54 protein-coding genes and 1 pseudogene (1 of these 55 running past the window's edge) are annotated in these 57,671 nt (G+C 36.3%); 23 read left to right on the forward strand and 32 right to left on the reverse strand.

Features of this window, described 5'->3' with window-relative positions:
- From AB7942_RS14820 to AB7942_RS14835, 4 genes are all read left to right on the forward strand, one after another.
- On the forward strand, positions 1-216 hold a 216-nt coding region (locus AB7942_RS14820), incomplete at its 5' end, for a hypothetical protein (protein WP_369447444.1).
- A 165-nt stretch (positions 217-381) separates the two neighbouring features.
- A complete protein-coding gene (locus AB7942_RS14825) occupies positions 382-642 on the forward strand; it encodes a hypothetical protein (protein WP_369447445.1) in 261 nt (86 codons plus the stop codon).
- Positions 643-1,096: 454 nt separating this feature from the next.
- Complete coding sequence (locus AB7942_RS14830; protein ID WP_483310875.1) at positions 1,097-2,413, forward strand: alpha/beta hydrolase domain-containing protein; 1,317 nt, start codon at positions 1,097-1,099, stop codon at positions 2,411-2,413.
- A 974-nt stretch (positions 2,414-3,387) separates the two neighbouring features.
- On the forward strand, positions 3,388-4,014 hold the full coding sequence (locus AB7942_RS14835; protein ID WP_369447447.1) for a cysteine hydrolase family protein: 627 nt from the start codon (positions 3,388-3,390) through the stop codon (positions 4,012-4,014).
- 271 nt (positions 4,015-4,285) lie between these two features.
- Here the strand turns inward: AB7942_RS14835 and speB are convergent, their stop codons facing one another.
- The 4 genes from speB to AB7942_RS14855 all read right to left on the reverse strand — a co-directional run bounded on the left by speB (position 4,286) and on the right by AB7942_RS14855 (position 9,528).
- Complete coding sequence (gene speB / locus AB7942_RS14840) at positions 4,286-5,284, reverse strand: agmatinase (RefSeq protein WP_369447448.1); 999 nt, start codon at positions 5,282-5,284, stop codon at positions 4,286-4,288.
- 114 nt (positions 5,285-5,398) lie between these two features.
- A complete protein-coding gene (locus tag AB7942_RS14845; protein ID WP_369447449.1) occupies positions 5,399-6,583 on the reverse strand; it encodes an iron-containing alcohol dehydrogenase in 1,185 nt (394 codons plus the stop codon).
- A gap of 56 nt (positions 6,584-6,639) precedes the next feature.
- A complete protein-coding gene (locus AB7942_RS14850; RefSeq protein WP_369447450.1) occupies positions 6,640-8,112 on the reverse strand; it encodes an aldehyde dehydrogenase family protein in 1,473 nt (490 codons plus the stop codon).
- Between the two features lie 27 nt (positions 8,113-8,139).
- Positions 8,140-9,528: an APC family permease gene (locus AB7942_RS14855; protein WP_369447451.1), complete on the reverse strand. Its 1,389-nt coding sequence runs from the start codon at positions 9,526-9,528 to the stop codon at positions 8,140-8,142.
- Positions 9,529-9,647: 119 nt separating this feature from the next.
- Here AB7942_RS14855 and AB7942_RS14860 point away from each other — a divergent pair, with 119 nt between their 5' ends.
- Complete coding sequence (locus AB7942_RS14860; protein ID WP_369447452.1) at positions 9,648-10,490, forward strand: MerR family transcriptional regulator; 843 nt, start codon at positions 9,648-9,650, stop codon at positions 10,488-10,490.
- Positions 10,491-10,697: 207 nt separating this feature from the next.
- Here the strand turns inward: AB7942_RS14860 and AB7942_RS14865 are convergent, their stop codons facing one another.
- Positions 10,698-13,226, reverse strand: coding sequence for an Ig-like domain-containing protein (locus AB7942_RS14865; RefSeq protein WP_369447453.1), 2,529 nt, complete (start codon positions 13,224-13,226; stop codon positions 10,698-10,700).
- 333 nt (positions 13,227-13,559) lie between these two features.
- On the opposite strand from AB7942_RS14865, the gene AB7942_RS14870 reads away from it, so the two are divergent.
- Complete coding sequence (locus tag AB7942_RS14870) at positions 13,560-18,572, forward strand: S8 family serine peptidase (RefSeq protein ID WP_369447454.1); 5,013 nt, start codon at positions 13,560-13,562, stop codon at positions 18,570-18,572.
- 378 nt (positions 18,573-18,950) lie between these two features.
- On the opposite strand, the gene AB7942_RS14875 is transcribed toward AB7942_RS14870, so the two are convergent.
- Positions 18,951-19,220: a hypothetical protein gene (locus AB7942_RS14875; protein ID WP_369447455.1), complete on the reverse strand. Its 270-nt coding sequence runs from the start codon at positions 19,218-19,220 to the stop codon at positions 18,951-18,953.
- Between the two features lie 1,601 nt (positions 19,221-20,821).
- Between AB7942_RS14875 and tagU the strand changes: the two genes are divergently transcribed.
- Positions 20,822-21,745: a polyisoprenyl-teichoic acid--peptidoglycan teichoic acid transferase TagU gene (tagU, locus tag AB7942_RS14880; RefSeq protein WP_369447456.1), complete on the forward strand. Its 924-nt coding sequence runs from the start codon at positions 20,822-20,824 to the stop codon at positions 21,743-21,745.
- Between the two features lie 56 nt (positions 21,746-21,801).
- On the opposite strand, the gene AB7942_RS14885 is transcribed toward tagU, so the two are convergent.
- Positions 21,802-22,134 carry a restriction endonuclease gene (locus tag AB7942_RS14885; RefSeq protein ID WP_369447457.1) on the reverse strand — a complete coding sequence of 111 codons (333 nt, stop codon included), beginning with the start codon at positions 22,132-22,134 and terminating at the stop codon, positions 21,802-21,804.
- Positions 22,121-22,303 (reverse strand): hypothetical protein, encoded by a 183-nt coding sequence (locus AB7942_RS14890; protein WP_369447458.1) that lies wholly within the window; start codon positions 22,301-22,303, stop codon positions 22,121-22,123. The genes AB7942_RS14885 and AB7942_RS14890 overlap by 14 nt, the downstream gene beginning before the upstream one ends.
- Before the next feature lie 578 nt (positions 22,304-22,881).
- On the opposite strand from AB7942_RS14890, the gene AB7942_RS14895 reads away from it, so the two are divergent.
- The 6 genes from AB7942_RS14895 (at position 22,882) to AB7942_RS14920 (ending at position 26,628) form a co-directional block, all read left to right on the forward strand.
- On the forward strand, positions 22,882-23,709 hold the full coding sequence (locus AB7942_RS14895; protein ID WP_369447459.1) for a hypothetical protein: 828 nt from the start codon (positions 22,882-22,884) through the stop codon (positions 23,707-23,709).
- Between the two features lie 376 nt (positions 23,710-24,085).
- Positions 24,086-24,697 (forward strand): competence protein ComK, encoded by a 612-nt coding sequence (locus AB7942_RS14900; RefSeq protein WP_369447460.1) that lies wholly within the window; start codon positions 24,086-24,088, stop codon positions 24,695-24,697.
- Between the two features lie 42 nt (positions 24,698-24,739).
- Positions 24,740-25,003, forward strand: a complete 264-nt coding sequence (locus tag AB7942_RS14905) for a helix-turn-helix domain-containing protein (RefSeq protein WP_369447461.1) — start codon at positions 24,740-24,742, stop codon at positions 25,001-25,003.
- 226 nt (positions 25,004-25,229) lie between these two features.
- Entirely contained in the window at positions 25,230-25,469 is a 240-nt protein-coding gene (locus AB7942_RS14910; protein ID WP_369447607.1) for a helix-turn-helix domain-containing protein, read from the forward strand.
- Positions 25,470-25,626: 157 nt separating this feature from the next.
- Positions 25,627-25,866 (forward strand): hypothetical protein, encoded by a 240-nt coding sequence (locus AB7942_RS14915; protein WP_369447462.1) that lies wholly within the window; start codon positions 25,627-25,629, stop codon positions 25,864-25,866.
- A gap of 186 nt (positions 25,867-26,052) precedes the next feature.
- On the forward strand, positions 26,053-26,628 hold the full coding sequence (locus tag AB7942_RS14920; RefSeq protein ID WP_369447463.1) for a hypothetical protein: 576 nt from the start codon (positions 26,053-26,055) through the stop codon (positions 26,626-26,628).
- Between the two features lie 482 nt (positions 26,629-27,110).
- Here the strand turns inward: AB7942_RS14920 and AB7942_RS14925 are convergent, their stop codons facing one another.
- The 16 genes and pseudogenes from AB7942_RS14925 to AB7942_RS15000 form a co-directional block, all read right to left on the reverse strand.
- The gene (locus AB7942_RS14925) at positions 27,111-27,320 is read right to left on the reverse strand and encodes an ATP-binding protein (protein ID WP_369447464.1); all 210 of its coding nucleotides are present in this window, start codon (positions 27,318-27,320) and stop codon (positions 27,111-27,113) included.
- A gap of 402 nt (positions 27,321-27,722) precedes the next feature.
- Entirely contained in the window at positions 27,723-27,893 is a 171-nt protein-coding gene (locus AB7942_RS14930; protein WP_369447465.1) for a helix-turn-helix domain-containing protein, read from the reverse strand.
- Positions 27,894-28,066: 173 nt separating this feature from the next.
- A complete protein-coding gene (locus tag AB7942_RS14935) occupies positions 28,067-29,479 on the reverse strand; it encodes a hypothetical protein (protein WP_369447466.1) in 1,413 nt (470 codons plus the stop codon).
- 868 nt (positions 29,480-30,347) lie between these two features.
- Positions 30,348-31,373 carry a dTDP-glucose 4,6-dehydratase gene (gene rfbB, locus AB7942_RS14940; protein ID WP_369447467.1) on the reverse strand — a complete coding sequence of 342 codons (1,026 nt, stop codon included), beginning with the start codon at positions 31,371-31,373 and terminating at the stop codon, positions 30,348-30,350.
- On the reverse strand, positions 31,373-32,227 hold the full coding sequence (gene rfbD / locus AB7942_RS14945; protein WP_369447468.1) for a dTDP-4-dehydrorhamnose reductase: 855 nt from the start codon (positions 32,225-32,227) through the stop codon (positions 31,373-31,375). The genes rfbB and rfbD overlap by 1 nt, the downstream gene beginning before the upstream one ends.
- Before the next feature lie 3 nt (positions 32,228-32,230).
- On the reverse strand, positions 32,231-32,791 hold the full coding sequence (gene rfbC / locus AB7942_RS14950; protein WP_369447469.1) for a dTDP-4-dehydrorhamnose 3,5-epimerase: 561 nt from the start codon (positions 32,789-32,791) through the stop codon (positions 32,231-32,233).
- 16 nt (positions 32,792-32,807) lie between these two features.
- On the reverse strand, positions 32,808-33,686 hold the full coding sequence (gene rfbA / locus AB7942_RS14955) for a glucose-1-phosphate thymidylyltransferase RfbA (protein WP_369447470.1): 879 nt from the start codon (positions 33,684-33,686) through the stop codon (positions 32,808-32,810).
- A 48-nt stretch (positions 33,687-33,734) separates the two neighbouring features.
- Positions 33,735-34,688, reverse strand: a complete 954-nt coding sequence (locus tag AB7942_RS14960) for a glycosyltransferase family 2 protein (protein WP_369447471.1) — start codon at positions 34,686-34,688, stop codon at positions 33,735-33,737.
- A gap of 18 nt (positions 34,689-34,706) precedes the next feature.
- Positions 34,707-36,113, reverse strand: coding sequence for a lipopolysaccharide biosynthesis protein (locus AB7942_RS14965; RefSeq protein ID WP_369447472.1), 1,407 nt, complete (start codon positions 36,111-36,113; stop codon positions 34,707-34,709).
- A gap of 3 nt (positions 36,114-36,116) precedes the next feature.
- Entirely contained in the window at positions 36,117-37,319 is a 1,203-nt protein-coding gene (locus AB7942_RS14970; RefSeq protein ID WP_369447473.1) for a polysaccharide pyruvyl transferase family protein, read from the reverse strand.
- Positions 37,320-37,339: 20 nt separating this feature from the next.
- Positions 37,340-38,620, reverse strand: a complete 1,281-nt coding sequence (locus AB7942_RS14975; RefSeq protein WP_369447474.1) for an O-antigen polymerase — start codon at positions 38,618-38,620, stop codon at positions 37,340-37,342.
- A gap of 27 nt (positions 38,621-38,647) precedes the next feature.
- Positions 38,648-39,508 carry a glycosyltransferase family 2 protein gene (locus AB7942_RS14980; protein ID WP_369447475.1) on the reverse strand — a complete coding sequence of 287 codons (861 nt, stop codon included), beginning with the start codon at positions 39,506-39,508 and terminating at the stop codon, positions 38,648-38,650.
- 95 nt (positions 39,509-39,603) lie between these two features.
- Positions 39,604-40,244 (reverse strand): annotated as a pseudogene (locus AB7942_RS14985) (sugar transferase).
- Between the two features lie 76 nt (positions 40,245-40,320).
- On the reverse strand, positions 40,321-41,205 hold the full coding sequence (gene galU / locus AB7942_RS14990; protein WP_369447476.1) for a UTP--glucose-1-phosphate uridylyltransferase GalU: 885 nt from the start codon (positions 41,203-41,205) through the stop codon (positions 40,321-40,323).
- Positions 41,206-41,839: 634 nt separating this feature from the next.
- Complete coding sequence (locus AB7942_RS14995) at positions 41,840-42,544, reverse strand: CpsD/CapB family tyrosine-protein kinase (protein ID WP_369447477.1); 705 nt, start codon at positions 42,542-42,544, stop codon at positions 41,840-41,842.
- Positions 42,534-43,286 (reverse strand): YveK family protein, encoded by a 753-nt coding sequence (locus AB7942_RS15000; RefSeq protein WP_369447478.1) that lies wholly within the window; start codon positions 43,284-43,286, stop codon positions 42,534-42,536. The genes AB7942_RS14995 and AB7942_RS15000 overlap by 11 nt, the downstream gene beginning before the upstream one ends.
- Positions 43,287-43,643: 357 nt before the next feature.
- Here AB7942_RS15000 and AB7942_RS15005 point away from each other — a divergent pair, with 357 nt between their 5' ends.
- The gene (locus AB7942_RS15005) at positions 43,644-43,784 is read left to right on the forward strand and encodes a hypothetical protein (protein ID WP_369447479.1); all 141 of its coding nucleotides are present in this window, start codon (positions 43,644-43,646) and stop codon (positions 43,782-43,784) included.
- A 384-nt stretch (positions 43,785-44,168) separates the two neighbouring features.
- Here AB7942_RS15005 and AB7942_RS15010 read toward each other — a convergent pair whose 3' ends face one another.
- From AB7942_RS15010 to AB7942_RS15020, 3 genes are all read right to left on the reverse strand, one after another.
- The gene (locus AB7942_RS15010; RefSeq protein ID WP_369447480.1) at positions 44,169-44,930 is read right to left on the reverse strand and encodes a tyrosine-protein phosphatase; all 762 of its coding nucleotides are present in this window, start codon (positions 44,928-44,930) and stop codon (positions 44,169-44,171) included.
- A gap of 98 nt (positions 44,931-45,028) precedes the next feature.
- Positions 45,029-45,673, reverse strand: a complete 645-nt coding sequence (locus AB7942_RS15015; RefSeq protein WP_483310877.1) for a CpsD/CapB family tyrosine-protein kinase — start codon at positions 45,671-45,673, stop codon at positions 45,029-45,031.
- 46 nt (positions 45,674-45,719) lie between these two features.
- Positions 45,720-46,469 (reverse strand): YveK family protein, encoded by a 750-nt coding sequence (locus AB7942_RS15020; protein ID WP_369447482.1) that lies wholly within the window; start codon positions 46,467-46,469, stop codon positions 45,720-45,722.
- Positions 46,470-46,691: 222 nt separating this feature from the next.
- Between AB7942_RS15020 and AB7942_RS15025 the strand changes: the two genes are divergently transcribed.
- Positions 46,692-47,498 carry an SGNH/GDSL hydrolase family protein gene (locus AB7942_RS15025; RefSeq protein ID WP_369447483.1) on the forward strand — a complete coding sequence of 269 codons (807 nt, stop codon included), beginning with the start codon at positions 46,692-46,694 and terminating at the stop codon, positions 47,496-47,498.
- A 206-nt stretch (positions 47,499-47,704) separates the two neighbouring features.
- Here AB7942_RS15025 and AB7942_RS15030 read toward each other — a convergent pair whose 3' ends face one another.
- Complete coding sequence (locus tag AB7942_RS15030; protein ID WP_369447484.1) at positions 47,705-47,854, reverse strand: YwzD family small protein; 150 nt, start codon at positions 47,852-47,854, stop codon at positions 47,705-47,707.
- A 370-nt stretch (positions 47,855-48,224) separates the two neighbouring features.
- On the opposite strand from AB7942_RS15030, the gene AB7942_RS15035 reads away from it, so the two are divergent.
- The 3 genes from AB7942_RS15035 (at position 48,225) to AB7942_RS15045 (ending at position 51,165) form a co-directional block, all read left to right on the forward strand.
- Positions 48,225-49,526 carry a C40 family peptidase gene (locus tag AB7942_RS15035; RefSeq protein ID WP_369447485.1) on the forward strand — a complete coding sequence of 434 codons (1,302 nt, stop codon included), beginning with the start codon at positions 48,225-48,227 and terminating at the stop codon, positions 49,524-49,526.
- Positions 49,527-49,641: 115 nt separating this feature from the next.
- Positions 49,642-49,992, forward strand: coding sequence for a DUF805 domain-containing protein (locus AB7942_RS15040; RefSeq protein WP_369447486.1), 351 nt, complete (start codon positions 49,642-49,644; stop codon positions 49,990-49,992).
- Between the two features lie 168 nt (positions 49,993-50,160).
- On the forward strand, positions 50,161-51,165 hold the full coding sequence (locus AB7942_RS15045; protein WP_369447487.1) for a DUF3231 family protein: 1,005 nt from the start codon (positions 50,161-50,163) through the stop codon (positions 51,163-51,165).
- A 549-nt stretch (positions 51,166-51,714) separates the two neighbouring features.
- Here the strand turns inward: AB7942_RS15045 and AB7942_RS15050 are convergent.
- Both AB7942_RS15050 and AB7942_RS15055 read right to left on the reverse strand, forming a co-directional pair.
- Positions 51,715-51,843, reverse strand: coding sequence for a hypothetical protein (locus tag AB7942_RS15050; protein WP_369447488.1), 129 nt, complete (start codon positions 51,841-51,843; stop codon positions 51,715-51,717).
- Between the two features lie 305 nt (positions 51,844-52,148).
- On the reverse strand, positions 52,149-52,670 hold the full coding sequence (locus AB7942_RS15055) for a GNAT family N-acetyltransferase (protein ID WP_369447489.1): 522 nt from the start codon (positions 52,668-52,670) through the stop codon (positions 52,149-52,151).
- A gap of 157 nt (positions 52,671-52,827) precedes the next feature.
- Here AB7942_RS15055 and AB7942_RS15060 point away from each other — a divergent pair, with 157 nt between their 5' ends.
- From AB7942_RS15060 to AB7942_RS15070, 3 genes are all read left to right on the forward strand, one after another.
- Entirely contained in the window at positions 52,828-53,343 is a 516-nt protein-coding gene (locus tag AB7942_RS15060; RefSeq protein ID WP_369447490.1) for a GNAT family N-acetyltransferase, read from the forward strand.
- Between the two features lie 509 nt (positions 53,344-53,852).
- Entirely contained in the window at positions 53,853-54,299 is a 447-nt protein-coding gene (locus AB7942_RS15065; protein WP_369447491.1) for a carboxymuconolactone decarboxylase family protein, read from the forward strand.
- Positions 54,300-54,542: 243 nt separating this feature from the next.
- Positions 54,543-54,995, forward strand: coding sequence for a C40 family peptidase (locus AB7942_RS15070; RefSeq protein ID WP_369447492.1), 453 nt, complete (start codon positions 54,543-54,545; stop codon positions 54,993-54,995).
- Between the two features lie 79 nt (positions 54,996-55,074).
- Here the strand turns inward: AB7942_RS15070 and AB7942_RS15075 are convergent, their stop codons facing one another.
- Positions 55,075-55,593 carry a CDI toxin immunity protein gene (locus AB7942_RS15075; protein WP_369447493.1) on the reverse strand — a complete coding sequence of 173 codons (519 nt, stop codon included), beginning with the start codon at positions 55,591-55,593 and terminating at the stop codon, positions 55,075-55,077.
- A gap of 1,022 nt (positions 55,594-56,615) precedes the next feature.
- On the reverse strand, positions 56,616-57,023 hold the full coding sequence (locus AB7942_RS15080) for a hypothetical protein (RefSeq protein WP_369447495.1): 408 nt from the start codon (positions 57,021-57,023) through the stop codon (positions 56,616-56,618).
- A gap of 416 nt (positions 57,024-57,439) precedes the next feature.
- On the opposite strand from AB7942_RS15080, the gene AB7942_RS15085 reads away from it, so the two are divergent.
- Positions 57,440-57,559 (forward strand): YjcZ family sporulation protein, encoded by a 120-nt coding sequence (locus AB7942_RS15085; RefSeq protein ID WP_369447608.1) that lies wholly within the window; start codon positions 57,440-57,442, stop codon positions 57,557-57,559.
- 68 nt (positions 57,560-57,627) lie between these two features.
- A protein-coding gene (locus AB7942_RS15090; RefSeq protein WP_369447496.1) for a YjcZ family sporulation protein crosses the window boundary here: on the forward strand, positions 57,628-57,671 show its 5' end (the start). It continues 52 nt past the right edge of the window; 44 of the gene's 96 nt are visible here — the first part of the coding sequence; the start codon lies at positions 57,628-57,630; the stop codon falls past the right edge of the window.

Raw genomic sequence — 57,671 nt, forward strand, 5'->3', positions numbered from 1 at the left:
GGTTATGTAAAAGACAGTCAAAAACGATATATTTACGAATTTTATTTACGGTCTACTACAATGGATTATCTGATTTTTTCCGAGACTGATGTATCAGAACAATTAAGTAAATTAACCAAAAAGAATCTGGACATTTACAAAATGTTTCATTTAAATAAGGTTCCTCATATAACCATTGGTCCTGATGGTCAATGGCTAAATATAGTTGAGTATTGAGTAGTTTCTTCTTCAACTAATGGGTGCTTTAGTTGAAGATCATGAGTCATATTTATGACTCTTTTTTATTGAAGTAAATGGCAGATTTGTTAAATAAGGATAGGAGTTTATTACTATTTAATTGAATAATATAAATAAATATTTGTAAATTAAGGGAGAAAATATATGGGGTTATATAGCATACTGAATGTTGAGGGTACTTGTTATAATTGTAATAAAAATTCAGTCTTAAAAATTCAATTTAAATATGGAAAATTACGGAACTACGTGTATCAATTAAATGATGAAATTATTTGGGATAAAAAAAATAAAGAAATGAGAATGTTAGAATTAGTAGTTCTCGATGGAATCGCAGAAGCGTGTAAATATTGTAATGAGGATGGATTACCTTATTTTTGTAAAAAAAGGAGTAATAAAATCAATTAAGAAGAACGAAGGCGAGTATGATTTCTTTAATTCAAATGAATATTTTTTAATATTAAAATGATAGATACACTAAAAATAATTAAACTTATGATGGCTGATAAAAAATCGCAATTTTTAGCCATGTTCTTATGTAACTAACGGTAGCAATAGTTGAAGATTGAAGCTGTCATTTGGCAGCTTTTCTTGTTCCACTAACGGGGCAGAATAGTTGAAGAGGATTTAATATAAAAAAGAGGTTAGAAAAAGCCCATAAATGGAAATATGGTCGAGCACCGACATGACAATAGGTTACCATTGAAGCGGGTGATCTTGTTTGAAGTATCTTTGCAATCTATCAACTTATAAATGCTGAAAAATCCGCTAGCTTCTATCATTTAAAAGTCTATACAATTTTATTATGAAAGTAATATACTGTACTGTTAAACCATAATAGAAGAAAGGAAGAAAAAAAATATTGGAAATTAGACCTATTACAAGATTAGAGGAGCCGAGCACGAGACGGATTGGTACATTTGGAGGTATTGAATACGTGCAATATGATGGAATCTTTTCGGGAAGCACCCCTACTGATACTGATACTGATACTGATACTGATACTGATACTGATACTGATACCACATTTCGTGTGCCATATCGGATTGCTGCCCCTGTAAATCCCGAAAAAGGAAACCAGACTGTCATAGTAGAGCCTTCTCATTTCAGTACTCGACTTGGTGCACGGGTGTTCTATTTGGGGGAGGAGTTTTTATTCTCTCGTGGATTTTCGCATGCAGGTGTCGGCTGGAGCACAACGTCCGTAAACACTCTAAAGGGCAGAATCCTTGACCCTAATGTGCCCGGAGTGTTCATAAATGGTGGTCTCGATGAAGGAAATGGTCAAAAAACTGACGACAAGATCATTTCTGAATTTGCCAAGGCTCTAAAAACAGATCGAATTGCAAGACGAATTCTAGGAGACATTGAACGAAGGTATATTACTGGTTTCTCGGATGCCTCTGCCCCTGTTCTCCGCTTAATTACCGATGGGCATGCTAAAGGTGTTTTTGATTTTGCACTTCCATTCATTGTACTTCCATTCATTGCATCTGGACATGATCCACAAGCAACAATAGCGTCTGGAGACTTTAATGGTAAGATAATTGTTGTCAATTCTGAATTAGAGGGGGCATCTTCAGAATTCGTGGATCGCGGTATCGCCCTGAGTCAATATCGCTTCTATGCTGTTGCAGGTTCACCTCACATCCCAGATCATTTAGTATTTGCGTCACCACTTACAAATAGAACAACACCCGCTAGTTTTTCACCTGAGCTGCGCGCACACTTTCTGCAGGGGGACAAGTGGGTGCGTAAAGGCAAACAACCACCTTTGAGTCACCATTTATTAGCAGCCGTTGACGGCACCCTTGTTAAAGACGAGAATGGTAATGCCATTTCTGTAAATGCAAGCGGGCATCGGGTTCCGCGTTTGCCATTTGTCGAGCTCGGCGAGGCGCACTATATTGTTAATGTTGGTATTGTTACTGCTGGTATTTTTAAGCTATTAGGCACCTATGAAAATGTGAAAACCATTCAGAATTTGGGCTTCAATACCCACAATGAATATTTGAACGCGTTTCGTGAAACGCTTACGGATTATTTAGACGCAAGATATATTCTTAAAGAAGAAGCGGACGAGATGTTTCGTCGTGCCACGCTCTTCCCACCTTTAACGTACACCGAAACATACCGTGACCACTACGAAAACTTCGTAGACATTATTCCTAGATCCTAGCAAGTGTGCGTTCCTTAAAGATTCTACCGCCAAGCCAGGCGGTTTTTTTGTAATAAAGGAAGTATCTCTGGGATGAAAAAAATGATTATTTGGATCAACTTTAATACTAAAACGAATTAAGAAAGGTTGTGAATTAATACATTTAAACTCACAGGGCGATATTCTAAGATGAGGTCGTCTATTTTCTTAATCCACAAGAAAGATTGTGAAACAATGTACTTAAATTAACGGGTGCAAGAGTTAAAGAACGAGGATTGCTGCAGCGATCCTTTTTTGTTATTGAGCTAACGGGGCAGTATAGTTGAAGAAAAGTACAAAAAAACAAAATAAGAGAACCAATAGTGTTAAACAACACAATCATAAAGTGAAACAGCCTTTTTTATCAAGTTTAAATATGTAAAAATTTAATCGAATTTTCTGATTTAAAGAACGTAAAAGCAATCACTCAAGTCATTCGGTGTAAACAACGGCGCCAATTGTCCAAACCATGTAGTAATTTTTCAGGTGGCTTTTGCAGCCACTTCCTAGTATATCAGCAATGTAAGCGCAAACCAACTGGTTAATGTTGGACAATAAGAGTGTATGAAAAACTAAGAAAACAGGAGAAAAACAGAGTTTAACCAATTGGCTAAATTCGTTATTTCCCAACCTTCAGCGATTACCAAAATGGTCGAATTTGACCAAAAATGAGATTTGACCTATAAAGCCTAATAATGGCCCCCACATCGAATTTTAATGCCGCGCCCTATTTTTACCCCCTAGAACAAACAGAAAAAGCCCATACAAGCCAAATATGAAAGTCGATTTTAGGTCACACAGCGAAACCGAAAATAGATTGCTTGTTTTATTGAATTTGTTTATCCGTACTTTATTGTCACTCCTTAAATTCAATATTTCATTTTCCTAAGGAATTTTTAATCAATGTAGTTCATATAATCGATAAGTGAAAACATAAAAAAGGTGGGAACAATTCTATGTTTAAACCAAACCCAGCAAATACTGCAATAGTTATAACTGACCCTCAAAATGACTTTTTGTCTCCAGGCGGAAGAGGATATCATTTGACAAAGGCTAACATTAAACAGAACAATACTTTAGCCAACTTGGAACTACTATTAAGCACTGCCCGTAGTAAAGGTTATCAGCTCTTTGTTTCCCCGCACTTTTTATATCCACATGACTATGATTGGCAGTTTACAGGGAACGAACAAGAGATGTTGATTAGTTTGCGTGTTTATCAGAAATTAAATCAATATAGTCCTCCAACTCCGGAAGCCGATTATGTTCCAATTTTAGCTCCGTATATCTGGGACAAAACATCCGTCATTGCAACACCGCACAAGGTGGCCAGTCCTCAGACAAATGATCTGGTCTATCAACTAAGGCAACGCAGAAAAGAACAAGTAATTTTGGCTGGGGTATTATCAAACGTATGTGTTGAATCGCATATGAGAGATTTAATTGAAAATGGCTTTAAGACAGCTGTTGTTTACGATGCAACTGCCACGATTAGTGAAAACGATTTTCATGCTGCTGTTACGAACTACCGAGCTTTTAGTAGTGCTACATGGACAACACGTGAAGCCATTTCAAATATGTAATGATACTCTTAAAAAGGCATACTAAAGAAGAGATTATCCGATACTAGCCAGTATATACCTCCATTATGTCCACGACCTATGGTTTGAGAATAAGGTTAGGAAACAGTGCAAAGGACAAGCATACATAGTAAGATATGCAGATGATTTTGCGGAACTCCTTGCCCAATCTAACTCGGCGAATGCCTAGAGTCTATAAAAATAAGGAGAGGAACGCTTTTTGCGTACCTCTCTTTTTATTAACATTTATTCCTCCCGAAGGAACCAATCCCATTTAAGAAAGCATTTCTTCTTTTTCTTTTCTGTATTTATTATTCCCCTTTTTCTCCTTTTCCTTTAATACATAGCTGAGTAAGTCTAGTACAATACGGGCTGCTACTTGTCCGGTCATGCCCGTTGGATCATATGGCGGGGCAACTTCTACTAAATCAAAACCGATAACTTCTCCTCTTTTGGAAATTCCTTCAAGCAATTCATTAACCTCATCATAGAGGAGGCCGCCTGGAGAAGGTGTACCTGTTCCAGGCGCAATTGACGGATCGATTCCGTCAATATCAATCGTTACATAATATTTTTCTCCCGCAGGAATTAGCTCCAGCACTTCCTTAAGTCCCTTCTTTCTCATCTGACGAGGTGATAGGACCACGCTGCCATACGCTCTTGCTGCTTCGACGTCTTCTATTTTGCTGCTGCTAATCCCGCGAATGCCAAACTGAAATATCTTCTGAACGTAATCCAGCTCAGATAAGCGACGCATGCAATTTCCGTGACCATACCGCATTCCCGAGCGATGATCCGCCCAGTCTAAATGGGCATCAATTTGAATCACATGAAACGGACCTATGTCTTCTAGTCCTTTTCCGACTGCTGCTGTGATGGAATGATCGCCGCCTAATACAACCGGCATAGCACCTTTGGAAATAATTTTTCGGATTGCTTCTTCTGTATTCTCATGGCACTGCATAATATCTCCGTGTACCATGTCAACATCACCGCAGTCGACTACTTTCCATTCAGGCCCAAGGTACATAATATCGTTTTCAATATCATAAGCACCATCCAGACCGAAACTATATAATGTAGAGCCTTCGCGGATTCCTCTAGGGCCCATTCTTGCTCCTGATTTCCATTGTGTACCCATGTCATTAGGCACCCCAATGACCGCCACATCTGCCTCAAGCTGGTTCAGATTCGCACACATTGGGTATTTCCCAAAAGTACAAATTCCTGTAAATGGCAAATTTAAAAACTGCTTTTCATCACGATTAGACATTCATGCTGCCTCCTTCTAAATTTTCATCCACACTTTTCCATATGCAAGTTTTTTTGCTGGCAGGCCATTTCTTAACCGAAGATTTTAAATTCTACTTTTATATTTTTTACTCAATTAATTTTCAATTAAAGTTGTGGTTTTCACCTCATAAGTCTTTTGAAATAAGTTCAGATAGTCTTCTTTTGTCAAATCCCTTGAATTCGCCTGAGTACACAAATGTTTAAAGGCTCCTTCGGCTAGGAAAGGGAAGTCTTCGGTATTTACATTGCCTAAATCCCGGAAGCTAGGAATGCCGATTTTTTTTGCCAGCTCTTTTAACAGCACAACACCTTCGTACGCCGTTTCTTCAACTGTTTTTCCTTCAGGATTTGCCCCAAGCTTGATTGCTACCAAGGCGTGCTTTTCTGGATTTGAAGGAATATTAAATTCAAATACATGTGGAAGAAAAATAGAATTCGCCACTCCATGTGGAGTATCATAGAGTCCTCCAAGTGGTTCGGCCATCGCATGTACAGCCCCAAGATCCGTGTTATCAAAGGCGATACCTGCAACTAAACTGCCCAAAAGCATATTTTTCCTAGCCTCTAAATCATGCCCATTTTCTACTGCTAATGGAAGGTATTTGGCTATTAATTCAATGGCATATAATCCCAAAGCATCTGAAAGTGGTTGAGCAACTTTGCAGGTATAAGCTTCAATTGCATGTGTAAGTGCATCCATTCCTGTAGCAGCTGTAATCGATTTCGGCAATGTTAACGTCAATTCAGGATCGACAAGTGCCAGTTTAGGAGCGATTTTCAAATCTAGTATCGCCTCCTTCTGTTTCGTCACGGTATCGGTAATGACAGAACCTCTTGTCACTTCACTACCGGTACCTGAAGTTGTTGGAATACAAATTAGTGGAGGAATTTCTCGTTCTAGTAAATTTACGCCGTAACGTTCTCTTAGCTCTCCTCCATGTGTCAAAAGTGTCCCAATTGCTTTGGCTGTATCCATTGAACTTCCACCGCCAAGACCAATTAAGAGATCGATGTTCTCGTTTTTAAACTGTTGATAAGCACTCTCGCAATCTACATCTTTTGGATTAGGTGATATTTCATCATAAACAATATAATTGACACCTTCTTGATCTAAAGACTGTGTGATTTTTTCCAAAATTCCTGTTTGTGCAAGTCCTTTATCTGTAATAATGAGGGCTTTATTTCCACCTAATTCTTTAGCCCTTTTCCCAATATTCTTTACTTTCCCATTCCCAAACTCTATAGAAGTAGGCAGATTAAATTGAAAATCCCATAACATAATTAATTTCCTCCTTTATTTATCGAATATTTCGAATTTAAAATTTATATTGTTAATTAATTGCTAAACCATTCAGTTGGCTTAACATCTAAATTAATATTGATTTGTTTTACCTCAGTAAACGTATCCAAGCCAAAGGTTCCTAACCCGCGGCCAATCCCGCTCTGCTTGTAACCTCCCCACGGTGCTTCATTATAGGCGAGGTTATAAGCATTAACATAAGTAATTCCGGCTCTTACTTTTTTAATCACCCTCAAAGCTTTGGCGCCATCTTGTGAAAAAACACCTGCTGCAAGCCCGTATGAAGTATCATTTGCCAGCTGGATTGCTTCCGCCTCATCTTTAAACTTTTGAACGACAAGAACTGGTCCAAAAATCTCTTCCTGAACAATTCTCATGTCAGGTTTGGTGTCAATAAATATTGTTGGTTCAAAGAAATAACCATTTTCAAGCCCGTTGCTTGTGATACGGTTGCCACCGCAAGCTAATGTAGCCCCTTCGTCTAAGCCAATTTGAATATATTCAAGGATATTCTTCATGTGGTCTTCACTTACAAGCGGACCCATTTCTGTTGACGAATCATCCCCAGGGCCAACTTGAATCTTTTTCGCTCTTTCTACCAATCTAGCAATGAATTTATCATGAATGCTCTCTTCTAACAGTAAACGGGATCCCGCATTACATACTTGACCGGCATTGGTAAAAATTCCATTCAAAGCATAATCGATGGCTGTCTCAAAATCCGCGTCAGCGAAAACAATATTTGGCGACTTGCCGCCTAGTTCGAGTGAAAGGTTTTTAATATTTCCTGTTGCTGAATTCATGATGCTTCTACCCGTTGCTGTACTACCTGTAAAAGAAATCAAATCCACCTTTTGGCTTTCCGCTAATTCATTTCCTACTGTTGAACCACCTCCTAAAACTAGATTTACAACACCAGCTGGTATCCCCACTTCTTCCATGATCTCAAATAATTTGTAAGTGGTGACAGGAGTGATTTCAGCTGGTTTAAATATAAGCGTATTTCCCGCAGCAAGCGCAGGGGCTATTTTCCAAGCTCCCGTCAACAATGGAAAATTCCATGGAGCGATAAGTCCGCATACACCGACAGGTTCCCGAATAACCATGGCTTGTACAGGATCGGCAACAGAATACGTTTGACCATTTGGCTTTGTCACTAACCCAGCATAGTATCGGAAACAATTCACGGTATCAGCAATATCAAACTCTGATTCTTTAAGGGGTTTTCCCGTATTCTCAGTTTCAAGTTTGCTAAGCTCGTCTGCCTTTTCTTCAATCTTATCCGCTATTTTAAATAAGTAGGTTGCACGTTCAGATGCCGGTAAGTCTGACCAAATTCCGGAGTCAAAAGCTGTTCGTGCAGTATTAATCGCCATTTGGGCTTCTTCTCTACTTCCTTTCGGAGCTTCAGCCATATTTTTACCGTTTGCAGGATTCACAACATAACTCCTTTCTCCACTTAATGAATCCATCCATTCACCATTAATAAACATTTTCAACTTCAGCATAATTACAAACCTCCAATATATTATTTTTTACCTTACCTGTTGAGGGATAACCTCTCGATCAATGTCTTGGACATTTTGTGGAATCAATTCTTTATCAAAATGAAACTCAGGAAGTGGTTGGCGGAACCCTTTCGTCATATAGACAAGATAAATCAAGCCGCATGCCATCCAGATGCCCCCGAGAATCAACGCATCCCTTTCTAAATGCGACCATAACCATGTCGTAAACGCTGCCCCAATGAGTGGTAATAATAGGTACCGAATGCAATCCATAAAAGAACGCTTATGATTTTTGATAAAAAAATGGGCGATAACAGACAGATTTACAGATGTAAAGGCAATTAACGCTCCAAAATTGATAAACTTAATAACTTGTTCTAGGGTTAATGGAATTGCGAGTAAAGAAACTACGCCAATCACAATGATGCCAAGTGACGGTGTTTTAAATTTAGGATGAATGTATCCAAATATATTTTTGGGTAATACGGAATCTCGTCCCATCGCATATAACACTCGCGATGCGCTTGTGATTGAAGCGATTCCTGAAGAGAAATTACCAATAATCACTGCTGTAATAAAAATGGACTTAAATAAATTGCCTCCGACAAGCACTGCAATTTCAAGGGCTGCAGAATCAGCATGTTTGAATGAAATGCCCGGATGCACCAATTGTGCTAAGTAAGAAGAGCCAATATACAAAACTCCGATAAACAATAGCATGATAATAATGGCTCTTGGGATCGTTTTTTCGGGATTGATTGTTTCCTCTGATAAAGTGGTGAGTGAGTCAAAACCAAGAAAACTAAAGCAAAGAATGGTAGCACCTGCCAAGATAACGGACAAGGAAACATCTGCATCAAACAATGGCTTAATTGAGAAAAGACTACCCGTCCCTACTCCTTCCGATAAACTTTTGAATGTTAATATCCAGAAAAGGCAAACAAAAATGACTTGAGCAATAACAAAAATTTTACTCGTTATTGCTGAGATCTCCACACCTAGTATGCTCGGAGATACGATGCTTGCAGTCAACACAATTACCCACACATAATGCGGGATTCCAGGAAATACAGCACTTAAAAAGACAGTGGACATCAAGCAGGTAACCATAGGCGTTAACATATAATCAAGCATAATCGTCCAACCGACAATGAACCCAACCTCAGAATTAATAGATTTTTGCGTAAAGGAATAGGCTGAACCTGAGATCGGGTAGGCTTTCGCCATCTTGCCATAGCTGAGAGCTGTAAAAAGTATTGCTAGAAAAGCAATAATGTATGCAGCCGTAATAACACCCCTTGAGGTAACGGCAGCAATTCCATAGGTATTAAAAAACACCATGGGGTTATTCCATGCAATCCCTAAAAAAACAACCTGTGACAAAGTAAGTGTTCTTGCAAGCGCTTTCTGTTTCATAACTCAACTCCCTCCGTGTTAATAAATTTAATTCCTAGATTATTTTGAACATTTCGTATTTTTATTGTAAACCTTATTGTTACACAAAGGTCAATAGGTGTATTATATTTTTTAGGGGGGTGATTTCACTGAAAATAAAGGAAAAATTAACCATTGGTGAAATGGCTAGGTTAAGAGGGGTAACAACGGAGACTTTACGCCACTATGATCGGATTGACCTATTCAAACCTCAATATGTCGATCCCGATTCGGGGTATCGCTACTATTCTATTTTTCAATATGAAGTTTTAGGGACGATTAAAGAGTTGAGGCAACTCGGGATGAGTACGGACGAAATAAAGGATTATTTTAATGAACGTAATTTTAATAAGTCCTTGGATATTCTGAAAACCAAGCATACGGAACTTGTGGCAAAACTGAACGAGTTACATGACTTGGAGGAAAATATTCGGGGGAAAATTGGATACTTGGAGCATGTAGCGAAAGAAAAAGAACTTCAATCGGTGTTTTTCCGCGAAATAGGAAGAAGGAAGTTAATTACCTTAAATGAAAAAATAAATAATAATTTGGAACTCAGTTATGGTGTTATAAGGTTAGAGAATATGCTCACCGAAAAGACACCAATTCTGGCTAGTAATAGACTAGGCATTATCATCCAGGAAGCGGATCTTAGAGCGAAACGATTTGAAGAACCATCCATTATTTTTGTAGTGGCAAAAAATAAAGAAAAAATACCAAAACAGTGTCAAATGACGGTTCCTGCTGGGTTATTTGCGTGTATTCGTTATAACGGGGAATTATTATGGAATCGAAGCGAAAGTTTGAGTAAGATATTGGAATATCTTGATGAAACCGGATATCACATAACCGGCGATGCGCTGCAAATTATGCACGTCGATATTACAATCACAGATAAACCAAATGAGATTACATTCGAAATTCAAGTTCCAGTTCAAATTTAGGGACGGGGGGACATTTCCGAAACGGAAAGAAGCGCAACAACCAACCACCCCAACAATATTCAGCTGCAACTAAATTCTTTCACTTTCCACGACACTATCCTTGAACTCATCTGTTTTTTGATATTGAGATATTTTATGACATGCACTGCCAAGCCCACAAGAAATCCCCTCCACATTGCGTGTAGGGGATTAATATTTTTAAAAAAATTATTTAACTTTAACCGTGGTAGCCTTACTAATATTTCTTGCCTTGTCTGTCGCTGTCACACTAATAATTGCTTTCTTCTTTTGAGCTTTAATTTTCACTTTAAAATTCCCTTTGGAGTCTGCTTTGGCTGTGCCGATGACTTTACTTCCGACTTTGATCGTTATAGTAGAGTAGGCTTCGGCAGTTCCAGTAACTTCTTTTGTTGTACTTTTAACTGTAGTTTTAATTTTCGGTGCCAATGGAGCGGTTTTGTCAATCACAATTACACTCTTAGCAATACTGATATTTCCAGCTGCATCTTTCGCAGTCACAATTAATTTTGTTCCTGCTTTCTGAACCGGAATCGTTACCTTATAGTTACCTTTTGCATCTGCTTTAGCCGTGTACTTTTTCGTTCTGATTGTAACAGTGACAGTGGCTCCAATTTCTGCTTTACCAGTTACCACTTTCGTTAGGTCTGAAACAGTGGAAACAGTTGGAATAACTGGTGCTGTTTTATCAAGAACTTTGATACTTTTTGCGACACTCACATTACCCGCTGCATCCTTGGCAGTTATGATTAACTTTGTACCTGCTTTTTGCACTGGAATGATAACTTTGTAGTTCCCTTTGGAATCAGCTTTAGCTGTATAAATCTTTGTTCCGATAATCATTGTAACAGTTGCTCCAGCTTCAGTTGTTCCTGTTACTTCAGTTGATTTGTCTGAAACGGTATTAACAGTAAGAACTGCTGGAGCGGTTTTGTCTATGACCTTAATGGCGGCTGCATGACTTATATTTCCAGCAGTGTCTGTTGCAATAATAACTAATTCAGTACCTGCCTTTTGTGCTGGAATTGTCGCTTTATATTGACCATCTTCTCCAGCTCTGCCTGTACCGATTACTGAACCATTTACCTTCACTTCTACTTTGGTCCCAGCTTCTGCTAGACCTGTTACAGTTGTATCTTTATCACTTACTTGCTTTACTACTGGTTTCGTAGGAGCTATTGCATCTTTCACGACTACGACAGTCTTATCACTTACATTTCCTGCAATGTCAGTTGCTGTGATGACCAATTCCGTTCCTGCTACTTGAACCGGAATGACCACTGTAAATTTTCCATCTGTACCGGCTTTCGCTGATCCAATGGTGGATCCATTTACTTTTACTTCTACTGTTGATCCTGCTTCCGCTTCGCCTGTTACAGAAGTATCTTTATCTGTTACATCGTATACAATGGCACGTTCAGGTGCGGATTTGTATTGCTTAAATAAAACAGTCCCTGGATAGTAAAAGGATAGTATGTCCTTGTATAAAATTCCTGCTTTGGCCCGATAATACGCACCATATTGGCTTAAGCCAACGCCATGCCCATTCCCTAATCCTGAAAACAAATAAGCATCCGTGGTTTCGTTGAGAGTAAACAAATTACTTTTCAGGTCTTTTGAACTGATGACCGCACGAATATTGTCTGCAAGCATGATACCGGTACTAGTGGTTTGAAGTTCAATCTCCCCATTTGGATTGAATTCGTCCTTTACAAAAAATTCGACCGATAGTTCCCCTAATGAAAATCGACCACTTTCGGTAGGAGCAGAAAAAGTAACCTTAGGTATTGAAACAATTTTGATTTGTTTATTGCTGAATCCTGGGAGATGATTCAGCATCCATTTTTTTATATTGCTAGTGAAATCAGCATCTATTTCATTTGTTGAATTCCACCAGCTATCTGGATTCTTTAGGTCCAATGAAGTGTAATCGATTTGCTGTTTATGTAATGTAGCATTCCAGGTGATGGTCGTATCATACTCATCGGTTTGAACCTTAAAATACGGAAAGGTGCTGCTGGACCAGCTATTAAACTTGTTTGCCGTTTTTCCACCGTTTGATGCTGAGAAGACAGCATCAATGGCATTGCCATTGTAGGTTAATAGTTCACCAGCAGTCGCGTCAACGGCATCCGAGGATTTAGGATATTCGCTTGTAACACCTCCATATACCTGATAGGAGGTGGTATCATTGATTGTTTTATTCAAACGATAATAGGCATAGGTTCGTGCCGCAACAGCTTGAGCCTTCAGAGCTTCCATTGGCCCACTCCCAAACGATTCAGATGGAACCACACTTTTAACATAATTTTCGAGATTAATTGTGTTAATAGGTCTAACATATTGATTATTTTCTACAGTAAAACGAAAACTGCCTGCGTATTCACGGTCGTTAATGATCGCATGGTCAATGTGATCGACCGGCGTAATCGATATTTCCGCCTCGGAGGCTAATCTCGTATTTCCATCATATAAGCTAAGAGTGCCATTCTCTACCTTTACCGTATAGCTTTTATTAGGAATTAATGGATTTGAAGAATTTCCGTTTAAATAGTAGCTTCCCACTATTTTTAATGAAATACTTGACTGATTACCTAAATATTTGACTAACTTTACCTGAATCTGTGGCTCTGCAGCAATCGTTGCCGCCTCTTTATAACTAGGAACAATCCCAAGAAATACAATGGTTGTAATCAAAAGGATGAATAATTTTCTCATATAAAAACCCTTTCTAATAGTGTCTTAGATTAATAATATATCTTTTGCTAGAATATATCCTCTATTTTCCTAAAAAATTACTATTTAACACCCCTTTACATAACCGGCACTTATAGACACGGTTTTTTTGTAAGCCGAGCAACAATATTTCAATACTATGGAAAGGAATAATTAACTAATTTATGGTATTATAATATATTGAAACTAGGAAGATACTACTATGCCTAATAGATTAGTACAGGCTTAAAGTGAACAACTTTTTAAGACAATTGGGGGGTTGTCTGTTTATAACAATTTTTACTCTTCTAAAACACAAAATAAAGGAGCTTTCGCATGAAAAAAAAGAATATTAAAAACTTTTTTAATATTCTCCTTATACTATGTTTATTACTACCACAGATGCAAACGGTAGTACTTGCTAGTAATAATGAAAATATGAAAGAAGAAAACGAGAGTCATATTAGTTTAAGTCAATATAATGATTTAGAGAAAAAATCGGATAAAAATGGAAGTGTTAGAGTAATAGTTGAATTAGATGAGTCCTTTACACCCGAGGGCAAAATATCTAAAAATAAAATAGAAATTCAAAAGAAGAAAATAAAAGTTGCTCAAGAAGATGTAATAGCAAATTTACATAAAAAAGGTCAAAAAAATGCCAAAAATATTACATCGTTTAAAACCATCCCCTTTATGGCATTAGAGGTTGACTCTGAAGGGCTTAAGGCTTTATCTGAAAGCGAGAAAGTAAAAAATATTATCGAAGATATCAAAATAAGCAAAAGTATAATAGAGGAAAATGAAGAAGTAGATGTGATCCAACCACAACTTAATGTAACAAATAATCTGATGGATACAGAAAAAGCGTGGACAGCAGGGTATACAGGACAAGGAAAAACTGTTGCCATCCTTGATACGGGTGTCGATAAATACCATCCCTTCTTACGAAATAAAGTAGTGTCCGAGGCATGTTATAGTTCTACTGGCCATTGTTCAGGGAATGCGAGAGAGTTAACAGGACCAGATTCAGCAGTTGATACAGAAGGACACGGTACTCATGTGGCAGGTATAGCTACGGGCTACGGTACACAGTTTTCTGGAGTAGCGAAGAATGCAAATATTATTGCTATTAAAGTATTAGCCGATGATGGCAGTGGTAGTTTTTCAGATTTATTAAATGGATTAGAACGAGTTTATTTATTACGTAACCAATATGATATTACTGCAGTTAATTTAAGCTTGGGAGGAGGAAGGTTTTATTCCTCTTGTGATAGTACATATTCTAGTCTGAAAAGTATGGTTGATAATCTAAAAAGTGTAGGCATTGCGACGATTGCAGCTTCTGGAAATGAATACTATAAAAATTCAATAAGTGCACCTGCATGTATATCTTCTGTTATTAGTGTAGGAGCTACAAATAATAGTGATGCAGTAGCTAGCTTTTCAAATAGTTCAGCCTACTTAGATGTATTAGCACCAGGTAATCCCGTTTATTCGTCTATACCTGGAGGAGGTTATGCCTCATATTCTGGGACTTCCATGGCTACACCTCAGGTAGTAGGTGGTTTTACGCTTGTAAAACAAAAATACCCAAGCGCTACTGTTGATCAAATCGTTTCTTATATACGCCAAAATGGAGTGAATGTAAGAGATACGGCTAACAACATCATTACACCTCGATTAGATTTTTCTTGGATGGAGACTAGTTTACCTGCACTAGATCAAGTCCAAAAACCAACCTGGAACGGTGATGTAATCCAATGGGTTGGTGTCACCAATGCCAGCCAATATGAAGTCAAATTATACAGAGGAACGACATTAGTAACTACAGAGCGTGTGGCGTCTAGTGTTCGACAATTTAACTTTGCTTCCCAGATGACGACTCCGGGTGTATATAAGGGAACGGTTCAAGCAATCGGGAATCATACGAGTTACAATGATGGAGCAATCTCCATACTTTCTGATGGGAATAGTAAAGGTGTCGTTTACTTTGAAGACTTTGAAAGAAACAACGGGAATTTCACAGCTGCCGGTACCAACTCAACCTGGCAATGGGGAACACCCACTTCTGGCCCTAACTCCGCTTATTCAGGGACTAATGTCTGGGCTACTAGTTTAAGTGGGAACTACAACAATTATGAAAATAGTAATATCGTTTCCCCTAACATTAACTTAAGTAATCTAGGATCACCCATTACATTAAGTTGGATGCAATACGCAGTTACAGAGGCTGGTTATGATTATCTAAACGTTGAAATTACGAATGATGGTGGTCAGACCTGGGATAGTGTCTATAGAAATTCTGGGACCATCAATCCGAGTTGGGGTAAACACGAGGTAACTATCGACACATCCTATGCAGTCCCTGACTTTAAAGTGAGGTTTCGGATGGTAACAGATGGTTCCAGTACTTCATCAGGGATCTATATTGATGATGTCATGGTAACAGGATCGCGTTTACTTCCTTCCCTTACACAAGTCCAAAAACCAACCTGGAATGGTGATGTAATACAATGGGTTGGTGTAACCAATGCCAGCCAATACGAAGTTAAACTATACTGGGGTACTACCTTAGTAAGTACGCACCGTGTGGCCTCTAGTGATCGACAATTTAACTTTGCTTCCGCTATGACAAGTCCTGGGGGATACACAGCAACCGTACAGGCGATTGGTGATCCTACCAATTATCGAGATGGACTAATCTCGATACCATCCAATGAAAATCGGAAAACCTATGCCTTAAATCAAGTCCAAAAACCAACCTGGAACGGTGATGCAATACAATGGGTTGGTATAACAAATGCCACTCAATATGAAGTCAAATTATACAGGGGTACTACCTTAGTAAATACACAGCGCGTTGAGGATAGTGTTCGACAATATAACTTTGCTTCCGCTATGACGAGTTCTGGCGTATACACGGTAACAGTTCAAGCAATCGGAGATCATACCAATTATGGCGATGGACAAACATCCCTGCCATCTGATGGAGTGCGAAAAGAGATTCTTTACTTTGAAGACTTTGAAAGTAATAATGGGAATTTTACTGTCGATGGCAGCAATTCAACCTGGCAATGGGGAGCGCCCACTTCTGGCCCTAACTCCGCTTTTTCAGGAACCAATGTCTGGGCTACTAATTTAAGTGGGAATTACCACGATAATGAAAATAGTTATATCGTTTCCCCCAACCTTGACTTAAGTAATGTAGGTTCCCCGATTACATTAAGCTGGATGCAATATGCAGTGACGGAGAATGGCTTTGATTATCTAAACGTTGAAATTAGTAATGATAGTGGTCAAACCTGGGATTCTATCTATAGAAATACTGGGACAATCAATCAAAATTGGGGAAGTCACGAGGTTACTATCGACAACTCCTATGCTGTTCCTGACTTTAAAGTAAGATTTCGTTTAGCAACTGATAGTTCAGTTACTACTGCAGGGGTTTATATTGACGATGTCAAGATGACAGGGTCTCGTTTAGCCCCTACTCTAGATCAAGTCCAAAAACCAACTTGGAATGATGATGTCATAAATTGGAATGGAATTGCAAATGCCAACCAATACGATATCAAATTATACAGAGGAACAACCTTAATAAACACACAGCGCCTTGAGGCTAGTGTTCGACAATATAACTACGATGCCCTAATGACCACTCCTGGTGAATACACGGCAACGGTTCAAGCGATTGGTGATCAAACAAATTATCGTGATGGACTAATCTCATCACCATCCGATGTAAATCGAAAAACCATCGCCTTAGCTCAAGTCCAACAGCCAATCTGGAACAATGATGTCATCCAATGGAATGGGATTGCGAATGCCTACCAATATGAAGTTAAATTATACAGGGGTACTACCTTAATAAATACGGAGCGTGTCGGAGCTTATGTTCAACAGGTTGACTATGCTGCCCTAATGACGACTCCTGGTGGATATTCCGTAACTGTTCAAGCGATTGGTGATCAAACAAATTATCGAGACGGACTAATCTCAAACCCATCCAATGTAAATTCGAAATTTATGACCTTAGATCAAGTCCAAAAACCAACCTGGAACGGTGATGTTATTCAATGGCCTGGAGTTGCGAATGCCAACCAATATGAAATCAAATTATACAGGGGTACTACCTTAATAAATATACAGCGCGTTGCGGCTAGTGTTCAACAATATAACTACGATGCCCTAATGACGATTCCTAGTGATTACACGGTCACTGTTCAAGCAATTGGTGATGATACAAATTATCTAGATGGACCAATCTCAAGTCCATCTGATGTCAATCGAAAAATAATGACTTTAGCTCAAGTCCAAAAACCAACCTGGAACGGTGATGTTATTCAATGGTATGGAGTTTCCAATGCCTATCAATATGAAGTCAAATTATACAGGGGAACTAGCTTAATAAAAACACAACGCGTAGCGGCTAGCGTTCGGCAGGTTAACTACGCTTCCCTTTTGACGACTCCTGGTGGATATTCCGTAACCGTTCAAGCTGTCGGTGATAATTCTTACTATAGGAATGGACTCGTATCATTAAGTTCTAATCAAAAAATCACCTTATATCAAGTCCAGAAACCAACCTGGAATGGTGACGTAATCCAATGGTCTGGAACAGCCAATGCCTACCAATATGAAGTTAAATTATACAGAGGAACGACCTTAATAAAAACACAGCGCGTTTCGGCTAGTGTTCGACAGGTTAACTATGCTGCCCTAATGAGCATGTCTGGAAGTTATAAGGTAACCGTTCAAGCTATCGGTGATAATAGGTCCTATAGAAATGGACCAGTATCTGTAAGTTCTAATCTAAAAATCACCTTAAATCAAGTCCAAAAACCAATCTGGAAGACTGATGTAATTCAATGGGTTGGGGTAGCCCACACCTATCAATACGAAGTCAAATTATACAGGGGAACTACTTTAGTAAAAACACTGCGAGTTGGGGCTAGTGTTCGACAGGTTAACTATGCTGGCCTAATGAATAGGCCTGGAAGTTATACGGTATCCGTTCGAGCAATCGGCGATAATAGATCCTATAGGAATGGATCAGTATCAGCCCGGTCTAATCAAAAAATCACCTTAAATCAAGTCCAGAAACCAACCTGGAGCAGTAATACAATAAAATGGAATGGAGTATCCAAGGCCGCCCAATATGAAGTTAAATTATATAGGGGAAGTACGTTAGTAAATACGAAACGAGTTGCGGCTAATGTTAGACAGATTAACTATGCAACCCAAATGAAAAAGTCTGGCAAATATACTGTCACCGTTCAAGCAATTGGTGATAATAAGTCCTATAGGAATGGACCAATATCCGCACGGTCTAATCAAAAAAGTAAATAAAAACACCATTAACAAATAATGACGAAACCCCCACCTACTAGGTGGGGGTTTATGTTTAATTAGTCTACCAAAATAATATCTCACCCTTTTCCTCACTATTCGAACAAACCTGTGAAACAAGATCTTTCGGAATGTGCAGCTCCGTATTTATTTTTCCAGAAAAAAGCAGTTTCTCTCTCCAAGGACTGACGAATTATTCATCGGTCCAACATGCACATGCTGACTCTCATCTGAATGAATATTTTCTGATTTTTTTAACTATGGGTGGGTGAGTTTTACGCTCCAAATACAGACCTAATTACATCTGAAATCGGATTATACCGGGCAGAAATTAAGGGGAAATATGAAACTATTGAATGGAAGTATTAATCAATAACTTTAAAAGAGGTCAGTCCCTCTCTCTTTATTGAAGGCCGAGGTAAGGCCAAGGGGACACGATTTCGTTTTCTCATGATCGCTGACGTCAACCTTCTCGCGGTGACAACTACAAATTCCACTGGAATAGTTCTCTTGGTTTCTTAATGAAGTTTCTTCCGGCCACCAGAACCGACCCCATGGCCTTTCTGGAACAAGACCAACAGCAATCGCAATGGCCAAATCAAAAAGTTGGCCATTTTTCTTATGTTCAGATGGCGAGAGATGAACCAAATAAAATCCATACTATTTAACATAATAATACAATCCTCACCCATTTTTCATCATGTTTCCCTTTCAATCAAACGATTAATTAAAACAGCTTCACCCCTTGATACATATCCTTAGTCCCTCTCTATGAAAAAATAAATTGTTGAAAAATAATGAAAATAAAGTAGAAAAATATCGATTGAACCAAATATGTCACAAAGCGACACTCTTTCGACTAAATGCCGAATAGGCTATACTATTCAAACGTTTGGTTAAAATAGCTGCAAGTACTGATTTATATTAATTCCCCCTGCAAAATAAGCATGAAGAATGTCGAGAAGCTTTTATAAATTTCGCAGGAAATAACCCACCTTTCTACAAACTCAGATGGTTTTCTCTCGAACTTACATGGTTCTATTAATTCCCCACCATTTCGTCACTACACAATCGTTTGATTAAAACTGGCCTCAACCCGATCCATTCCTAGTTTTCTCCCTCTAAATACCTGAAAAAAATGTCGATAGCTGTCTCTCTAAGGACTCTTTTAAAAAGGAACTCATGGAGGTGACTGAACTGGGACTTGTGCCAGCCAGACCTTGATTGTTACGGTTTGCTAAGTTTCCCAATGCGAATGTAGTTTGTAGCTATCATTTAAAATGAAAGACCCTCGACAAGAGGGTTTTCTCTACAACTGGCCAAATTCCATAGGGACGGTTCTCTAAGGGGACAATCGGAAGTTTTGCGCGTGAAAAGGCCCGACTAGCGGATAGGAGCTAGTCGGGCCTTTAGGTTATTTTATGGGTAAGATCTTTTCGCAAAATTTTTGATTGCCCAAGAAGAATGAAGTCGCGGTCATGGCCTGTGGGATTTCAATCTTTGGGATCCGCTAATTTTTTGTATATGTTAACTTAAAAGTGAGCCATAATATTAATTGAAAACTGAGCCACTCTTAATAGAAAATATACCTAGCACTTATAAGGCTATGGGGAGATTAGGAAGTGATCACGTTGAACTTAAATTTCTGAATATAATCATTTTATTAATATATATAAGTTGGAAGATATCGAAGAAAAGTATCCTCTAAAAGCTAAGACTTCTACACTTTTTGCGAAACTTCGCTTTTCTTTCCACATCTAATGCACTCATCTGTATAATAACTGTATTTATGATACCTTAGTAAAAAACAAAGAAAAGCTTTTAATTTCATTTGGTTAAGACTCCTTAAGTTAGATTAATTAACCTATATCTAAATTACCAAATAATAATTAAAAGCCTATAACAAACAAATTAAGAATATGTTTTAAAACGATGAAAGTTTTATTACAGCTTATCAATCAGCATTTTTTAAGTCACTAGTTCGAATGGTCTGTCCGTTATAAGTGGCAGACAATTTTTATACTTGTGAAAGGTTTAGGTTATCGGTGACCCAATCGGAACATCCGATGCATTTTTAGCTGGATAATAATGAAATTACACTTCTTAATTTTATAGACTTAATTCCTTTTAGGGATTCGAATAACTATTATAATAAAATTCCACATTTTTTATCTATCTATTTTCCTATTTTTTTGCTAATCTATTGTTTAGATGTAAGAAATTTGCATATTATTTGGAGGATTTGTCGAATGAAATCAAATAAAAAGAAAAGAAAATGGCCAAAAATAGTTGGAATGATCCTTTTAATCCTACTGATTGCTGGTGGAGCATATGGCTTTACTGTCTATAAATCTTTCAAAGGTGCTGTTGAGACCATGCATCAACCCATCGAGCGACAACAATCTGAAAAACGCCAAGGCCCAGTAACATTTAACGAAAAAGATCCGTTTTCAGTACTACTGCTAGGAGTTGACAAGCGAAAAGGTGACAGTGGCCGCTCTGACTCATTAATTGTGTTGACTGTTAACCCTAATAATAATTCTGTAAAAATGCTCAGCATTCCACGTGATACCCGCACTGAAATAATCGGAAAAGGGAAAGAGGATAAAATTAACCATGCCTATGCTTTTGGCGGCGTTCCAATGGCTATGGATACTGTTGAAAACTTCCTTGATATTCCAATTGATTATTATATTCAGATTAATATGGAAGGGTTTAAGGACATTGTTGATGCAGTTGGTGGAATTTCGGTCAATAATGATCTCGACTTCACTTATGAAGGAGTTCATTTTACCACAGGTAATTTGAAGCTAAACGGAGAAAAGGCTCTAAGCTACTCTAGAATGAGATATGAGGATCCTAGAGGCGATTTTGGTCGTCAAACAAGACAACGACAAATAATCCAAGCTGTCATAAATGAAGGAGCAAGTGTTTCAACCTTAACCAACTTCTCTGATATCTTTACTGCATTAGGGAAAAATGTAAAAACCAATCTTACCTTTGACCAAATGGTAGATATTCAAAAGAATTATAAAGATGCTGGAAAAAGCATTCAGCAAATGGAAATAAAAGAACAAGGAACAAAAATCAATAAAATTTATTATGGATTAGTTTCACAAGCTGAAAAACAAAGGGTCCAAAACGAATTGAAGGAACAATTAGAATTAAATTAATCTATGAAAAAAGATGATTGGATTATCAACCCAATCATCTTTTTTTACATATTTCTTTATCCCATCATTATAAACAGCATACTCATATCGGGCATCTCCACAGGGATGGTTCGACGGTTCTCATGGTTTTTGATGTGGATTACCCCGACCACCTGAACCGTCCCTACGGTCTTTCTTCCTACATCCTTTACATAACGCTTGGCTTGAACAACAATCTTTTTCCCATCCTTCTTAAGCAATAGATCTGCACCATAATCACCACTGGCACTTGTTACCTCTGCAGCATATCCTCTGGATAAATAAAGTTCCTTTAGATAATGCTCGGACGCAAGTGCATCAATCATGATCATTTTCATTTCAGCTAACACTTCCATTCTACCATTTTCCACCAAACAGCACCCGCCATCTTCGACAAATGACGATTGAATTCTTCCTAATTAAACGTTTGATTGAAAGTGCCACAAACCCTTTTGAAAAACGAACTTTAGCCTCGATACACGAGAATTTCTTGTCGAGGAAAAGCTCTGCTTTCTTCTCAAATACTACAAAGTTAGCCATTAAAAATGGCTTTCTACAATCATCGACGGGTTCTTCCAATTCAGATTAGCAATAATGATCATTTTCGTCTAAATACTGCATTCTTTGGCAAATACCTTGTTTTTCTCCTTTTACACAAACGATTGGTTAAAACTCGCCTCAGTACCATCTATGACTGGATTTATCACTTAAAATACCTGAAAAGAATGTCGATAGCTGTCTCCAACCATGCCTTTTTGAAAAAGGAACCCAAGTGGGCAGCTGCATTAGGATTTCTCCCCATTCAATTATGTGGCCTTTTACTGAGTGTCCTCTAGTAAGTCTAGTTAACAGAATAAATATAGATGGTTATCAAAATCAGGTACTAACACCCCTTCCGGGGTTAAAGATGCAAAATGATATGAAAACTAGCTAAAAATGCAAAAAACGGCTTCAAAAATCACTTTTGACCCCCTTTTTGATGCGTTTCGATACAAAAACGGCTCCAAAAGTGATTTTTAGTCGTTCGATTTACGCAGCCAAACCCGATATCGTTGAGGTGCTAGAATCGTTAACTTGACGATTCCAGCACAACTCAATGCGGTGGAAGGGTGTATGAAATGGTAGGTTTAAAATCTGGTAATATCGAAGGATTCGAGCAGTTTTCACAATTTAGTTCGCTAAAGGAACTGAATACTCATGTTGAGATGTGGTTAGCGAAGCACAAAAATGATTTTTCAAAAGGTGCACTGGTTGGATTGAAGCGGCTGGTTCGTTTTTCTGCCAAAATACCTGGCGTTTGCAATGCGAAAATAGGGACCATTTTAAAAGCAATTCATCAAGAATACAGTGATCACGGAATCTCACGCTCTACTTTTAAACGAATGATTCAAAAAGCAAAGGACTTGGGAATCCTAACGGTTTATGAAACAGAAAGGAAAAATGGTTCGCAGTCTAGTAACTTGTATTCGTTTAATCGCTTTCCTTCAAATGAACTACCTAAAGAGGAAATCTTGAACCACCCTAAAGAAACTAATAATCTTTTAAAAACTGAAAAAGATCAAAAGAAAAAAGAACGTAAAGAAGAACCGTCTGAATTAGATCATACCTATGTGAGTGACCGAGTTCCACAGCCTTTTGTTCAGTTGGTAAAGTGCTTCTTTCCTGAGGCAAAGGCAATCGAAGAGCATTGGAAAATCGTGAAAATCACCGCCTATCAACACCATTGGGAAAATGATCCCGAACTAATCCTAGATGTCGCCATCCAATCCTTTAAGCAGCTAATCAGGAAGCTGAAGTTCAACAGCAACATCAAGAACCCATTCGGCTATTTTTATGGAATCTTAGACACTAAGTTTTTGATCCTTTATCATGAAGCACTCGAAGAGAAGTTTGATGTGAATGATGAGAAAATTGTATTTTGTCTGGGTTCCAATCAGAATCATTAACAGTTTAGTAACAACGGTTTTGGTGAAGAGATCATGTTTTGTGGTTCCACTATCCTACTTACACCCCTAAGACTAGACACATTACTGGCCGCGATAAGCACTTTAATTCTGTCACTAGATTGTCACGAAATCAGGCGAATCCACATACTTTAGTCCGTAGTAATATAGTCCTGATTATTATTTAATTAATATCGAGGGGCAATGATTAACATATTTTCAAAATAATCTCGACTAAGCAAATAGGTTAAACAATGATACCTGCTAAGTGAGAAATCTACCCGCAAGCTGCCAAAGTAGTCAGAGACGATCCATACAGATAAATGAACGCACAACCTTCCTTTCCAACGGGCAGTACATAACAGTTATAGTAGTAGGTATGCCTTTTTTCAAATCAAATGATTTAAAGGAGAGGAAGACCATTATTATTCAAAAAAGCTATTTTATTGAAAAGAAAATGATCTTACTGATGGGAGAATATGATTGTTATGGCAAGCTGTGTGCACGAGTCATGGCAGGAGGTTCGTCTTTTCTGGTTGATCGAACACCGCTACAACTATTAGACGATACATTAAATTACATAGGATACGATTTAAGAGGGGCGATGGCCAGCGCCAAACTCATCCTTGGTGAACGGACGAGGTGCCCAATCATCGTCAACCCTTACTTGGGTATTTGCCTGTTTCCGAACAAATCACCTCATAAAGGGGATTGTATTTGGTTCAGCCCAGAACATATTGTGAGAACAAAAGCGATGGGGTTAAAGACGGAAGTCGAATTAAGTAACGGTCATTCTATTATCGTTGATTCAAAATTAGCATTCTTTAATAATAGAATTCACAAAGCCAATCAATTAATGCAGATATCTATGAAAAGAGGAAACCATCCAGGTCCGCTCACTTTTTACCTCGAACCCCCAAAGGGACATCAGTTAACCAAGGAGAAAACAGGTAAATACAATTTTAGTAACCTAGAAGATGACCATAAATAATTGATCAGATCTGGACTATATCATTGAAAAAGGGGTAATTCTTTGGATAATTCAATTTCTCACTTCGGATCCGTATTAAAAAAATTAAGGAATGCACAGCAGCTTTCCCAAGAAGCGTTGGCCTACCGCTGCAGTCGACATCCATCCTATATCAGTTTAATGGAAAGAAATATTAAAAAACCCAGCCTGGACACAATCATAGCTCTTGCTATCGGTTTGGAAATGAAAGCTTCTGAAATGTTAATGGAAGTAGAACAACATACCGAGAACAAGTGGTCAAAGGATGATTCCGATAATCAAGATTAAGACTAATAAAAGCCAGGCATTTCAAATACCCGATTTAAAAATCAAGACATTTAGTACCATTGTATGTGTCTATTCTATTGAGATTATCTGTTAAACCCTACAAATTTAAATTATATTTCCCATTCGATGCGTTTTGTAGGCTACAGCCCGTGGAGCTATACTGTGCCAAGTTATGTAATGGTCTTAAAAAGGAGAATTTCCTTGAAAAAAAGAAAAGGCCATTTACATAGGTAAAACACTAAAACCGTTGCGGCTTGCTACGGGAATGTCTCAAGAAGAATTGGCTCATCGCAGCAAATTAGATCGCTCATATATCAGCGACCTAGAAACAAACAAAAAAAGTCCATCCTTTGCAACTATCATTATGCTCGCAAACGGATTGGATATGAAGACTGAAGAACTGGTTCATGAAATGGGTAAAACCATTGATTTTGTATGTTTCTTTGAAGAAGAGCCTGAAAAATAAGAAAGGCTATATCTAATATAGGTAATATCTTAGAAAAGTAAGAGTTATATCTTCTCTTACTTTTCCTATTTTTAGGCGTATACTATTATGTGAAAACATATTTTTCAAATATATGAAGCTATGAATCCCTTTACTTTCTAGACAGGAGGTTAATTATATGAGGATTGTATCAGAAATATACGGTGAAGAACTAGAGATTAGAAAAATGTACATAGACAATAGTTCCACGATTATTGTCGAGATATTTACGGTGCATGAAGGTTATAAAAGCTTCGCTAGAAATTCCTATCTTCACCACGGTGATTTATCAGGATCTGGATTTCATGAAAATAAAGAAGAGAGTGTGAATCTAGCCATTAATGATTTATATGAATTGATGGAAGAGTTCCAGGGATAAGACTCTACCGGGACGGTTCTCATGGTTCTTAATGAGGTTGGTTCCGACCACCAAAACCTTCCTAATGATCTCCTTATCTTCCTTTCCTTTCTGCCCATTTATTTTCATATTCACATAATAAAACCAAACTACATTTGCTTCCTTATCATTTTAGGATACAATAATCCTTTGTAAGGAGTGATGATTTTGGAAGAGCAAAATGTATCCGCAATTTACGATGATATGTGGAATCGGTCGATTACTGGTTTTAAAAATAATCAATTTGAATTTGATTCTATTTTAAATCATAGAGAACTCGATTTTAGACGAGGATTAACAGTGATTGGAAGATTGAACGGAGATACACTTACAAAAGTATTAGGGTTTTTGAATGAAGGGCTGGCCTTGGAACCCCATCAACATTTTTATACAAAAGAGGACATCCACTTAACCATTTTATCAATCATCAGTTGTGATGATACTTTTGATATAGGGAAAATCAATAAAGAGGATTATATTAAGGTCATTGATGACACTATGAATTCGTTAAGTTCGTTTAAGGTATCATTTAAAGGTATCACAGCATCACCTTCTTGTGTAATGATCCAAGGATTCCCATTGGATGATAACTTGCTTAAGTTAAGGAATCAATTTAGGCATAGCTTTCTTTCCTCCGATTTAAAGCAATCCATGAATGAAAGATATACGCTTAAAACAGCTCATAGTACAGTAATTAGGTTTAAAAATCCTCTTCAAAACAATAAAACCTTTATTGACTACTAACGCCGATATCGAGAATATAACTTTGGCTGCGTTAATTTTGATCGTATCGATTTTGTATATAACGACTGGTATATGACTAACTCACTCGTTAAAACTCTAAAAACGTTTGAATTTGAAAAATAAAACCAGAGGGCATCTCTCTACAATCGGGTAGTCGTATTTGTACTCATTACTCCAATTATGAGGACGACCCACCTGCCACCCTCACAATATTCAGTTGTAGCACTAATCTGTTATTTTCTATCGGGTGGTAACAGGCACGGAGATTGATTAGATAAAAAAACCATTGTATTTGTCAATTTTAATTTGAACCAGAGTGATTGCTTCAAAAGTGAGTCCCTTCATTCTAAGTTATTTCCATATTTAGGAGAGGATTAGGAGTTTAGGTTATCTTGCCCTCAGAGGCAAGATAACCTAAACTCCTCGTGCGCCCAGCCTATTGGTCGCTTTCATACTTTGTCTAAATCGATAGGATTCTCGAATTAAGAAGGAGCAAGTGCCCTATAGGTAAGTCTGTCTAATAGGGCTGCTGTCATTTTTTCATCTCCAAATATGGAGGTCCCTTCCGTAAACTCTAGATTTGTAGTAATCATAACACTAGCTCGTTCATACCGGCCGGCAAAGCATTGGAACAAGAGCTCAGATCCAACTTTTGTGAATGGAACGTAACCGAGTTCATCTATAAAGATCAAATAAAATTTGAGCCACCTCTTCTCCAATTCTCCTAGATTGTGCTCTTCATTAGCAAACAGAAGATACGCTCAACAAACCACATACGACTGGCGGAGAGTTGAGCGCAAAAGAGGAAAATTCGTTTTGTTTATCCTAGTGGAATAATATCCGCCTCTCCTCAGTCGATTTGGAATTGGTGGCCGCGTTGAAAATCAAGTGGAATAAACACTTCTTGAATTTGTTGCCTGCGTTCGGCTACGATTTTTCGAATGTTGGAGGGAGAGCCTTTAAAGTCATATTCATCTTGTAATCTACGAAAAATTTTTATAGCTGTGTGCATTTTCTTTTTCCAGTTTTTCTAATCATCTTCTAGCCATTGATCGATAATGGGAATAGCTCTTTTTAGTCTCTTGTGAGAACTCTTAAGTTCCATACACTTTTTTTCGAAGAACTGTTGTTGGTGCTGTATTTTGTTTCATATATTTACTTACAGTATTTCGAGAAATACCAAGTTTTGCAGCAATCTGCCTTTGTGAAAGTCCTTCTACCTCTTTTAAAAATTTAATATTATGAAATTGAGCCATTTCAATCATCCTTTTCGTCCTCTCTATGAAGTAAGCTTAGTCACTTTCTATCATAAGAGAGGTTTATAGAATTGGAAATTAAGTAGCACACTTTTTATGTGATCAAATCATATTAAGGTGGCTCAAATCAAACTTATCAAAAACAGCAATATAACCAAGTTTCATCTTTTCTCCAAAGGTGATTAATTTAATACTACCCAATCGGCTGTACTTGAAGTACCAAATGCTTTATACACTTTCTTATTGGTTGAATCTAAATATTCTTGTCCAATAAATTGAGGAGCAAGCCTAGGGGTTCCTGATTTCACAATTGTATTATTAAAATTCTGCTGATACCATGAGTCACCGTCACTAATGAGTACAACACTAGAGTTTGGTGAAAGATTAAAGCTACGTGCACCTTTACTAGCTACAATCGAACCATCGTCATTATTAATTCTTAGTATCGATGTAGCAGAACCAACATTCATCAAAAAGATAAGTTCTCCGGACTTTCCTTTAGGAGTAGGGATTCTAAATAATTCTTCAACACGCTTATTGAGGATAAAAACTCTTTGGGATTCAGAAGTAAAAGTAACATTTCCATCAACAAAGACGACTGCCTTCAAACGTAGTTTGGATTGAGTACCATTTGCATGTACTAAAAAACCCTTGTTTACATCTCCATTTACCTCAGAACGCAAGAAGTTTTGGGCTTCGTTTGTTGCTTCAGACATAAAGGAATTTTCACTGTCCTTGGCGTAATACCCATATGCAAAACCGCTTGATGCTTTTTTTGCTTTTCTTACTTTAATTCCAAAATTAGCTTTAGCTTTAAAGTTTACAACATCAATCCCACTAAGATCTGCACCTGCTTCATTGAATAAACCAATTTCTTCGGCTACTCCAGTATCAGTACTTTCTCCTTTCAGTAGATGTACATTGTTGTTAATTCCCCAAATTTTAGTGATTCGGTTAACATCAAATCCAGCATTATTGGGGGGAGTAACTGCGATCGTACTTCCTCCTTCTTTTACTTCATACCATCCATCCTTTATAAAAATAGTTTGAGTAGCTACATCAATACGATGGACAATAGAAGTATAACGGTTTGGTCTATGGTATGTATCTATCATCATTCCGGGTAAAATTTTATTAAAGTTAGCTACAGTGATTCCTATTACGCGAACGGATAAAGAACCGTATTGTATCATTCCTGATTTAACAACGGCAGTGGGGTTCATCCCTTTGTTTGACGTATAAAATGCTACTGAATCTCTTCCTGCATACTTTGTTGCCTCTTTTGTTTGATAGAACCCGATAACTTCGGGTCTAGGATTTTCTTGGTTTCCAATAGCCGACAAGACAGCTGCAGTTTCATATGTTCCATAGGTCTTTTTTGCAAAAACATTAGTATGTTTGTTCGCCTTTTGCGAGATCTGCTTATCAAGTTCAATAAGTCTTTGAGAAACTACCTTATCATTATTTATAACCGAATTTTTATTTTCTGGTTGTATTGCCATAAATCCACCTTCCTTTTTGAATGTATAGCCAAAAAAGAAAGCTAGAAACCAAAAAACGATACCTAACAAAAAATTTCTCTTCTCCTGAATCATTTTATCACTCCTGATAATATTTATTTTATAAACCTAACATTTAGATTAAACACACCGTTATCCTAGTATTATCTTACAGGGTTCACATAAGAATTTGAACTTTGTTGTATTTCCTTCTTAAAGATAAAATTTTGCTATTCTTGACAACCATAATTTACACCTAGTAAAGGGTACTACCTGTCCTGTAATGGACGAGTATAATATCCACGTATATTCGAAAATACGAAAAGACGCCTCCCATTATGCGTCCCACAAAAAACAACTATGGTCATAGTATCAGATTACAAACTTATTGAAAAGGCAATAAATTAGGTTTGGACAATGAAATCCTTAACTTCGAACATCCTCAATTTCTAGGCTAAATAATATATAATAACTTATTAGCTTTCAATTAACATTGTAGTTTACATTTTATTATAGTTAATTTGGTTTTATTTTCTATTGTTTATGTAAACGTTATCAATTATAGTTAACATTACATAACTGATTATCTATAACATATCAAAAGGAGCGAATTTTTTATGGAGGAGCAAGGGAATTTGGCAGTTGGCTTTTTATGGGGTACTTCTGTTAGTGTCCCTCTATGGATTGCGTCCTTAGTTTGGATAAAAATAATTATTCATTTTATGTAAGTTGGCTTGGGGTGGTGTAATTTCCTTAATCCCTAGTTACTTCTCAACAAGGCTTCACTTAAAAACAAAATATCTACCTTTAAACATGTTTAGAATGGGTAAACACATTGAAAGGAACAAATCTCTCATTTTGTACCAGGGCAGAAAAGAATCCAAAAACCCTATAAAAATACTATAGAGAGATTAAAAACCCCCATATTCTCAAAATTGTGAATGTGGGGGTTACAGTTTAATACTTACTTATTTATTGAATACTGCTTATTGAAATAGTTCTGATATTCCCCACTAATGATTTGCTCCCACCACCATTTGTTGTGTAAATACCATTCAATGGTTTGTGCAATTCCTGTTTCGAAGGTGTAAGTTGGGTTCCAACCTAACTTCTCCAATTTTGTTGGGTCAATTGCGTAGCGTTTATCATGGCCTAAACGATCTGTTACAAATTCAATTAACTCTTCAGTCTTTCCTAAAGTGCTAATAATCGTTTTAACCACTTCTAAGTTAGTCCGCTCATTATGCCCGCCGACATTATATACTTCTCCCGTAATACCTTCATGCATGACAAGATCGATTGCTGCACAATGATCCAGAACATGCAACCAATCACGGATGTTTTTGCCGTCACCATATACCGGTACTTTTTCATTATTTAGAACACGGGAAATTGTTAATGGAATTAACTTTTCTGGAAAATGAAACGGTCCATAGTTATTAGAACATCGAGTAATATTAATCGGAAGTCCATATGTTTCGTGATAAGCCCGTACTAAGAAGTCGGATGATGCTTTGCTTGCACTATACGGACTATTTGGCTGTAATGGGGTTTCTTCAGTAAAGAAAGTGGTTGGGTCGAAATCTAATTCACCGTATACTTCATCCGTTGAAACATGAACAAATTTTGTAACCCCAATCTGTTTGGCTGCATCAAGTAACACTTGTGTTCCCAAAACATTAGTAATAACAAAAATTTCCGGATTCGTAATGGATCGATCCACATGACTTTCAGCTGCGAAATGGGCTACATAATCAAACTTTTCTTTTTCAAAAAGTGTCATAATTGCTTTGCTGTCTGCAATATCAGCTTTAACAAAATAATAGTTATCTTTCTTTTCAATATCACGGTGCTTGGTTAAATCACCAGCATATGTTAATAAATCTAAATTATAAATATCATACTGTGGATACTTATTCACCATATATTGAACAAAGTTCCCGCCAATAAATCCTGCTCCACCAGTCACAAGTATCTTTTTCTTTGCCATTATTTCACCTCATGTATTATTGCATTTAAGTAACGACCTAATGAGTCCTGCCAAGATGGTAAAGGACAAAATCCTTTGTCAATTAATTTTTGCTTTGACATCCGGGAGTTTTTAGGACGAACTGCTCTTGTTGGATATTCTTCCGTTGTAATTGAATTCACAGTTACAGTTATCTCAGCCAGATGGAAAATTTCTTGTGCAAATTCAGCCCAGCTGCAAAATCCTTCATTTGTGGCATGATATATCCCATATTTATCGGTTTGAATCATATCTAGTAAAAGACGAGATAAATCAACCGTATTTGTAGGGGAACCTATTTGATCACCCACCACATTTAACTCATCGCGAGTTTCAGCTAAGCGCAACATCGTTTTTATGAAATTGTTTCCATTTAGTCCAAAAACCCAAGATATCCGGACAATGAAGTATTCAGATAATAAAGACTGCACTATTTTCTCCGCTTCATATTTAGTCCGTCCGTAGTACCCTACTGGGTTGGGCTTATCCGTTTCAACAAAAGGAGCTTCGCCTAATCCATCAAACACATAATCGGTACTTATATGCATAAATTTAGCTTTTATTTCTTTCGCTGCATTTGCTAAGTACCTGGTACCGTCAACATTCACATTCCAGCAGTTTTCCTTATCATCCTCTGCCTTATCAACCGCAGTATAGGCTGCACAATGAATAATGGCATCAGGATTGATTTCCTTTACATACTGGTAAACTGAACATTCATCAGTAATATTCAAATCTTTCGAACCAACACCCACCATGGCAAAGCCACGGTCTAACCCTTCACGCACAACATCAAACCCGAGTTGTCCTGTATAACCTGTTACTAGTATTTTCATTGATTACTCTCCAAAGATAAAGTTATTATTAGCCTCTGCAAGGAGTGGCGCTTTTTCATCCTTTACTGATAATACAGGGGTAATGTCCATCGGCCACTCAATTCCAATTGAGGGGTCATTCCAGATGATTCCTCGGTCGCAATCAGGTGCATACAACTCGTCCACTTTATATTGAACCTCGACATCATTTGTTATGGTCATAAAGCCGTGAGCAAATCCTTTTGGGACTAATAATTGTTTTTTATTATCTGCACTTAGTTCCAATCCAAACCATTTTCCAAAGGTCGGGCTTCCTTTGCGAATATCGACCGCGACATCAAAGATAGCTCCCTTAGTACAACGCACTAACTTTGTTTGTGCTTTAGGGTCTAACTGATAATGCAATCCTCTTAATGTTCCTTTAGCTGCAGAAAACGACTGATTGTCTTGGACAAATTTAATGTTAATTCCTGCTTCTTTAAACATCGATTCACTATAGGTTTCCATAAACCAACCGCGATGATCACCAAAAACTTTTGGTTCAATGACTTTTACCCCCGGTAGGGAAGTTTCAATTACATTCACAATTAACAACTCCTATTTAATACTTTATACTGCCATTTGCTACTTTCAATAGGTATTGTCCATAACCTGTTTTAGAGAATTTTTCTCCAGATTCAATTAACTCTTCTTTTCCAATCCATCCATTAATATAAGCAATCTCTTCTGGTGCAGCAATTTTAATCCCTTGATGCTCCTCTACTGTTTTAACAAAATTAGTTGCCTCTACTAAAGTTTGGTGTGTACCTGTATCCAACCATGTAAATCCACGTCCAAGTAATTCTACATCAAGCTGTCCCATACGTAAATAAGCTTCATTTACCGATGTAATCTCCAGTTCTCCACGTACAGATGGTTTTACATTTTTCGCAATCTCGACAATCCGATTGTCAAAAAAGTATAAACCAGTTATGGCATAATTTGATTTTGGAAATTCCGGCTTCTCTTCAACGCTTAAAACCTTTCCATTCTCATCAAATTCAACCACACCAAACCGCTCTGGATCTTGTACATGATACCCAAAGACCGTTGCCCCAATCTCTTTTTGTGCAGCTCTTTGTAGAATTTTTCTCATCCCACTACCATAATAAATATTGTCTCCCAAAATCATAGCGACTGAATCATCGCCTATAAATTCTTCCCCAATTAAAAAAGCCTGTGCTAATCCATCCGGACTCGGCTGAATTTTATATTCAAGGTTTATTCCAAATTGAGAACCATCCCCTAACAATGCTTCAAATCGTGGAGTATCTTCCGGGGTGGAAATAATTAGAATGTCTCGAATACCTGCTAGCATTAATGTTGATAGCGGATAATAAATCATTGGTTTGTCGTATATAGGTAATAATTGTTTACTTGTTACCATTGTTAATGGGTAAAGGCGTGTGCCACTACCACCAGCTAAGATAATTCCCTTCATATAAAAAACCTCTTTTCACAGTATTTCAATCACATTCAGCCAAAATCCTTATGCTTTCCTTGCTAACATTAAACAATGAAAAACAATGTCTTTAACCCAGTAATTTTTTTTAAATCTATATTTATTCATAATATTAATCTTTTTCACAATATTAAATTTACTAAAATTAATATAAGAAATTAGTATCTCTCTTTGTAGAACTTCAAGTTTTGCTCCATATGAATCGTAAAAACCGTTTGCTTGCTTAAATGTATGAGTTATTAATTCATACTTATCTTCTTTTTTTATAAATGTTTTTAAACTTTTAATTGTTCCCATCAAATCTATCTTTTTAGCACCAACAACATTGGCACCATGTTGCCTATACAAAATTAAGGCCTCATTTACAAATCCAATTTGACCAAACGCTGCCCCAATAAGCCCGAACCACCAATCGTGCATTATTATTTCATTAACATTACTATTTGTAATATAACTCTTAAATGAACTGTTTATCATCATCGTACAACCTGTAATATTATTTTGAACTAATAACTGATTTAATTTTCTAGAAGAACTATCAAGTTTTTGATAAGTAAACATTGATGGTGCTATAGTTTCTAAAGATTGATTAACAATCTCTAAATCAGAATGTACCAAAAGAGGAATTTCATTCGAAAACCTAGTCTCTAACTCTTTCATCTTTAACATAGTTTTAAAAATTTTATCTTTTTTCCATACATCATCCTGATCACAAAACATAAAGTAAGAACCATCTGAAGCAGTAAAAAGCTTTAAAAAACTCTTACACGCCCCTAAATTTTCACTATCAGTTAGCAAAGTAAAATAATTTGGGTATTTATCTATATACCGTTCTATTATTTTTAATGTATTATCAGAAGATTTATCATCTCTTATAATACATTTCCAATTTGTATAACTTTGATTTAATAGTGAATCTAATTGTTCTGATAAATAACTATCACCATTATACGTAGATAACAAGATAATTACTTCTTCCATTAATTCACCACTCCTATTTTATACGATACTTTTTTTCTTTTTTACTTTACTTACTACATTAACTAATATTTCCTTATTTGAAACTAAAAATGTTATTAAAGCAATCGTTATACTTAAATATTTTGAATATACATTATTTGAAGTGAATAATAATAAAACAATAACAAACATCGATAAAAGCAAACATAAACTCTTTATTTCGATAGTAATATTAAAATATTTTTTAGTTTGTTTAATTCTTAATAACCACATTACTAAAAATGCTAACATAGTTGAGATTGATGCACCTTGCAATCCAATAATTGGTATTAATATTAAATTTATTGCACCATTGGTTATTGCTGCATATACTGATGTAGTAAATGCACCTCTTGTGTCTTTAGCACTATGGTATCCGGTACCATAAAATGATGAAAATGCTGAGAAAATTGTCCCTAAATATAATAAAGGTACATATTGTAATGCAGCATCGTATTTAATGTCTATTAGTAGCGTAAATGCAATCTTAGTAAATGATAATAAAACTATAGAAAAAGATATTAAAAATGTCATGTATCGATTAAACATTCTACTATAGTATTTATCCCTATCATTACTATTGAAATTCATAATCGCACTTTCTTGCCAGGCTAAATAGAAAATAGAGTTTGCAAGAAACATTATTGTGGGTAATTTATTTGCTATCGCATATAATCCATTAGCTTCAGTTCCTAAGTATAAACCTATAAAATATCTATCAGATAAATTCATTACCCACCAGCTAATAACATTGGGAATTAACGGAACAGAATAATTTACTAACTCTTTTCTTAGTTTAGTATCGTAAAAATTTATATCAATGTATTGGATTATATTAATTTTATATTGAATGTAAATGATACTAATTAACATAGCTAAGATATTTGAGATAAACAAACTACTTAATCCCAAGTGAAACATTTTTAGAAATATAAAATTTAGCACGAGTATTGCAATGCTATTAATTATTCCTACGAAGGCATAGGTTTGATTTTTTTTCAATCCCCTTATAATTTGGAGAAATACTTCATAAACTGACATAATACATATTTGGAATATAACTAGCCATTCATACTTAAAATCTATGAATAAAAATAATAATAAATATCCCAAAGTAAATACTAAGATGTTCCTTAAAACTACAATCATTGCTGTACTAATGACAATTTGAATCTTACCATGATGATTTTCTTCTAAAATATGTCTATATATACCATCATTTAACTGAAAAATAATTATTGGCATTAAAAATAGAACTGTTGTTGTAACTATGTCCCAAATTCCAAATTCTGAAACTGTCAAATAAGTTGTATAAAGTGGTAGTAATAAAAATCCGATCATTTTAGAAGAAATATTACCAAATGCATATATTAAAGTATTTCTGAGAAGTTTGCTTTCCCTATTCATAGTTCACCCTTGTATTGAGAACATGTTCTGAAAATTTTCATTTGCCAACCTAATCAATTCATCTCTTTTTATTAATAATTTTTTTCTATCAATTTTTATTATCTTTTGAACAGCTTTGTTAATTTCATCTACATTGATACACCCATCAATTTCTTCTATATCCCAACATTTTAGAAAATAATCAAGTTTTTCTATATTTTTATTCAAACCTAGGTGTGGAACACCAAACGAAATTGCAGTAATATTGCCATGCAGACTAGTACCAATAAATAGATTTGATTTTGCAATCAAATACATCACATCATATATATTTAAATCCTCAGGTAAATAAGCATCAATACCAAGCTTTGATTTTATTATCCTTAATGCATCTAAATCATTATGATTATTCGCTTTGCCGATAGGTAATAAAACTAATTTTAAATTAGTTTCTTTAATTAATTTTTCAACTTCACTTACTACACGATCTTCGTTACCTTTTAATGAATACATGTTCATTTGTAAACATACATATCCAGAATTTTTACTAATATAATTCTTTACTTCTTGAGTTGTGTTATCTAATAAAAACTCATCACTAAACAATTCCGACATTATAATAGCAGAATCAGGATACACCAAAGGCTTAATACCAATATTATTTAAGTTTGCCTCAGATTTTAAATCTCTAACTGAAATGTAATCACTTTTCTCAAGTAAACCTTTCATCACATTTAGATCTTTCTGAGGTAATTTATAAATACTAGAAGCTCCTACTGCATTGTAATACACGTGATTTTTAATATTATTATCATCATTTTTTATAATCCATGGAAACTTACTAGATAAATCATAATAATTAATTAAAAATTTGTCATAAATCCCCGTACCAAAAATTCGTATAGACTGGCTCATTAATGTATTTATTAGTTTATTCTCAATTAAATCAGAATAAGCGTAAAAAATCCTTACAGGTAATACATCTCCACCTGCAATAATGATAATATTATTTCCATCTTTTACATCATTCTTTAAATATTTAATACTTTTTGTCTTTACACCCTTTATACTTGTTAAATCAGTATCTTTTAGTGCATAAAATTCAATCGTAAAATCATTCAACTCTTCCTTTAAATTATCTTTAATGTATTTCTCAATAACAATTGGAAATAAGATATCACCGTAATTATATCTGTCAAATGCTCCTACTATACATATTTTACTCATTATGTTTACCTCAATTTAGTTTATTTAATACTTATTCTAGATTTATTTTTCGTTACAAGGAATTTTATTAGTATCGTTACAACTAAAAATAATATAATCGTGGTATTATAATACCAGTTAACAAAGAATGAAAATAATAAACAATATAAAATCATAGAGTAAATAACTATATTTAAATTATTTGATTCTCTTCTTTCATACAACAAACTAACTATTACACCTATTAAAAATGGAGCTATCAGTGTTCCAAGTACACCAAAATCTAAATATAAAGCATAAAGATATGTGGGTGCAGTAAATGTTGGTGTAACTAGGTACTCTTCACCATTTGATATATTTATTTCAACCCGTGTAAATAACTCTAATCCCTTTAATAGCCTTTTACCATTATCAAAACTGACATTATAATTAACCAAATTATTAACATTATCAAATCCCATAGTAAAATACATATATGCTTGAGCTATTGAAGCAAATTTACTATCCTTAAAATTTGATGCTTGAAACATATATTCACTATCTTGTTGTCTTAACACACTAGAAGCTGAAAATAAGATTATTGAACAAATACAAACCACAAATATGGTTTTTAACTTAAATCGTTTTATACAATAATGATATACAATGAACATTGTTACGACTTCAAATATTAAAAGTTGTCTTGAAACAATTAAAATAGGTATTATCATTGAAATAACATTAATATACCAAATACGCCTTTTCCCTTTATTCGACTTATACAGAATAGTTAAAGATGGGACTATTGCTACTAATACTACGAAGTAATGAAAGAATTTATAACTAAACTTTTTATACGCACCAGGATCATCACTAAATAGTGGGACGAATTTTAACGCATTAATTTCAATCAATAAACTTAATATACATATCGTTACTAATGATACAATGACCCAAAATAGTCGCTCCGTAATTATTTTATGATCACTCTTTTTTTTATATTTTAATAAAATTATATTTATATATAAATACCCTAATAAGAATGCGATGAATGAACCCAGTATCACAACCCATGCTTTAATTGACCATTCCTGTTGATAGTAGCTTAATTTTAGTTGAGATACCCCAACTAATAAGAGCCAACTAATAAAAAATAAACCTACTGGGTTTAAAAAGTCTTTTCGAGTAAAAAAGTAATAGGAACTTATAGATATAAATATTAAGTTAATTGATATCAGGTAATTAAAGCTTATGCTATTGCCTCCCAATAAATTTACCGTGTATGTTAAAACATTCACTATAATAGCAATTATTAAAAATATTGTATTATTACTTTTTTTCATGTCAATTTCCTTATATTTATTAGTTTTTTAATTTCTTAAGAAACTTTTTTTGCCTTTATTATATGCAAAGAGTCTACTAGGTACATCTAAAAGTAAAAATATTATTAATTCTTTAACATTAAAACTTCTCAGTAATTTCCAACTAACATATCTTGCTAATTTTATCCCTTCACCCTTCGAGCTATACCTTTCTAATCTACTGCTAATTGATGTTTCAAAAGCACCTATACATTCATATCTTTTTATATTTTCTTTTAAACTAAAGTCATGACTATGATACACTTTGCTTTTAGCATTATATAGAATAGAATTCCCACTATCTATAACATTTAATGCATAATAAACATCTTCATTTGTAATGACGTCAAAATTATAACCACCAAGTTTTAAAAAATCTTCTCTTTTCGTTGCTGATGCAGCATCTGAATAAAAGATATTCTTTCTTCCCCACTTTTCAGTAGTATTACTATTACATAACCGACTATATGACGGATAATTAAATTCTCTTATATAGGTCTCTGTTTTTGAGGAGCTAGGATAAGCAATTTGTCTAGAATATGTTGCAACAATATTATTATTTTCTATTAGTGGCTTTATTAATTCATTAAGCCACATATTATTAAATGGAATAATATCTTGAGTAATAAACACGAGGTATTCTCCATTAGATTTTAGTGCAGCTTCGTGTCTTGTAAGACCATGGTTAAACTTAGCAACACTATAGGCAACATCGCATAATTCTTTTGCTAATGTAAAACTTCTATCATTTGACTTACTAACTGCGGCAATAATCTCTATTTCTTGATCTATTTTTTGACTTCTTATAGCCTCAACTAATTTAGACAAATATTCTTCCCCGTTGTAAATAGGAATAATAACTGAAATCATTTTTTAATCTCCTTATTGTAAAAACATGGATCTTCCTTTGGCTCTAGCATATAATTAACTGCCACATTTTATCCATATAGCTTACTTAATAAAAATTAATATGCGCCCTTCCTTAAAAGAACATTTACAACTGTCATAATTAAAATCTTGATATCAAGGGAAAGTGACTTATTACACACATAGTATAATTCTAAATCTACTCTTTCTGGATACCCAACATCGCTTCTACCACTTATCTGCCAATAACCTGTTGCACCTGGCTTTACTGATAAAAATTCTCCTGTTTTTTCTCCATACTCTTGTAATTCCTCTTGAACTACAGGTCTTGGACCAACTAAGCTCATCTCTCCTTTGAGTATATTAATAAACTGAGGAATTTCATCTAAGCTGGTTTTTCTAAGAAATCCTCCTATCTTAGTAATACGAGGATCCTCATTTGGTTCTAGTTTGTAGTTATTCATTAAGTATTTATTATAAAGCTCTTTATTAGCTTTTAACTTTTTTCAGCATCTATAACCATTGATCGAAACTTATAAATATGAAATACTTTTCCATTCTGCCCTACTCTCCTTTGCTTAAAAATTGCAGGTCCTTTTGAATCTTCTAGCTTAATGAGTATTGTGATTAGTAAAAACGCAGGAAGAAGTAAAATAATACCACTTAATGCCCCAACAATATCCATTAGACGTTTCAAAAATAAATAAGCGGACTTGCTTTTAGTTTCTGTACCTTTAATTACTGAGGAATTTTGATTCGTTTCACTTTTTGACACTATTCTTACCGATTCCAATTGTCTCCCACCCCGTATCTATTTATAATGTTATTTTTTCGTTATTTACGATTTGTTCCATATATTTCAGTAACTCAGGCTTTAGATCATTGTGCTGTAAAGCGAATTCGATTGTTGTTTGTATGAAGCCAAGCTTTTCACCTACGTCATAACGCTTTCCTTCAAAGTCATAAGCAAACACTCTTTGAATCTCATTTAGTCGTTGAATTGCATCTGTTAACTGAATCTCTCCACCTGCACCTTTTTCCTGACGGTCAAGAAACATAAAGATTTCTGGGGTTAAGATATAACGACCCATAATCGCTAAGTTTGAAGGCGCTGTTCCTTGTTTTGGTTTTTCAACGAAGTTACTCACTTGGTAACGACGTCCCTCTTGAGATGAAGGGTCGATTATCCCATAGCGGTGTGTTTCATTTTCAGCTACTTGCTGCACTCCAATTACTGAAGAGAATGTTTCTTCATATTGATTAATCAATTGCCGTAAGCACGGTGTCTCGCTCTGAACAATATCATCACCTAGTAGCACGGCAAAAGGTTCATTGCCAATAAAGTTTCGAGCAGACCAGACTGCATGTCCTAGACCTTTTGGTTCTTTTTGACGGATATAATGGATATCTGCAAGATTCGTAGCGTACTGAACTCTTTCTAGTAGATCGTATTTTTCTTTCTCGATTAAATTCTGTTCAAGCTCAATGGCATTATCGAAATGGTCTTCGATCGCACGTTTCCCTTTACCCGTTACAATGATAATGTCCTCAATACCAGCTGCAACAGCTTCTTCCACTATGTATTGAATAGTAGGCTTATCAACGATTGGTAACATTTCTTTTGGCATCGCTTTTGTTGCTGGCAAAAATCTTGTCCCCAGCCCTGCAGCTGGAATAATGGCTTTTCTTACTCTTTTCACTTTTAACTCCCCCCATTAATATTCTTTAGTTTATCTAATGAACACTTTCCTTTGCTATAGCATGTGGGCAAAAAAATAAATATCTAATGGAATTGCAAGTGCTTTCATCACTTATTCTTTCATTAGATATTTAAGATTATTTTTTTAAAAATCGGGCATCTAACCCGGCCTCACATCATGCTTTTGACGACATGCGTCTAAGGTCCTCTGATGGACCCACAGTACAATCGAGTGCCCCCATCGATAACGGGCAGGGAGCCTCGCCGATCAGGCATTAAGCCTGATAAAGTTGTAAATTAGTAATCTGTAAACTCTCATCGACTTAGTTGGATTAAAGAGTTAAATATCTAATGGAATTGCAAGTATATTACATCTATTCATTAGATATTTTTCGATAGAAATGTGAAAAGCTAATTACCTATGCGCAGAATCTAGACATTCACATAATATAAAAAAATACATTCATCTTAGCAGACACTAATATCAGCCGCGTAGCAACCTTTTTAACATTTTGTTGCTGGAAGGAGGAGAATTGCCCCCCCTTCCAGCAGATGATTTAGTACACTTTAGTTAACCAAACAAATGTGGATTTTTTCTAACGAAGAATCGGTCTTGATAAGATGATAAGTAGAACTTACTTTGAACCATAATAATAATAGTAGCTGTTATCAGCATGTTCCATATGGTTAAGGACTACCCCTAGCAACTTGCTTTTTGCATTTTCCAATAGCTCTTTCGCTTTCTTCGCTTTATCGATTTCTGTCGTCCCACTGAAAACTACAAGTACGGATCCATCACACTGATTGGCAATAATTTGTGGATCGGCGACAGCTAATAGTGGTGGTGTATCAAACAAAACAATATCAAATTCGTTCTTTGCCTCTTCAATAAACTGTTCCATTGATTTTGAACTTAATAATTCCGCAGGGTTGGGTGGAATCGGTCCACTCGTTAGAACAGAAAGATTCTCCACATCTGTTTCGACAATTGCTTTTAATAATGTCGTTTGCTTTGTCAGTACCGATGTAAATCCAAAGAGATTATTCACTCTAAAGGTAAAATGCACTGTAGGTTTACGTAGGTCCGCATCTACAATTAAAACCCTTTTTCCTTGATTGCCAAACACCACCGCAAGATTGGCAATCGTAGTCGACTTCCCTTCTCCTTGACCTGAAGATGTAACCATTATCGTCCTTAAGTCCTGATCTACTGAGGAGTATTGAATATTGGTTCGAAAGGTTCGATATTGTTCTGAAATTGGCGATTTTGGGTCAAGACTCGTCACTAGCTTCCTACTATTACCGGAATTTTTTGAGTTCTTTTTTTCCTTAAGAGCCAAGATATTCACCCCTTGCTAAACTTTTGTCTGCTCTACGCGATACTTTTTCTTCTAGTTTTATCTCGTCTATTTTCGTAATCATCCCAATAACCGGAAGTCCTAATTCACGTTCAATATCCTTTTCATTTTTCAACGTGTTATCAAAATAATCTAGTAGGAACGCAACAGCGATTCCTAACATTAAACCAACTACAATGCCTATTGCAATATTCAAGGTCGGTTTCGGATCAACTGGCGAAGGGTTTACTGTGGCATAATCAAGGATATTCACATTATCAATTTTCATGATTTTCACAATTTCAGTTTGGAACACCTCTGCTGTAGTATCAGCGATTTTTGCTGCCTGTTCCGCACTAGCATCCTTAACGACGATCGTTACTACCTGCGAATTTTCTGAACTTGCCAGTGTGATTTCACTAATTAATTGCTCAACAGTAATACCTGTGTTAAGTTTTTCAGCTACTTTAACGAGTATCGCAGAGCTTTTTATAATCTCGTTATAGGTATCAATTAACTGTAAGTTTCCTTGCACTTGACCTTGTAAATTTGCAGAATTCACTGATGATTGGTCTTCTTTAGTTTGGTTGATCAACAGCTTTGTTGATGATTGGTACATCGGCGTTAAATAAAAATAAGTGAATAAACCACTCGCTATTCCAGCTAGCAAAACTATCGTAATAATTAATAATAGACGTTTTTTTAAGATTAGAAGTAATTCTTTTAAATCAATAGTTTCTTCCATACGTTTTATTTTTCCCTCCCAGGTTTCTTACAAAACAAGAGTATTATATCACATTTTGTCGTATTCTTTACTTTATTGTCAAAATATAACTCACCTTATCTATTAAACACATTTTTGTAAGAAATTTGAAGATTTTTTTGTTGGCATTAAATTCCACATATTAAAGACCTGTCGTCATCGCTTTTTAGCTATTAAATCTATGAAAATAACATCTAACAAGATTGGAGTTATTTCCAAAAATATACATTGAATGCATTATCCAATAATAGCAAGATTGCCCCATGACTATGAAACTAGCTAAATTAACATAAGCCCTATAAGCACCGGAGGAAATTATGAAAAAAAGGGAATGCGCAAATGGAAAATCATTGGTTCCTGCTTTTTGGGATCATTTTACTTGTAATCGCAAGTTTAGGATATCAATACTATCAATTACAACCAAAAAACCATTTAACATCCGTTCCTGCTGTTAGTTCTAGGGATAATAAAAAGCATTAAATGGGAATGTAGAAGTTAAGGAGTCATTTAACTTGTTATTAATTGGTTCTGACCAAGGACAAGGTCAAAATGATGGTCATTCGGATTCGATGATCCTTATATACTCTTTCCTCACTGAAGCACTTGGGCAAAAAAATAAATACCTAATGGAATTGCAAGTGCTTACACACCTAATCTTTCATTAGATATTTATTGATTTATTTAAAATCGGGCATCTAACCCGGCCTCACATCATGCTTTTGACGACATGCGTCTAAGGTCCTCTATGGACCCACAGCACAATCGAGTGCCCCCATCGATAACGGGCAGGGAGCCTCGCCGATCAGTTATAAAGACCTGAAATAGATGTCGATAATAATCTGCCATTATTATCGACTTAGTCGGCTAAAATATTAAAAATTTCTTTCTCTTTTTTATTTGAACGGGGATTTCTTTTATGACATTTTTCCCCTCTATTAATAGTTCTGCATTTTCTTGATAGAGATAAACAAAATCAGTACCAAACTTTGAATCTATTAAATGGAAAGCTTCCTCCATCTTGAAAGAACGATTGACAATGTTATGGGCATCCGAAGCAATAAAATGCGTTAAATTAGCTTCTACTAATTGAATCGAATAGTTTTTAATCTTTTTACCGAAGTAGCCACAAAGGCTGGAGGCAGTTACTTGTGTTAACGCACCTTTCTCAACGAGTTGATAAAGCACCTCTGGCCGCTCGATCAGCTCTGAATTTCTTTCAGGATGAACAATAATTGGTGTAAGTCCTTGTACTTGAAGATCAAATAGAAGTTTTTCTGTATATCTAGGAACATGGTTGGATGGGAATTCGATGAATATATATTGACTATCATTTAAAGTTTGAATTTCATTATTCTTAATATCTTCTAGAATTTCACCATAAATTCTTGGCTCTTGTCCCGGTAGAATCGTAACATCAATACTTGCTTTTTGGAGAGCCTGATTTAACTCCCCTACTTTTGTAAGGATCAATTGTTTTCGGTTATCATACTGGCTATTTAAATGAGGGGTGGCAATGATTGTATGAATTCCTTCACGCTCTGCTTCTCTTGCCATCAATAAGCTATCTTCAATACTTTTAGCACCGTCGTCAATACCCGGCAAAATATGACAATGGACATCAATCATTACATCACCCTCTTCCATAATATTGTCAAAAGACCATGACTTTTATCATACTAACACTTACATTTATATCGGTAAAGGGTGTAAAATGTCGAAACTCGTCATTTAACACCGTAATAGTAATAATAATTTGTGTTTTGTATTTTCTTATTATTTAAAACTACACCTAGCAACTTACTTTGCGCAGCATCAAGAAGTTCCTTTGCCTTTACTACTAGTTCCTTTTCCGTCTTCCCACTTGAAACGACAAGAATGGTACCCTCACATTTATTAGCTAATATTTGAGCGTCTGTTACTGCTAGTACTGGCGGTGTGTCGAATAAAATGATATCAAACAATTCTTGTGCATCTTGAAAAATTTGTGCCATCGCATGAGAGCTTAATAATTCAGCTGGATTCGGAGGGATCGGCCCACTTGTTAAAACAAATAGGTTTTTTTCTTCTGTATCTGAAATAGCCTTTTCAAGTGTCATTTGTTTTGTTAATACACTAGTTAATCCAAAAGTATTGGTTTGATTAAAGGTGTAATGCACGGTTGGTTTTCTTAGATCCGCATCGCAAAGTAATACTCTTTTTCCTTGTTGTGCGAATACTACCGCTAAATTTGCGACTGTTGTTGACTTTCCTTCACCAGGACCTGTCGAAGTAACCATTAGAGATCTAACTTCTTGATCGATAGAAGAGTATTGAATATTGGTCCTAATGGTACGGTACTGTTCTGTAATTGGTGATTTCGAATCAAACATTGCGATAATATTTCTTTTACTATTAATAGTTTTGTTACTATTTTTTTTAAGAGCCAATTCTCTCACCTCTTAATTTAGCATTTTGCTTTGTAAACCTTTTCTGGCTAAACTTCATTTGTGATTCATCCATTGTTGGAATAACACCAAGCACAGGTAATCCAAGCAATTTTTCAATTTCCTGTTCATCTTTTATAGTATTGTCCATGTACTCTAGTAGAAATGCTAATCCTACACCTGCCATTAACCCAATCACTAAAGCAATAGCAATATTTAATAGTGGTTGCGGCCTAATCGGTGAGGGTTGATCAGAAACATCTGCTTTTGCTAGAATACTAACATTATCAACATTCATAATGTTGCCAATTTCCTTTTGGAAAACAGCGGCCGTTTTATTAGCAATTTTTACCGCAGCTATTTCGCTTGGATCTTGAACAGATAGATTGACGACTTGTGAATCTTTTTCATTTTGAACGATAATTTTCTCATTTAGTTCAGTAACTGTCATATCTAAATTTAAGTCTTTTATGACTTTTTCAAGTATTACTGGGCTTTTTATAATAACATTGTACGTATTGATCAATTGAAGATTGGTTTGCACTTCGTTATATTGAAACGTACCTTGATCGTCTTTTGATTTATTTACAAGCAATTGTGTGGATGCTTGATAAATTGGTGTTAAGAAAAAATAACTTACCACACCACTTATTAATACAGCAATGAATGTTATGCTCAATATTAAACGTAGTCGCTTGCGCAGTGTTTGCAGCAATTCTTTTAAACTAATTGTTTCCTCCATGATGCCCTCCCAAAAATTATCCAAAATAGACACAAAAAGTATTATATCATATATTTCAAATAGATTACATTATTACGACAAAATCCTAATTTATTTCTCTTTCCCGTTTCTTATTCTACACCTTTTTGTAAGTTTTTGTAGATTAATTTAGAAATTGGAATTAATTTTCAATATAAATCTGCTATAATGATGGTGCAAAACTTTTTGGGGGTTATACATAGAATGAAGAATTTTCTTACAATATTATTAGGGTTTGCATGCATTACCATACTTTATTATGGTCATTCCTATTGGAACCAACGAATTTCATCAGCATCAAACAATGCTCCTAGCACATCTAAATCGGATCAGCAAATGTCTGAGATGGCTACTCCGGTTGATGATGGGGATATTGATTTGCTGACACTTACTAAGAATTGGCCAGCTAGTTCAGTTGATAGATTTAAGCAAACATTAAATGAGAAGAAAGCCTTTAAGGTCCTTTTCGTTGGATCTCCCGCCATTGGTTCTGAAAATACAGGGCCTTTTCCGTTTGTAAAAGAGAAACTTCTTGAAACATTTGGGAAAGATAATATCCAAGTAACAATCAAAACCTATAATTCGACGTCTACACAACTAATTAAAAGTAATGACCAAGAAGAGATAAGTCAAGAAGAAGCTGATCTCATTGTTTTTGAACCTTTCATTTTAATGAATAATGGTGAAGTTTTATTAGAAAACTCATTAGAAGATATTACTATGATTATGGAAGACATAAAAGCAAAGAATCCTGAAACTACCTTTATTCTTCAACCATCTTATCCTCTTTATAAAGCGAAAATCTATCCTACTCAGGTAGAAGCACTAAAGAAATTTGCAGAGAAAAACCAACTTACCTATATAGATCATTGGTCAGCTTGGCCAGATTCAAATACCAAGGAGATTAATGAGTATTTACTGCCCGACCAAAGTGCTCCTAGCGAAAAAGGAAACCAAGTATGGGGTGAGTACATAACCAAATTCCTTATTAGTAAAAGCGAATCAGAATAATGATTCGCTTTTTTTAATTCACGTGACCGCAAGTTCAAATCTAATTAGAAACAGCCCAACCCAATAAAAGTGAAATTCAGTTTATCAATTGAAAACGTTACTTATATTAAAAACACTATTTTAATAGAAGGAACTAGGATTTTTCTTCATTCCTTCCATTAAAAAGGACTGTCGAGTTTTGCTTCGACAGCCGTATATATATATGATTAGACAGCCATCAAGTTTTTCAGGTCTGCTGTTAAGTCTGCGATTAGTTTTTCTGGGGTGATGCCATTCTCGTTTTTGCCCGTTTCGTATGCCTTTCTCACGATCTCTGAGAAATTATCAACATTGGCTCTATTAGTCTCCTTCTTCAACTCCACCTCTCGTCCTCCTTATGTTTATTATAATTCCTTATTTTACTAGAACCATTGCAAGATGTATATGTCCTTTTAGTAGGATTATGTTGAAATTAAGTGAAATTTGTAAAAGATTGTTGTTAGGTCTTTGGAATGGTGTCAGCTGAAAAGGGGGTTTAGGTTTAGGAGTATATTCCTGGGAGGTTACTTCCATTCTGGAGTTAGTATCGTGGTAATTCTCTATTAAATTCGCTAAATTAATTGATAATTTCCGCTAATACTCTTATTTTCGCTATCAAATCAGGAAAGATTTACAATTTTTTACCGAATTACTAGAAAACTATGGTAAAATTAATAAAAATGTGCAGAAAAAGAGGTGATTTGCTAGATGAAGAAAACCATTGTTCGCGCCTTATCGACAGCTGCCCTGCTTTCGACCGTTTTTGCAGGAACTGCCCTGGCCGATACATACAAGGTCCAAAAAGGCGATAGCTTATCGAAAATCGCTCAAAAATACCATACGAGTGTCAAAGTTATAAAATCAGCAAACGGATTGAAGTCAGATTTTATCTCCGTCAATCAAATGCTTAAGATTACGGTCGCTAGCAAAACAACTCAAGCTTCACAGCCTACCACTTACACCGTTGTAAAAGGTGATGCTTTGATTAAGATTGCCAACCGTTTTCATGTGACTGTTGGTGAACTAAAGCTGTGGAACAAGCTTGATACCACGATTATTCATGTCGGGCAAAGGCTCACGGTGGCAGCTCCTAAACAGACAGCAACCGCAGCAAAACCGGCACTGAAGCCGACGACGCCAGCAGCAAAGCCGAAAACAGTTGCAACCAAGCCGCAGACAACTACTGCTGCTACCAGTGTTTATACGGTAAAAAGCGGCGACTATCTTGGCAAGATTGCTGGGAATCATAAAACAACGGTAAGCAATTTGAAGTCACTTAACAAACTAAAATCCGACATGATTTATGTAGGCCAAAAGATTAAGGTTCCAGCGCAGAAGGCACCTGCTGCTCCTGCAAAACCTGTGACACCTGTGAAACCTGCAACACCGAAGCCGCCAGTGACAACCACACCGCCGAAGGCACCGGCTACTCCACCACCTGTTGTACAGACGGAAGTGACGGATTATATCGTTAAAAGCGGGGATACGCTTGGGGGAATCGCTGGGGACTATCAGCTTACCGTCAAGGAATTAAAGGCGCTCAACAAACTAAGCTCTGATCGACTTTATGTCGGCCAAAAGCTGAAGGTTCCTGCGACTGCAACTGCGACTCTGACTGGGCCGAAGACGGAACTAACGGTTGACTCAGATTTCGCGCCGAAGATGATCGCGAGTGCCAAGAAACTAATCGGTATTCCTTATGTTTGGGGCGGCAGTACTCCGGCTGGCTTTGACTGCAGCGGGTTTGTTTATTATGCTGCCAAGCAAGCAGGGATGGATATTGGCCGTTATTCTGCTTCAGGCTTCTATGACCGCACTTATTATGTTAATACGCCAAAAGCGGGCGACATTGTCTTTTTCGAAAATACATATAAAAAAGGGATTTCCCATCTGGGAATTTACCTCGGCAACAACCAATTCATCCATGCTAATGATTCAGGTGTGATGATTTCCAATATGCAAAGCCCGTATTACCAAGCCCACTTCGAGAGCTTCAAAAGATTTTATTAACAATTTTACATTTAGTCCGTTTTTTTAGTTCTTAAGATTCTCAATTAATACTAAACTAATAAAGCAATAGTAAATATTTGTTAATCATATCATGATCAACTAAGGGGGCTCATTAATGGAATGGTATTTGAAAGTATTAAAGCAGTATGTAGGCTTTTCAGGACGAGCACGACGGAAAGAATACTGGATGTTTTATCTATTCAATGCTATTGCAATGATTGTCCTAACCGTGTTAGACCGAGTCTTAGGAACAGACCCATTTTTACATGGGCTTTATTCCTTGGCAGTCCTGTTACCAGGATTAGCTGTAACCTTCCGCAGACTGCATGATACCGGCAGAAGCGGCGCGTGGATATTAATTGCTCTGATTCCTATTATCGGTGCGATTGTCTTAATTGTCTTTATGTGTACGGATAGCCAAGCCGATGACAACCAATTTGGGCCAAACCCTAAAGCCACGTTCTAGTTTTTTAACCGCCTTTTTATGAAGGGCGGTTTTTGTTTTGGAGGCATGAAATTTATTCCATAATATATATAAAAATAATGCCCAAAGTTTCAAAAAAAAAGTAAGTATAAATCCAAGAATAGTTCATACTTTTGCTGAATTGGTAAATAATATCCAAGAGGTGACAGCATGGAAAAGGATAATCTAAAACTCACATCTTCCGAAATAGGGACTTTATGGGGAGAGTATGTCAATGGAACAGCCGTTGATACGATCAATAGATATATGGTGACTATTATTGAGGACGCGGCAATCAAAGCCATTTTTGAGGATGCAATCGAGACTTTCGCAAAGCAAAAGAATCAAATGGTTACCTTTTTAGAAAACGAGGGATTTCCAGTTCCGGTTGGATTTACTGAATCTGATCTCTTTAAAGGGAAACAGCGGTTGTTCACAGATATATTTTGCCTTAACTATTTACATATCATGACATTACATGGTTTGCTCGGACACTCCACTTCATTAGGTGTCTCTGTAAGAAAGGATTTACGGTATTTTTATGACGCTTGTGATAATGACGGGAAAAGAATGTATCATCAAACGATTGAGTTATTGCTAGAGAAAGGAAGTTTTCAGCGAGACCCTTTATTTTATCCAGCTAAAAACCCTGAATATGTGTCCAGCAACGATTTCATGGATGGATTTTTCGGAAAGGGTCGAACGTTATCAGCGACAGAAATCATTAGTATTTCTTTTAATCTTAAAAAGAGTATTATGGCAAAAACTCTTTCCATCGCATTCAGTCAAGTCGCACAAACAAAAGAAGTAAGGAAATTTTTAGAGGAAGCCGAAAAAGTTGCGGACCAACAAATAAAAACTTTTTCAAAAATTATGCAAACGGATAATTTACCCGTTCCGAAGTCATGGGAAACAGAAGTAACGGATTCAACCGACTCTCCTTTTTCCGATAAGTTAATGTTGTATCATATCGGTTTCTTGTTTCAAGCAGCCCAAAACTATCACGGAACAGGATTAGCATCTGCCATGCGAACAGACCTTGTCGCTGCATATGAGACAACGATTCTAAAAAATCTTATGGTAACGAAGAAATGGTTTAATATTATGGTCCAAAATAAATGGCTCGAACAACCACCTCTTGCACCTAATCGAAAAGAAATTGCACAAGAAAAATAGTAAGTTGTGCCTGTCACGCCCCGAACAATCTTGATTCACAAGTTGTTCCACAAGCTAACCTACAAAAACAACTGGGGCAACTGGTGACGAAAGGTGCTAAGCTAATTGATAATTTTTGTAATCCACACATATACGACCTGTTTTTTAACCGCCTTTTTACGAAAGGCGGTTTTTGTTTTGGAGGAAATCGGGAGATTTCCTTAGCAGTATCAAGGATCGATACACGCAAACGATTCGATGGCGGTTTCGAGGTTTTCTGAGTCTGGAATTCATCTCGAAGCCAAGGATCGGTCGCATCCGTGCGTGAGGTATAGGAACGAAGATCGAGTTCATTTTCAAAAAATTTCCTGTCCGTATTGGCCGTCTCGTTCGCCCTAACCGTTGTGGACTCTCTGCAGCTGTTTCACGCTAGATGCTTCGATCGGGATTGGTGTTCATGCCTATTCTCCGTTAGCCGGGGGATGTCGATAACGCAGGAAGTAAAAAGGATCAAGACAGAATAAAATGGATAACCATTCCTTAGACGATGGTTATCCATTACGCGCTTACCTATTTTTTACTATCTCTTGCGGCTTGTTTCCTAGCTTTTTTACTTTGTATCAGCTCGCCTCCAAATTCTGTATCTGCCTTATTACTTCCAGTATGGGGCTGATTTCGATTGTTATTTCGGTTTGTCATCGTATTTCCTCCTTTGTCATCATGCGTAGATTTCCCTTGATGTTTCAAATAAGCCACCATTTGAAGTAACGTATGTAGGATCGTTTGCTTCCTTAAACATAAATTTTAGCGGCTAATTTTATAGTGGTTTTTTACCATGAGATTTATTCTGCAAATAATAGGATTTTCAACGAATAAATAGCTGACAAAAAGCGTTTGGAAATCCCAAGCGTATTTTGTGCTAATTTATTGTTAACATAAAAGCAAATTCAAATGCTATTTAATGTGAATTATTGGTTAGAAATCTACTTTCAACTACTTCCATATCATAGATACTTCTCCATTCGAATATCCGTCCACATTTTACCTTGCCAATATGTAAATTTTTCGATCCGGCCGATTTCTTTGTAGCCCAGCTTCTGATAGAGTTTCTGTGCTTGTTTGTTAAATTCAAACACGCCTAATTCAATCCGCTTCAGCCCCTGCTTCTTAATCTTTTCCTCCATATATTGAATCGCTAGATAACCAATCCCTTTGCCTCGGCCAATGGACTCACCAATCGTGATCCCAATCCAGGCGGTCCCAGGCTCTTTTTTGTAGAGATAGTTCGGATCGACAACATAGTTCATTTCACCGATTAACTGGTCATTTAGATAGATAAGATAGATGTGATGTTCTTCTATGCGTTTTGTTAAGTCCTCCAAGGACATTTCTTCACGACGTTCCATTTCCGATTGGTTTTGGTTCGGGCGAGTCAACGGAATTAATGCTGGGTCGTTTTCCCAACGGTTAAACACCTCAACGATGTTTGAGGTAGGTTCAGTTAATTTTATAAAATTAGTCTTCATTGTGCTCTCCTCTCTAATTTGCTCTGTGATTATTCATCATTTAAGATAGTGCTAGGATATGGTAGTTGATATAGCATCTTCCTTTTCAGGATACATGATATAGTTTGACTTAGTTATGATTTTTTCATCAATAACTATAAAATGAGGTGTATTTTAGTTGAAAGTGATTGAAACGGAGCGGTTGATCCTTCGCTGGTTAACACCAGATGATGCCGCGTTTATTCTCGAGCTTTTGAATGATCCTTCTTGGATACGGTTCATCGGTGATCGAGGGGTGCGGACGTTAGAGGATGCTAGGAACTACATTGTAACGGGACCGATGGAGATGTACTCGCGGCTGGGCTTTGGTCTTTATATGACGGAGCTAAAAGATGCGGTGAGGACCCCGATTGGGATTTGCGGATTGATTAAACGAGATACTTTAGAGGATGTAGATCTTGGTTTTGCCTTTTTATCAAGGTTTCAAACGAAAGGTTATGGTTTTGAGGCAGCTTCTTCCACGCTTGTCTATGGAAGGGAACAACTCGGTCTGAAGCGGATTGTGGCGATCACCTCTGAGGACAATGATGGGTCATCGAGACTGCTTGAAAAGGTCGGAATGAAGTTTGAAGAGATGATTGTGCTCGCTCATGATCCGGAGGAGCTTAAGTTGTTTGGTGTTGATTTTAAATAGAGGTAGCTTCAGGGAATACCAAACTGGTACCTGACACCAGACTTCTGGTTACAGTTTACCCCCAAAAATACGTTTGTGGGAATCAGACTCCTTGTTCTACAAGCTATTCTACAAAGACAACCGGGTGCAACGGTACCGAAAGATGCTAAACTAATTTTGTCATTCCCACATATAAGACCTGTTATTTAACCGCCTTTTTACGAAAGGGCGGTTTTTGTTTTTGAGGAAAGCGTGAAATTTCCATAGCAGTATCAAAGATTGATACATGAGACCGCTTCGATTACGGTGTCTACGTTTCCTGAGCCTGGGATTCATCACGGAGCCAAGGATGGGTCGCAACTATGAACGAGGATTAGGGACCGAAGATCGAGTTCATTTTTATAAAAGCTTTTGTTCTTTCGCTTATCAGATTTCTTACTTGTTTTTATTCGGATTGAAGCATATCATGGGAATGTATGTTCCTGTTTTGGGATACTATAAAAGTTCACTATATTTTAGGAGGAATGGAAATGGAACAACGCATTAATTATCTTGAAGTAGCACCCGAAGCACTTAACATTATGATGGAAATGGAGAAGTATACTAAATCTACTGGAATAGACCGTAAACTCCGTGAACTAATTAAAATCCGTGCTTCTCAAATTAATGGCTGTGCTTTTTGTCTTAATATGCATACCTCTGACGCTCGAAAAATGGGTGAAACGGAACAGCGTTTATACTGCGTCAGCGCATGGGAAGAATGCGATTTCTACACAGATGCTGAAAAAGTGGCATTAGAATTAACTGAACATGTGACATTAGTTCCAACTAAGCGTGTACCTGATGATCTTTATAATCGAGTGCGTATACATTTTAGTGAAAAAGACTATGTAGATCTCGTTATTTTGATCAATCAAATTAATAGTTGGAATCGACTCTCCATTTCAATGGGAAATTTCGCAACTGCAGCAAAATAAGAAATCTTGATCCCTATGTTTGTCTCTGTCATCATACTGCTAGAAAGGTCGGAATGAAGTTTGAAGAGATGATTGTGCTCGCTCATGATCCGGAGGAGCTTAAGTTGTTTGGGGTTGAATTTTACATATGAAATAAAATTATATCAATATAATTTTGTAATGAAATTGTAATTTGGCTGTGATGCCACTGTTACACCTTCCTAGTATAGTAAAGCTATCAAATCACACTAGGAGGTAACAATCATGCTAAAGAAATTCATCGTAGCATTTGTCATTATCGTTTCTTGTGGCTCTTTGTTTGCTAACATGGGTGATAAAGCGGAAGCAGCATATTATAATACAAAGGCAGTTGCGGTTGCAAAGTCTAAATTAGGAGTACCTTATCGTTGGGGCGGAATGTCACCATATGGCTTTGATTGTTCAGGTCTTGTTAAATATTCATATGCAAAAGCTGGAAGAACGCTAAACCGTACAGCGGCTCAAATGTTCTATGGAAACGGATATCGTATCCATAATTATATACAACCAGGAGATTTAATGTTCTTTGCTCCAACCAAGGCAAGTCGGCCGACACATGTTGCCATGTATATCGGTAATGGTAAAATGATTATGTCTTCTTCTTCAAAAGGAGTCATGATTACAAGCACAAACAACCCATATTGGCATCCAAGATATGTTGGAACAAAACGCGTTTAAGACCATCCTTCTTAGGTGGTCTTTTTTTTATCCACATATACTATTCTCGGGTTCGGACTTTATTTTCCCTCTTCCCGGTTTAATCATTTCTATTTGTTATCCAGCCTAAATTAATGGAATCATCATGGAAAAACTCAATTATATATTTTTGGACAGGGCAATAATAATACATGTCGCTTCCCAGCCAAATAATTTCATCAAATTTGATCAATAACTCCGTTGTTAATCTCGTTTTTACACATGGATAATCATCATAACCCCAAAAAACATATATCGGGCTGGAGGAATTAAAGCCTTTTTCTTTTAGAAGTAAAGGAATGCGGCTAATGTCTTTTTCATTTATTTCCATTCGATTAACTGAACTGTCGGCCCAGTCAATTCTATTCCAAAAAGCGATGGGAAAGGTTTCACCCATGTCCTCTAGGATTAATCTAGTTTCGTTTGTATCTAGAATTTCATATTCTATTTCATCCCCAAATGCCTCCTCGAATGCCTCTCTTACAGTTTTTTCTTGTAACTTTGCGTGTTCCAGCATTTCTTTCTGCTTTTGAACCTTTAATAATTCCTTTAACCTCGCTTGTCGCTCATCTTTGTTCATAATTACACTCTACTCCTTTTTTGCACTTCACTAGGCAGCGTTACATTTTAATTGATGGTCTTATCACCATGTTCAGTGGAACCACTGTGAGCAGTAGGTGGACTATTTCAAAGGTGATAATTTCCCATTTGCGATGTTTATAACAGAAGTTAGGATTTTCCAAGTCAATTCCTACAGAGGAATAATGCAACAATAACGAATTGTAACTTTCTTCCTTTTTAGGATACATGATATGGTGTGACTTGGATATGAATTTTTAATGAATAACAACCTACAGAGTCAACCGGATGCATCTGGCGGCTAAAGGTGCTAAGCTATATAGCTACTTTTCGTCATTCACATATAAAACGAGCAGTTAACCATTCTTTGCTCTTGTTCCTAAAATAGTTTTTTAATCACTTTTTAGGAAAGGGTGGTTTTTGTTTTGGAGGAAATCGCGAGATTTCCTTAGCACTATCAAGGATTGATACATGTAATCTAGTCAATTGCGGAGTTTAGGTTTTCTAAGTCTGGAATTCTTCTCGGAGCCAAGGACAGGTCGCAACCGCACTCGAGGTATAGAAAACGTAGATCGAGTTCATTTTTAAAAAATAGACTTAAATCCAGTTATGAGTGCATTTCATCAGGTATCTTGAAGAGTTTTGTCCGCAAGCACCGGCATTGCGGGCATTTCACTCCTTTTCAAGAAGTTTTGTGCAAATTCAACATGGTTTTGTGCAATTTTTAACGGGTTTTGTACAAAAATCTATGGGTTTTGTACGAAAATCTAGGTGTTTTGTACAATTAGATAATATCTGGAAATTCATTCACCCGAATATGGGACTCCCTATCGAATCAAATGAAAAAAATTTGGGGACGATGGCGGATTTTTCGAACAAACGGGAACTGGTCCAATTTGTTTTGAAAGGATTAGAGCTTTAATCCCATTAATAAATAACTGTATATTATAAGGGTGCTCAATAGAAAATACCTACACTTCAAATGTAGGTATTTTCTATGTTTTTAGCCATGGCACTAAAAAGCTACTTTTTAAATTTTTTACCGATCTTACTGAAAAAGGGAGTGATCTCTTTAAGTAATGGTTTATATTGTTTGGTTGTCTCTAATAGGGTGTCATAGGTTTGCATAAGTAAGTCAATATCAACATTGTTCATAAAGTTTTCTATTTTACTCTGGGTGGTTTGCGTCTGATGCTGCCTGTTTTTATGAGCTGTTGTAGGTTCCTTTTTTCTACGTCCAAAAAACCAATCATCGTGACGATTTGATCTGGTATCGGTAGATAATTGTTCGTTTGTTTCCGGACTTTCTTGTGCATGATTTTCGTTTTCTTTGTGTGTTTCTCTCGATTTACGATTGCCAAATATGAATCTTGAAATAAGGTCCTTTTCTCTCGTCGGCTTTTGTTTTTGATGATGATGATCCCCGTCCACTAACTTCTTCCACCTCGCTTTTATCCTCTCTTAGATAAACTATGATTGGTTTCGTATCAAAGTGTGGATACTTGGACAAAAAAATAAAAAAGCAGGCATTTTAATTATTTTTTAAAAATTCCAACCCTTTTTCAGCGCTTGTCCAGTCCTCTTTATTCTTTTTGCATAGCTTATTAGGGAGAGACAGGAATCTCTCATCCGCCGTAAAGAACAGACATATTATTACCTCCTAAAAGGAGCGGATGATACCAGCATTCGCTTCTTTTTATTTTTTTTTACTGGTTGATCAAAATTTCTGTACGATTGCGGATTTTTATAACAAACGGGAACTTGTCCAATCATGTTTCTTTGAAATAAATATATTAATGGTAGGGATGGAAATTACCCCCTCAAAAACGAAAGGTGGTGAAGAAGATATGGGCTATGGATCTGGCGGTTACGATGGTGGTTACGGCGGTGGTTATGGCGGTGGCAGCACATTTGTTTTAATCGTTGTATTGTTCATTCTATTAATTATCGTTCTTTCAACATTCTAGTTTTAGGGACAATCTGAACGTGTTTCATTTTTGATTTAAATCATCATTTTCAAAATGGGGTGAGAAACATGAGTGATGGACATAGAAGAAGTTCAACTGCGTTAGTCGTTGT

It is taken from the genome of Neobacillus sp. BF23-41 (assembly GCF_041106275.1).

Bases quoted from the DNA above. Each gene is read 5' to 3' on its own strand.
- AB7942_RS14960 (WP_369447471.1), bottom strand. From the start codon at position 34,688: ATGGAAGAAGTAATTATCTTGTTATCTACGTATAATGGTGATAGTTAT.
- AB7942_RS14865 (WP_369447453.1), bottom strand. From the start codon at position 13,226: ATGAGAAAATTATTCATCCTTTTGATTACAACCATTGTATTTCTTGGG.
- AB7942_RS14855 (WP_369447451.1), bottom strand. From the start codon at position 9,528: ATGAAACAGAAAGCGCTTGCAAGAACACTTACTTTGTCACAGGTTGTT.
- AB7942_RS15000 (WP_369447478.1), bottom strand. From the start codon at position 43,286: ATGGAAGAAACTATTGATTTAAAAGAATTACTTCTAATCTTAAAAAAA.
- rfbA (WP_369447470.1), bottom strand. From the start codon at position 33,686: ATGAAGGGAATTATCTTAGCTGGTGGTAGTGGCACACGCCTTTACCCA.
- AB7942_RS14900 (WP_369447460.1), top strand. From the start codon at position 24,086: ATGCCTTTTTTCAAATCAAATGATTTAAAGGAGAGGAAGACCATTATT.
- AB7942_RS14825 (WP_369447445.1), top strand. From the start codon at position 382: ATGGGGTTATATAGCATACTGAATGTTGAGGGTACTTGTTATAATTGT.
- rfbB (WP_369447467.1), bottom strand. From the start codon at position 31,373: ATGGCAAAGAAAAAGATACTTGTGACTGGTGGAGCAGGATTTATTGGC.
- tagU (WP_369447456.1), top strand. From the start codon at position 20,822: ATGAAATCAAATAAAAAGAAAAGAAAATGGCCAAAAATAGTTGGAATG.
- AB7942_RS15055 (WP_369447489.1), bottom strand. From the start codon at position 52,670: ATGAAGACTAATTTTATAAAATTAACTGAACCTACCTCAAACATCGTT.
- AB7942_RS15005 (WP_369447479.1), top strand. From the start codon at position 43,644: ATGGAAAATCATTGGTTCCTGCTTTTTGGGATCATTTTACTTGTAATC.
- AB7942_RS15050 (WP_369447488.1), bottom strand. From the start codon at position 51,843: ATGACAAACCGAAATAACAATCGAAATCAGCCCCATACTGGAAGTAAT.
- AB7942_RS15010 (WP_369447480.1), bottom strand. From the start codon at position 44,930: ATGATTGATGTCCATTGTCATATTTTGCCGGGTATTGACGACGGTGCT.
- AB7942_RS15075 (WP_369447493.1), bottom strand. From the start codon at position 55,593: ATGAACAAAGATGAGCGACAAGCGAGGTTAAAGGAATTATTAAAGGTT.
- AB7942_RS15035 (WP_369447485.1), top strand. From the start codon at position 48,225: ATGAAGAAAACCATTGTTCGCGCCTTATCGACAGCTGCCCTGCTTTCG.
- AB7942_RS14915 (WP_369447462.1), top strand. From the start codon at position 25,627: ATGAGGATTGTATCAGAAATATACGGTGAAGAACTAGAGATTAGAAAA.
- AB7942_RS15070 (WP_369447492.1), top strand. From the start codon at position 54,543: ATGCTAAAGAAATTCATCGTAGCATTTGTCATTATCGTTTCTTGTGGC.
- AB7942_RS15045 (WP_369447487.1), top strand. From the start codon at position 50,161: ATGGAAAAGGATAATCTAAAACTCACATCTTCCGAAATAGGGACTTTA.
- AB7942_RS14845 (WP_369447449.1), bottom strand. From the start codon at position 6,583: ATGTTATGGGATTTTCAATTTAATCTGCCTACTTCTATAGAGTTTGGG.
- AB7942_RS14835 (WP_369447447.1), top strand. From the start codon at position 3,388: ATGTTTAAACCAAACCCAGCAAATACTGCAATAGTTATAACTGACCCT.
- AB7942_RS14965 (WP_369447472.1), bottom strand. From the start codon at position 36,113: ATGAATAGGGAAAGCAAACTTCTCAGAAATACTTTAATATATGCATTT.
- AB7942_RS15065 (WP_369447491.1), top strand. From the start codon at position 53,853: ATGGAACAACGCATTAATTATCTTGAAGTAGCACCCGAAGCACTTAAC.
- AB7942_RS14850 (WP_369447450.1), bottom strand. From the start codon at position 8,112: ATGCTGAAGTTGAAAATGTTTATTAATGGTGAATGGATGGATTCATTA.
- AB7942_RS15040 (WP_369447486.1), top strand. From the start codon at position 49,642: ATGGAATGGTATTTGAAAGTATTAAAGCAGTATGTAGGCTTTTCAGGA.
- AB7942_RS15025 (WP_369447483.1), top strand. From the start codon at position 46,692: ATGAAGAATTTTCTTACAATATTATTAGGGTTTGCATGCATTACCATA.
- AB7942_RS14930 (WP_369447465.1), bottom strand. From the start codon at position 27,893: ATGATTGAAATGGCTCAATTTCATAATATTAAATTTTTAAAAGAGGTA.
- rfbD (WP_369447468.1), bottom strand. From the start codon at position 32,227: ATGAAAATACTAGTAACAGGTTATACAGGACAACTCGGGTTTGATGTT.
- speB (WP_369447448.1), bottom strand. From the start codon at position 5,284: ATGTCTAATCGTGATGAAAAGCAGTTTTTAAATTTGCCATTTACAGGA.
- AB7942_RS15020 (WP_369447482.1), bottom strand. From the start codon at position 46,469: ATGGAGGAAACAATTAGTTTAAAAGAATTGCTGCAAACACTGCGCAAG.
- AB7942_RS15085 (WP_369447608.1), top strand. From the start codon at position 57,440: ATGGGCTATGGATCTGGCGGTTACGATGGTGGTTACGGCGGTGGTTAT.
- AB7942_RS14980 (WP_369447475.1), bottom strand. From the start codon at position 39,508: ATGATTTCAGTTATTATTCCTATTTACAACGGGGAAGAATATTTGTCT.
- AB7942_RS14975 (WP_369447474.1), bottom strand. From the start codon at position 38,620: ATGAAAAAAAGTAATAATACAATATTTTTAATAATTGCTATTATAGTG.
- AB7942_RS14970 (WP_369447473.1), bottom strand. From the start codon at position 37,319: ATGAGTAAAATATGTATAGTAGGAGCATTTGACAGATATAATTACGGT.
- AB7942_RS14890 (WP_369447458.1), bottom strand. From the start codon at position 22,303: ATGGCTAACTTTGTAGTATTTGAGAAGAAAGCAGAGCTTTTCCTCGAC.
- AB7942_RS15015 (WP_483310877.1), bottom strand. From the start codon at position 45,673: ATGTTTGATTCGAAATCACCAATTACAGAACAGTACCGTACCATTAGG.
- AB7942_RS14935 (WP_369447466.1), bottom strand. From the start codon at position 29,479: ATGATTCAGGAGAAGAGAAATTTTTTGTTAGGTATCGTTTTTTGGTTT.
- AB7942_RS14870 (WP_369447454.1), top strand. From the start codon at position 13,560: ATGAAAAAAAAGAATATTAAAAACTTTTTTAATATTCTCCTTATACTA.
- AB7942_RS14895 (WP_369447459.1), top strand. From the start codon at position 22,882: ATGGTAGGTTTAAAATCTGGTAATATCGAAGGATTCGAGCAGTTTTCA.